Origin of the sequence: Seramator thermalis (assembly GCF_004138125.1) — a bacterium.
Taxonomy (GTDB): domain Bacteria; phylum Bacteroidota; class Bacteroidia; order Bacteroidales; family Dysgonomonadaceae; genus Seramator; species Seramator thermalis.
Genome location: NZ_RXHS01000005.1, coordinates 1 through 57,671 on the forward strand (window position 1 = coordinate 1; position 57,671 = coordinate 57,671).

Annotated in this window: 47 protein-coding genes and 1 tRNA gene (1 of these 48 running past the window's edge); 11 read left to right on the forward strand and 37 right to left on the reverse strand. The window is 41.2% G+C overall.

Translation table 11 applies throughout. The features are described from left to right. Window positions 1-138: 138 nt before the first annotated feature. From EJN84_RS05305 to lipA, 13 genes are all read right to left on the reverse strand, one after another. Window positions 139-1,299: a universal stress protein gene (locus tag EJN84_RS05305; protein ID WP_238943932.1), complete on the reverse strand. Its 1,161-nt coding sequence runs from the start codon at window positions 1,297-1,299 to the stop codon at window positions 139-141. Between the two features lie 85 nt (window positions 1,300-1,384). Further along, window positions 1,385-1,669 carry a DNA-binding protein gene (locus EJN84_RS05310; protein ID WP_101487235.1) on the reverse strand — a complete coding sequence of 95 codons (285 nt, stop codon included), beginning with the start codon at window positions 1,667-1,669 and terminating at the stop codon, window positions 1,385-1,387. Window positions 1,670-1,782: 113 nt separating this feature from the next. Next, complete coding sequence (locus EJN84_RS05315) at window positions 1,783-2,475, reverse strand: phosphatase PAP2 family protein (RefSeq protein ID WP_129594448.1); 693 nt, start codon at window positions 2,473-2,475, stop codon at window positions 1,783-1,785. Between the two features lie 6 nt (window positions 2,476-2,481). Continuing rightward, window positions 2,482-3,267 carry a tetratricopeptide repeat protein gene (locus EJN84_RS05320; protein ID WP_101487233.1) on the reverse strand — a complete coding sequence of 262 codons (786 nt, stop codon included), beginning with the start codon at window positions 3,265-3,267 and terminating at the stop codon, window positions 2,482-2,484. Window positions 3,268-3,271: 4 nt separating this feature from the next. Next, window positions 3,272-5,095: a BatD family protein gene (locus EJN84_RS05325; protein WP_129594613.1), complete on the reverse strand. Its 1,824-nt coding sequence runs from the start codon at window positions 5,093-5,095 to the stop codon at window positions 3,272-3,274. A gap of 24 nt (window positions 5,096-5,119) precedes the next feature. Beyond that, window positions 5,120-5,833, reverse strand: coding sequence for a tetratricopeptide repeat protein (locus EJN84_RS05330; protein WP_238943933.1), 714 nt, complete (start codon window positions 5,831-5,833; stop codon window positions 5,120-5,122). Continuing rightward, window positions 5,830-6,852 carry a vWA domain-containing protein gene (locus tag EJN84_RS05335; RefSeq protein WP_129594449.1) on the reverse strand — a complete coding sequence of 341 codons (1,023 nt, stop codon included), beginning with the start codon at window positions 6,850-6,852 and terminating at the stop codon, window positions 5,830-5,832. Before EJN84_RS05335 ends, EJN84_RS05330 begins: the two co-directional genes overlap by 4 nt. A gap of 66 nt (window positions 6,853-6,918) precedes the next feature. Next, complete coding sequence (locus EJN84_RS05340) at window positions 6,919-7,902, reverse strand: vWA domain-containing protein (protein WP_129594450.1); 984 nt, start codon at window positions 7,900-7,902, stop codon at window positions 6,919-6,921. A 40-nt stretch (window positions 7,903-7,942) separates the two neighbouring features. After that, window positions 7,943-8,992 (reverse strand): hypothetical protein, encoded by a 1,050-nt coding sequence (locus EJN84_RS05345; RefSeq protein ID WP_238943934.1) that lies wholly within the window; start codon window positions 8,990-8,992, stop codon window positions 7,943-7,945. 12 nt (window positions 8,993-9,004) lie between these two features. After that, window positions 9,005-9,874 (reverse strand): DUF58 domain-containing protein, encoded by an 870-nt coding sequence (locus tag EJN84_RS05350; RefSeq protein WP_101487230.1) that lies wholly within the window; start codon window positions 9,872-9,874, stop codon window positions 9,005-9,007. 48 nt (window positions 9,875-9,922) lie between these two features. Then, a complete protein-coding gene (locus EJN84_RS05355; protein ID WP_129594451.1) occupies window positions 9,923-10,918 on the reverse strand; it encodes an AAA family ATPase in 996 nt (331 codons plus the stop codon). A 479-nt stretch (window positions 10,919-11,397) separates the two neighbouring features. Further along, a complete protein-coding gene (gene lipB / locus EJN84_RS05360) occupies window positions 11,398-12,081 on the reverse strand; it encodes a lipoyl(octanoyl) transferase LipB (protein WP_129594452.1) in 684 nt (227 codons plus the stop codon). Window positions 12,082-12,123: 42 nt separating this feature from the next. Then, window positions 12,124-12,966, reverse strand: coding sequence for a lipoyl synthase (gene lipA / locus EJN84_RS05365; RefSeq protein WP_262707347.1), 843 nt, complete (start codon window positions 12,964-12,966; stop codon window positions 12,124-12,126). A 185-nt stretch (window positions 12,967-13,151) separates the two neighbouring features. Here lipA and tgt point away from each other — a divergent pair, with 185 nt between their 5' ends. The 4 genes from tgt to EJN84_RS05385 all read left to right on the forward strand — a co-directional run bounded on the left by tgt (window position 13,152) and on the right by EJN84_RS05385 (window position 17,395). Beyond that, a complete protein-coding gene (gene tgt / locus EJN84_RS05370) occupies window positions 13,152-14,282 on the forward strand; it encodes a tRNA guanosine(34) transglycosylase Tgt (protein WP_129594454.1) in 1,131 nt (376 codons plus the stop codon). Beyond that, entirely contained in the window at window positions 14,279-15,388 is a 1,110-nt protein-coding gene (locus EJN84_RS05375) for an LptF/LptG family permease (protein ID WP_129594455.1), read from the forward strand. Before tgt ends, EJN84_RS05375 begins: the two co-directional genes overlap by 4 nt. Before the next feature lie 39 nt (window positions 15,389-15,427). After that, window positions 15,428-16,243, forward strand: coding sequence for a peptidylprolyl isomerase (locus tag EJN84_RS05380; RefSeq protein ID WP_129594456.1), 816 nt, complete (start codon window positions 15,428-15,430; stop codon window positions 16,241-16,243). A 78-nt stretch (window positions 16,244-16,321) separates the two neighbouring features. Beyond that, entirely contained in the window at window positions 16,322-17,395 is a 1,074-nt protein-coding gene (locus tag EJN84_RS05385; RefSeq protein WP_129594457.1) for a substrate-binding domain-containing protein, read from the forward strand. A gap of 71 nt (window positions 17,396-17,466) precedes the next feature. On the opposite strand, the gene EJN84_RS05390 is transcribed toward EJN84_RS05385, so the two are convergent. From EJN84_RS05390 to nadA, 18 genes are all read right to left on the reverse strand, one after another. Further along, the gene (locus tag EJN84_RS05390; protein WP_129594458.1) at window positions 17,467-19,110 is read right to left on the reverse strand and encodes a ribulokinase; all 1,644 of its coding nucleotides are present in this window, start codon (window positions 19,108-19,110) and stop codon (window positions 17,467-17,469) included. 26 nt (window positions 19,111-19,136) lie between these two features. After that, complete coding sequence (fucP, locus tag EJN84_RS05395; protein WP_129594459.1) at window positions 19,137-20,609, reverse strand: L-fucose:H+ symporter permease; 1,473 nt, start codon at window positions 20,607-20,609, stop codon at window positions 19,137-19,139. A gap of 15 nt (window positions 20,610-20,624) precedes the next feature. Continuing rightward, entirely contained in the window at window positions 20,625-21,779 is a 1,155-nt protein-coding gene (locus tag EJN84_RS05400) for a DUF6786 family protein (RefSeq protein WP_238943935.1), read from the reverse strand. 103 nt (window positions 21,780-21,882) lie between these two features. Continuing rightward, window positions 21,883-23,988, reverse strand: a complete 2,106-nt coding sequence (locus tag EJN84_RS05405) for a glycoside hydrolase family protein (protein ID WP_129594461.1) — start codon at window positions 23,986-23,988, stop codon at window positions 21,883-21,885. A gap of 25 nt (window positions 23,989-24,013) precedes the next feature. After that, window positions 24,014-25,951, reverse strand: a complete 1,938-nt coding sequence (locus EJN84_RS05410; RefSeq protein ID WP_129594462.1) for a glycoside hydrolase family 172 protein — start codon at window positions 25,949-25,951, stop codon at window positions 24,014-24,016. Between the two features lie 14 nt (window positions 25,952-25,965). Then, window positions 25,966-27,138 carry a glycoside hydrolase family 172 protein gene (locus EJN84_RS05415; RefSeq protein ID WP_129594463.1) on the reverse strand — a complete coding sequence of 391 codons (1,173 nt, stop codon included), beginning with the start codon at window positions 27,136-27,138 and terminating at the stop codon, window positions 25,966-25,968. Window positions 27,139-27,183: 45 nt separating this feature from the next. Further along, window positions 27,184-30,228, reverse strand: a complete 3,045-nt coding sequence (locus tag EJN84_RS05420) for a GH116 family glycosyl hydrolase (RefSeq protein WP_129594464.1) — start codon at window positions 30,226-30,228, stop codon at window positions 27,184-27,186. Then, window positions 30,221-31,333 (reverse strand): hypothetical protein, encoded by a 1,113-nt coding sequence (locus EJN84_RS05425; RefSeq protein WP_129594465.1) that lies wholly within the window; start codon window positions 31,331-31,333, stop codon window positions 30,221-30,223. Before EJN84_RS05425 ends, EJN84_RS05420 begins: the two co-directional genes overlap by 8 nt. Before the next feature lie 35 nt (window positions 31,334-31,368). Then, on the reverse strand, window positions 31,369-32,802 hold the full coding sequence (locus EJN84_RS05430; protein WP_129594466.1) for a DUF4185 domain-containing protein: 1,434 nt from the start codon (window positions 32,800-32,802) through the stop codon (window positions 31,369-31,371). Between the two features lie 100 nt (window positions 32,803-32,902). Continuing rightward, window positions 32,903-34,147: an IS4 family transposase gene (locus tag EJN84_RS05435; RefSeq protein WP_129594467.1), complete on the reverse strand. Its 1,245-nt coding sequence runs from the start codon at window positions 34,145-34,147 to the stop codon at window positions 32,903-32,905. 230 nt (window positions 34,148-34,377) lie between these two features. Further along, on the reverse strand, window positions 34,378-34,788 hold the full coding sequence (locus EJN84_RS05440) for a DUF4945 domain-containing protein (protein ID WP_317125854.1): 411 nt from the start codon (window positions 34,786-34,788) through the stop codon (window positions 34,378-34,380). Between the two features lie 23 nt (window positions 34,789-34,811). Next, window positions 34,812-36,620: a RagB/SusD family nutrient uptake outer membrane protein gene (locus EJN84_RS05445; protein ID WP_165004095.1), complete on the reverse strand. Its 1,809-nt coding sequence runs from the start codon at window positions 36,618-36,620 to the stop codon at window positions 34,812-34,814. Between the two features lie 114 nt (window positions 36,621-36,734). Next, window positions 36,735-39,866 carry a SusC/RagA family TonB-linked outer membrane protein gene (locus tag EJN84_RS05450; protein ID WP_129594468.1) on the reverse strand — a complete coding sequence of 1,044 codons (3,132 nt, stop codon included), beginning with the start codon at window positions 39,864-39,866 and terminating at the stop codon, window positions 36,735-36,737. A gap of 27 nt (window positions 39,867-39,893) precedes the next feature. Further along, on the reverse strand, window positions 39,894-41,090 hold the full coding sequence (locus EJN84_RS05455; protein ID WP_129594469.1) for a glycoside hydrolase family 172 protein: 1,197 nt from the start codon (window positions 41,088-41,090) through the stop codon (window positions 39,894-39,896). 24 nt (window positions 41,091-41,114) lie between these two features. Then, the gene (locus tag EJN84_RS05460) at window positions 41,115-42,890 is read right to left on the reverse strand and encodes an L-fucose isomerase (protein WP_129594470.1); all 1,776 of its coding nucleotides are present in this window, start codon (window positions 42,888-42,890) and stop codon (window positions 41,115-41,117) included. 47 nt (window positions 42,891-42,937) lie between these two features. Then, window positions 42,938-43,915, reverse strand: coding sequence for a LacI family DNA-binding transcriptional regulator (locus tag EJN84_RS05465; protein WP_238943936.1), 978 nt, complete (start codon window positions 43,913-43,915; stop codon window positions 42,938-42,940). Between the two features lie 338 nt (window positions 43,916-44,253). Next, on the reverse strand, window positions 44,254-45,357 hold the full coding sequence (ychF, locus tag EJN84_RS05470; RefSeq protein WP_129594472.1) for a redox-regulated ATPase YchF: 1,104 nt from the start codon (window positions 45,355-45,357) through the stop codon (window positions 44,254-44,256). A gap of 123 nt (window positions 45,358-45,480) precedes the next feature. Continuing rightward, entirely contained in the window at window positions 45,481-46,425 is a 945-nt protein-coding gene (nadA, locus tag EJN84_RS05475; protein WP_129594473.1) for a quinolinate synthase NadA, read from the reverse strand. Between the two features lie 516 nt (window positions 46,426-46,941). Here nadA and EJN84_RS05480 point away from each other — a divergent pair. Together EJN84_RS05480 and dusB are read left to right on the forward strand one after the other, a co-directional pair. Further along, complete coding sequence (locus EJN84_RS05480; protein ID WP_129594474.1) at window positions 46,942-47,325, forward strand: arsenate reductase family protein; 384 nt, start codon at window positions 46,942-46,944, stop codon at window positions 47,323-47,325. Next, window positions 47,322-48,329 carry a tRNA dihydrouridine synthase DusB gene (dusB, locus tag EJN84_RS05485; RefSeq protein ID WP_129594475.1) on the forward strand — a complete coding sequence of 336 codons (1,008 nt, stop codon included), beginning with the start codon at window positions 47,322-47,324 and terminating at the stop codon, window positions 48,327-48,329. The genes EJN84_RS05480 and dusB overlap by 4 nt, the downstream gene beginning before the upstream one ends. Before the next feature lie 14 nt (window positions 48,330-48,343). Here dusB and EJN84_RS05490 read toward each other — a convergent pair whose 3' ends face one another. From EJN84_RS05490 to EJN84_RS05505, 4 genes are all read right to left on the reverse strand, one after another. Then, the gene (locus tag EJN84_RS05490; RefSeq protein WP_129594476.1) at window positions 48,344-49,885 is read right to left on the reverse strand and encodes a S41 family peptidase; all 1,542 of its coding nucleotides are present in this window, start codon (window positions 49,883-49,885) and stop codon (window positions 48,344-48,346) included. A gap of 32 nt (window positions 49,886-49,917) precedes the next feature. Next, entirely contained in the window at window positions 49,918-50,526 is a 609-nt protein-coding gene (locus EJN84_RS05495; protein WP_101487219.1) for an L-threonylcarbamoyladenylate synthase, read from the reverse strand. Window positions 50,527-50,629: 103 nt separating this feature from the next. Next, window positions 50,630-51,487, reverse strand: coding sequence for an enoyl-ACP reductase FabI (locus EJN84_RS05500; RefSeq protein WP_101487218.1), 858 nt, complete (start codon window positions 51,485-51,487; stop codon window positions 50,630-50,632). Window positions 51,488-51,657: 170 nt separating this feature from the next. After that, complete coding sequence (locus tag EJN84_RS05505; RefSeq protein ID WP_129594477.1) at window positions 51,658-53,055, reverse strand: Gfo/Idh/MocA family oxidoreductase; 1,398 nt, start codon at window positions 53,053-53,055, stop codon at window positions 51,658-51,660. Between the two features lie 257 nt (window positions 53,056-53,312). On the opposite strand from EJN84_RS05505, the gene EJN84_RS05510 reads away from it, so the two are divergent. Genes EJN84_RS05510 through EJN84_RS05520 form a run of 3 tightly spaced genes read left to right on the forward strand, consistent with a single transcriptional unit; the run spans window position 53,313 to window position 56,295 of the window. Then, window positions 53,313-54,035 carry an MBL fold metallo-hydrolase gene (locus EJN84_RS05510; protein WP_129594478.1) on the forward strand — a complete coding sequence of 241 codons (723 nt, stop codon included), beginning with the start codon at window positions 53,313-53,315 and terminating at the stop codon, window positions 54,033-54,035. 13 nt (window positions 54,036-54,048) lie between these two features. Continuing rightward, on the forward strand, window positions 54,049-54,429 hold the full coding sequence (locus tag EJN84_RS05515) for a VOC family protein (RefSeq protein ID WP_129594479.1): 381 nt from the start codon (window positions 54,049-54,051) through the stop codon (window positions 54,427-54,429). Between the two features lie 12 nt (window positions 54,430-54,441). Continuing rightward, entirely contained in the window at window positions 54,442-56,295 is a 1,854-nt protein-coding gene (locus EJN84_RS05520; RefSeq protein WP_129594480.1) for a 4-hydroxy-3-methylbut-2-en-1-yl diphosphate synthase, read from the forward strand. A gap of 36 nt (window positions 56,296-56,331) precedes the next feature. Here the strand turns inward: EJN84_RS05520 and EJN84_RS05525 are convergent, their stop codons facing one another. After that, entirely contained in the window at window positions 56,332-56,766 is a 435-nt protein-coding gene (locus EJN84_RS05525; RefSeq protein WP_129594481.1) for an OsmC family protein, read from the reverse strand. 181 nt (window positions 56,767-56,947) lie between these two features. On the opposite strand from EJN84_RS05525, the gene EJN84_RS05530 reads away from it, so the two are divergent. Further along, window positions 56,948-57,021 (forward strand) — tRNA-Ile (locus tag EJN84_RS05530). Between the two features lie 136 nt (window positions 57,022-57,157). Further along, window positions 57,158-57,394: a hypothetical protein gene (locus tag EJN84_RS05535; protein ID WP_129594482.1), complete on the forward strand. Its 237-nt coding sequence runs from the start codon at window positions 57,158-57,160 to the stop codon at window positions 57,392-57,394. Window positions 57,395-57,532: 138 nt separating this feature from the next. Here the strand turns inward: EJN84_RS05535 and EJN84_RS05540 are convergent, their stop codons facing one another. Then, window positions 57,533-57,671, reverse strand: the 3' portion of a protein-coding gene (locus EJN84_RS05540) for a radical SAM protein (protein ID WP_129594483.1). The gene runs 641 nt beyond the window's last position; the window shows 139 of its 780 coding nt (coding positions 642-780); the start codon falls outside the window, past its right edge — the gene reads right to left on this strand; its stop codon occupies window positions 57,533-57,535.

A 57,671-nucleotide genomic window follows, 5' to 3' on the forward strand; every position in this document is an offset into this window, starting at 1 on the left:
ACCTTTATATTTATCGTTATGTTTCGATCATTTCAAAAAATTAAAAACAGAATAACCTCAAATCAAAATTTAGCCTTTGATTTAGCTGCTTAATCTAAAAAAGAAAGTGCCCTTTTGAGACACCCTCTTTTTTCGTCGTCAATTCTTGAGCACAAGCAAAGGCGTTTTCGAATGGAAAATAACCCTTCGAGCCAATCCGGGATTAAACATTCTGGCAAAAATATTTCTCCTCGAACTTGACATAGATATCATATCGATTTGATTTTCTTTCACAAAATTATCTATTGCAACCTCTAATCTATCATTGGCACTATCGAGTAGCTTATAATGAATCTCGAGAAGAGGATATTTTTCTTTAAGATAATTCTTCATCCCGGATAACTTTATTTCGTTCCACAGATCATCTTTCTTACTGATATGTAGAATATAAACTTCGATTTGTCGGTCTCCTATCAGTTTCATCAGTCGCTCGAATGCCACAAATTCGCGTTCTCTGAAATTGGTAAGAAATGCAATTTTGTTCATCTCACTCAGATGCTTATCCGGCGCATCATCCGGAATGGCAAAAATAGGAGTTCTGCAGCCTTCTATCACTTCTGCAGTAACGCTTCCGATCAAATCCAAATCCCTTTCGCCACTGCCTCTTGTTCCCATCACAATAGCTGTGGGTTTGGCCTTGCGAGAATAATTGATAATTTCCTCTTCGGGAAGACCTTCGACAAGAAGAGTTGAATAATGGATATCCGGCAACAATCCTGCTTGAATTTTATTTTGCAATGTTTTTGTCCATTCTTGCATTTGGGCCTCCACTTTCTTATGGATGTTTTTGTACAATTCTTCGTCAGGAGCCTGAATAGCGAAAGTATCGCCAAAGGGAATAGCCATAGGATAGTAAGGTGAAAAATATGCGTGCATCAATTTGATATGGCAGTGGAGATCGTTTGCCAGCCTAAATGCAAACTCACATGCTTTCATTGAGGGCGCAGAAAAATCAACCGGCACAAGAATCTCTTTTGAAGTTTTATGATTATCTTCTTCGACTTTCTCTCCAGAAAATGTCTCATAATAAGATAAATCCACATCCTCAATGATGGCTAATGCTTTGGGTAGATCACTCGAATTGATTCTCACACGCACTTGCCCTGCCGGATTTGGCTGAATAATACTCACACTGTTCAGAACTGCAGGAATGCCCTCCGATTCGAGTATCGATTTCAGAATCTGGGCCTTTCCGTAGGTGTGAATGGCTACCGTTACAAGTTCATCACCCGTTTTCTTGTTGTTTTCATTGTTTTTCATAATGGGGTTATATTTAGAAATGACAAATCCAATATTCTTCTGATAATAGAACAATATTGGATTCGGAAAAGTTTAGTTGTATTTTCTACACACGATCTTTCTCTACAGGCGTTTCTGGATAATCCGAAAGGCCTAAAATTTCCAATGCCTTGTCAAAGATAGTTGTATCGTCCAATACTACTATTCCTCCATCGGGACCCGGTTCGATGTGAATACCCACACTTGAGCCGTATTTATAATTATGACCACCGAAATAATTACGCACTGTTTCGATATCAAGCTCTAACTCGTCTGCAATTTTGTGCATACTTCCGTCAGGCAATTTGTCCTTAAAAGATCGTAATTCATTAAATGTGAGAGTTTTCGCCATGGCTCTTTAATTTTTTATGATTAATAATAATTATTTTTTATCACGCTTTAAACTTACGGAAAAGTTTAGATATAAGCAATTATTTAATGAAAAAAATTCAAAAGAATAATTTGTTATCGGTATAAAAACGGACTAAGAGCAACAATCAATAAAATATAGCACGGAATGCAAATAGAAATTATTTTTGCACTTTGTTCATTATAAACGGATTGTAATGGCTTGGATAACTCAACATGAAAACATTTGAGACGAACCCATTTATATAATTCGAAAAACAAAAATGCGATCAAAACTCCCACAAGTGCACCAAAAAAGATATCCGAAATGAAATGCACGCCCAAATAAATACGAGAATAGCTGTTGATGGAAGCCCAGAGGATGGAGGTAATCGTAACCCATTTATTGCGAAATAGCAACGAAATAAAGGTAGCAATTCCAAAACTTGTACAAGCATGTCCCGAAACAAACCCATACATTCCCCCGCGATAATTGCGAACTATATCGATATATTGTTCAAAACCGGGATAATGTGTAGGCCTGAAGCGATGAAAAAGCGGCTTGAATATAGAGGAAGAAACAAAATCAGATATGCCAAAAACCAATAGAAAAAGAACGAGCGTTAGAATCGCTTCCTTATAGGGTGTTTTGTAGAACATCATGAATATCAGAAACAAAAAAAGAGGCAACCATACAATAGGTCTAGTATATGTCCACATGAGGTTATCCAAGAAGGGAGAATCGCTTCCGTTGAGCGCAAAAAAAAGATCTCGCTCGAGAGGTAGAAATCGATCTATAAGTTCATTCATATTATTTCATATTATTTCTACAAGTTCCTTTGGAATCCAGCCGACACTCCCATTTGCAATTTGAATTTCATACCAGTTGGCGTCTGTTCCTTTTATCTTAACTTTGGTTCCTGCATGGAGTTGAAAGATTTCCTTACTATTGATATCGGGCGATGTCTTGATAGAAGCGGCTGCCGACATCACAATGCCTGTTTCGCGATGAAGACGTAAATTTTTTTGATTGAAAGCAAAAATATTGGCAACGATAGTAAGAAGCAGAGCAAATAAACCGACATAAAAAGAAGTTTTTTTGAGCCATAACATTCTCGAGAACAGATACCCGGCTAAACAAAGCAGAAAAACGAAAAAGGATACGATAGCAAATTTGCTCCACTGATTTGAATTGAAAATATTTTGAACAGAACGAACCCAATTCGAAAGAAAAAACGTTCCGGAGGCATCTATTTTGTCCTCAATGCGCATACGGGCAAATTGTAAATTATGACGAATATCTCCATCTCCCGGATCCAGTAGAAGTGCTCGTTCGTAATTGAGTATAGCTTGCGCTATCTGCCCATCACGAAAATAAGCATTACCCAGATTATAATAAATTTCGGGCGATTCCTTTCCTTCGGAAAGATGTTGCGCAACTACTCCTTCGTACAATTCTATGCTTTTTTTGAAATTACCGGCACGATAGGCTTCTTCCGCAGCTTCAGCACCCGTTTTACTTTGAGCCGAAACCGAAACGAAGAAAAAAAGAAAAGAAGACAAAAGAATGGTAAAAGCCGTATGTATAGACTTCGTTTTCATAAACTTATTTTTTACCGTTTGTTTTTAATTGATTTTCCATTTTTCCAATTGCCTCAATCGTCTTGTCATACAACTGATCCATTGCGTGATCGGCTTCTGCAGGAGCGTAACGTGCAAACTCGCAGGCATCGAGTATCTGCATGAAGGTAGTAATAAGCGATTCTTCAACTCCCTGTTTGGACAATTCTGCCCCAACATTTTCTCTCGACAGTTGAGCCAGAGGAATAGACAATTTGTCGCTAAAATATCCCCATAAGGCTCTTAAAACTTCATCGTAAAACTCTTCTTTACGGTGCTCTTTCAAAAACTTATCGGCCATTTTCAGTCTCTTTGCGGCTACTTTGTTGGCCTGCCGGTTGCGCATCAAGGCAACGTTGGCATTTTGCTCGGCCTGCTTTCGATAAACTACATAAAGGCTGATAAACAATGCGAGCGGGATTATATACCAAAGCCAATAAACGAAAGAGCCGACAAAAAACTCGTTTTTGGAATAAAATGTTGGCTGACCAATTTTAAGAAATCGAATATCGTCTTCAACTTTCACATTTTGCTGATTAATGTAACTGCTGGCATTGGCCTTGGATGGATCACCTTTGGCAACTTCGATGGAATATTCGGGCGATTTCAGAATTTTATAGGCTCGAGTTGACAAGTCAAAATAAGAAAATTCAATCGCAGGAATTGTATATTTGCCTTCATAACGAGGTATAACGAGATATTGTATTTTTTTCGTTCCCGAAAGACCATTAGAAGTTATTTGTACTTTATTGTCAACTGTTGGATCGTAAACTTCGAAATTGGAAGGAAATTCGATTTTCGGATTCTGAATCAGTTTTAAATTTCCGGTTCCTCTTATTTCCAACGTGAGCGTAATCGGTTCATTGGCCCTGGTTTGTTGGGTACTGATGGTCGGGTGGAAAGTGAATTGACCTACTGCACCCGTGAAGCTTTCGGGTTTATCGGCGGGAAGCGGTTTGACATCGATCGTAACCGGATTGGTAACGAGAGCTTTTTTTACATCAACCATTACTTCCTGTGAGCCGAAAAAACTTTCGATCCTTCGACCTGAAGGAACTGAAAAAACCATCTCGATGCGTCCGCTCGGAATCGTAATTTTGCCGGATCTTTGAGGGAAGAGAAGCGTTTTACGCAGATCGGCCGTATAGTAATTGCGTCCGTTGAAATTTTCGATCTGCATTTGCTGATTTGCCGGTAAATCTACTTCTTCAACCATAAATCCATCGAATTCCGGAAACTGAATTTTTCCCAAATCCGTAACGTTGTACGTGGTATAAAGTCTGAAAGTAACGGTGAATCCTTCCTGTTCGTAAATGTTATTTTTCGAAACAATGGCTCGAATAAAAGCATCGTTGGAACTCAACGTTGCCGAACCTCCTCGAGTGGATGGATTTCCGCCTCCCGACTGTCCTTTAGGAATGTTTTCTTCACTAATTACCTTAATTTGTACTGGATTAGAAGTGTAGGTAGCTCCATCTACCTTGACGGAAGCAGGACCAATGGTATAAGTGCCTTCCTTGTCCGCCACCAGAATATAGGTATAGGATACAGAGCTTTCGGAAGTTGTTTTTCCGTTTATGGTTTGCTGACTGTAACTGGTAGAAACGGATGGTCCGAAAAGAATTTCGAACCCATTCATGTTCGATGGCAATCTCAAGTCTTTGCCCTCTTTGTTGAGCGTATAAGTTAATCTGAATTGCTGACCTTTGACCACCGTAGCTGGTGCTGAGGCCCGAAACGTAACCTGAGCGTGCGCCGTAAAAGCAAAAACAACCAACGAAACGATGAGTATGTTTTTGAATTGTAACATATTTCTGATTTCTTTCATAAAGCTCTACCAATCTTTGTTTTGTCTTCTATTTTCTTCGGCTTTCTGTTGACGCTCCTGAGCTTTTATTTGCTGCACTTTTTGTTGAGTTTCTTTTTCGTCCTGTTCTATAGCTTGCAAAATTTGCCGCGCATTACTTTGCGACATTTGCTCGGGCTCGTTGGGTTGCTCGGGTTTCTGATTTTTGTTTTGTTGATCCTGCGGCTGTTGTTGCTGTTCGTTTTGCTGTTGCTGCTGATTTTTATCTTGATTATTTTGATTTTCTGATTGTTGCTGATCTTGCATAATTTTTTGGGCAACCGCCAAATTGTATCGCGTCTCCTCATCATCAGGATTCAATCGTAGAGCATTTTTGTATGCTTCAATAGATTTTTCGATTTCTTTTTTTTGCAACAATGCGTTACCGATATTATGCCATGCAGCCGACATCTTGGCAGGATCATCCTTTTCTATAGACAGATAATGATTCATCTGCTCGATAGATTTGTTCCACTGTTTTTGTCGATAAAAAGCATTCCCCAAATTGAAATTAGCTTCCATCGATTTTGGATTTTCTTCGATTGCATCCTGATAGAATTTGGACGCTTCGGTGTATTTTTGCTCCTGGAAAGCTTTGTTGCCTTGTCGGATATTTTTGCGCACATTTTTCTGTGCGGATAACGAAAAGGTAATCATCAACATCGATACCACCAGCACATATTTTGAAATAACGGTTTTCATTTGAAAAGTTGAATGTTTTTGAATAACGGATTTTTTTTGTCGTATATCAAAATCTCGAAGATCAAGAGAATCAAAATCATCCAGGCAAAAATCGGAAATTTTTCGTCGTACTCCGAGTACGATAGCGTTTGCGAATCTTTGGTTTGAAGTTTATCCAGTTCCGATTGCAATATACGCAGCGCCGTATTGGAATTGTCCACTTGCACATACAAACCCTTGCCTGCGGCTGCGATATCTTTACATATCTGCTCGTTAAGTTTCGATAAAACGATATTTCCCTGCATATCGGTTTTAAAATCGCTACTATTTTCATCAAGTGGAACGGGTGAACCCTGTGGCGAACCTATTCCAAGAATATTTATCATGATTCCCTTATCTGCAGCTTGTTTGGCTGCTTCTATCGCGTTACCTTCATGATCTTCACCGTCGGTGATGAGGATCATTGCTTTGTCAACATCTTTTTCACTCGAAAAAGAATTCACCCCCAAATTGATAGCGTCCGCAATCGCCGTTCCCTGTACAGGAACAAGGCTCGGATCAATGGTACTCAGAAACAATTTGGCCGATTGCGTATCGGAAGTCATGGGCATTTGCACAAAAGCCTCTCCCGCAAAAACTATGAGTGCCACCTGATCATCCTTGCGTTCATCGATAATGCGGCTCAAAAGTTGTTTGGCTCGCGACAAACGATCAGGTGATACATCGCGAGCAAGCATCGAGTTCGAAACATCTATGGCGATGACCAATTCAATGCCTTTCTTATTTACTGTTTCTACTTTCGTACCAAACTGTGGTCGCGCAAGCATAAAAATGCCCAGAGTAAATACCAAAAAAATAATCCAAAATTTCAGATACGACCGTTTTAGGGAAAGTTCCGGCATCATTTGTTTCAGCAACGACAATGTTCCCAGCTTCTTCACATCGTTGCGTTTACGAATGTTCATCCATACATAAAATGCAACCAAAATGGGAAGCGCTATCAACAAATAAAGAAATTCAGGACTACCAAATCGAAACATATTTTATTTGATGGCTATGCCGCTAATTTATTGTGAAATTAATTTTATTCTCTCAAAATTCAATACTCAAGGAATGGTTCGAAGCCACGTTCTACGCAAAATCAATTCTATCAAAATAAGTGCTAATGCCGCCAGAGCAAAAGGAAGAAACAATTCTTGCTTTCGTGTAACATTCTGAACACTAATCAGGTATTTTTCCATCTGATCTATTTCGCGATAAACTTCACGAAGTCCTTCCGTATCCACAGCACGGAAATATTGACCACCGGTAAGCGATGCAATTTCGGTCAAGGTTTTTTCGTCGATATCTACCGGCATATTCTGGATACGCATTCCAAAAGGCGTCTGCACGGGCGTAGGTGCCATTCCTTTGGTTCCAACTCCGATTGTATAAACACGAATGCCGTACGATTTGGCCAAATCGGCAGCGGTAAGCGGTGCAATCTGACCCCGATTGTTGGTTCCATCCGTGAGGAGAATCACAACTTTCGATTTCGAAGGACTGTCTTTGAGGCGATTAACACTATTCGCCAATCCAAGCCCGATGGCCGTACCGTCCTCGATCATACCGAAATTCACATCTTTCAATAAATTAAGCAATACTTTATGATCGGTGGTGAGGGGACATTGGGTGAAGCTTTCTCCGGCGAAAATCACCAGCCCTATCTTATCATTTTTGCGATCTGTGACAAATTCCGAAGCTACTTTTTTTGCGGCTTCTATCCGATTGGGTTGCAAATCCTGTGCAAGCATCGATCCCGAAACGTCTAAAGCCAAAACAATATCAATACCTTGCGATTCGGTTTCTTCCCAACTATTAACCGCCTGAGGCCTTGCTATCACGATGATGATAAGTGCTATGGAGATCACGCGCAAAACGAAAGGGAAATGGCGCATATAAACCCTCATATTTGGCTTAACTTTTTTGAAAGCTTGAGTCGAAGCCAACTTGAAAGAAGCCTGCATCTTCGACAGTTTGACAACATACCAGGCGATAAGCGGGATCAGCAACAACAGTAAATACAAATATTCAGGGTTTGCAAATTGCATATATTTCTTCGAATAAAAACTTCAACATCAATTTAATTATCTATCCATTATCAGAATCACCCTCTCCCCTATCCTTTTTCGATTCCGATTTATCGGGCAGCGGATCAGGTTCACGTGTTTGATTCACAAAAAGGTAAGCGTTCATTATGCTCAAATCGTTCTCATCTGGATATGGTTTGTATTTGGCAAATTTCACCAAGTCGGCAACCGAGAGTATTTGCTTCAAATTCTCATAAACCGAATCGGCATCACTTAACTTTCGAATTTCGTTTAAAATTTCGCCTGAAGTCATTTCCAGCGCATTTATTCCGTACCTTTCTGCGAGATATATTCGCAAAATGTCCGCAATTTTTGTGTAAAATTCCTTTTCGCGCCCTTCTTGCCGTCCAAGTTTATCGGCCTTAAGCTTATCAAGAGCCTGTATGGCACGTACGTGGGCAGGAAGCACTTGGGGCGGAGTAAAGAAATATCCTTTGCGTTTCTTCTTTAATACGAAATATATCAAGGCAAGCACAATTGCAGCCAACAGACCAACGCCCAAAATCATCCAAAGAATCCACAGATAATCTGTCCAAACAAAAGGTGGTTTCTGTATTGGCTTGATATCGTTCAATTGCAATTGATTAAAGTCGATCGAATCGGTTTCTTTGTTTTTGAGTTTTTCCAAATATGTTCTTGTGGAGTCTTTAAGCACAGGTGAAGTTACTTTCAACCCGAATGAGTTGGAAAAAATGGTATCGGTGCCATCGAAAACAGGCATCCGAGGAATATTATAAAGAGTCGAATCGAAGGAAGTAACGACATATTTGAAATTAAGTGTCATTACATTGTTTTCGATTGTGGTATCGGGTTTGAGCATCGCGAGCACTTCAACACCCGGAACGATTTCTTTTTCGTAAACAGGAATTTGGATGTTTTTGCCTTTCGGAGTAATAACCTGCAGGTTGATGAGCGCCTGCTGACCGATCATGATTTCGGAAGGCTGAATCGTGGCCCGCACCGAAGCCCTTTGCGCCGAAAGAATCGTAGGTGCAATAAATAACGCGACAGATCCTATCCAAAAAAATATTTTATGCAGTGACTTATTCACGTGTAAACTTCATTATTTTCGTTGTTGAAAAAGCTGTAGTAACGACTTCACATAATCGTCATCGGTGGAAACCGACACATTATCTACTTTACTCTGACGAAAAGCGTTATACATTTCTGTTTGGCGATCGTTCCACCATTTGCTATAGCAATCACGTACATTCTTCGAGGAGGTATCCATCCATACATCTTCTCCCGTTTCGGGATCGTGCAATTTCATCAGTCCGACCGGAAGAAGTCGTGTACTCATTTTGTCATACACCTGAATGGCAACAATATCATGTTTACGGTTGGCTATACGCAATGCCTGTTTATAATCGCTTTGATCGACGAAATCTGAAAGAAGAAAAGCAGTACAACGTTTTTTGATGGCATTTGTCATATATCGCAAAGCCATGTCGATATCGGTACCCTTGCTTTTGGGCTCGAAACTCAAAATCTCGCGAATGATGAAAAGAATATGCTTTCTACCTTTTTTAGGAGGAATAAATTTTTCGATTTCGTCGGAAAAGAAAATTACACCGATTTTATCGTTGTTCTGAATTGCCGAAAAAGCAAGCGTTGCAGCAATTTCTGCCACCATGTCGCGCTTAGTCATCGTAGAAGTACCAAATGTCAAACTGTTTGACACATCAATCAGCAGCATTACGGTTAACTCTCGTTCTTCTTCGAAAATCTTTACGTAAGGTCGGTTGTAGCGAGCAGTAACATTCCAGTCAATGTCGCGAAGGTCGTCGCCATATTGATATTCGCGTACTTCGGAAAACGCCATACCTCGTCCCTTGAAAGCCGAATGATATTGTCCGGCGAAAATATTTTGCGACAATCCGCGTGCTCGAATTTCTATATGTCGAACTTTCTTTAATAACTCCGTTGTTTCCATTATTCTGCTTCGATTGACTTTACAAAAAAATCATTCATTGTCTCCTTATTAAGGTACTTCCACCTTATTGAGAATTTCACTGATGATTTCTTCGGATGTCATATTATTGGCTTCAGCTTCGTACGTAAGACCAATGCGGTGACGAAGCACATCGTGACAAACTGCGCGAATGTCTTCGGGTATTACATAGCCGCGACGCTTGATAAAAGCAAAACTTCGAGCGGCGAGCGCCAAATTGATGGATGCTCGGGGAGATCCGCCAAAACCAATCATATCTTTGAGATTGGGCAAACCAAACTGTTCGGGGAAACGAGTTGCAAAAACAATATCGACAATATACCGTTCTATTTTTTCGTCAATATACACTTCGCGAACCACTTTGCGGGCATCAAGAATTTCATCGGTTGTTACTACCGGTTTGTCAATTCCCACAGGTTCGAAAATATTTTGGCGGATAATGCGCTTTTCTTCTTCTTTTGAAGGGTATCCAATGACAACTTTCAACATAAAACGGTCCACCTGTGCTTCAGGCAACGGATAGGTTCCCTCCTGCTCTATCGGATTTTGTGTAGCCATTACTAAAAAAGGATTCGGCAACCGATAAGTAGATTCTCCGATGGTAACCTGACGTTCCTGCATGGCTTCGAGTAATGCACTCTGAACTTTTGCCGGCGCACGATTGATTTCATCTGCCAATACAAAGTTGGCAAAAACGGGCCCGTGTTTCACCTGAAACTCTTCGTTGCGCTGGCTGTAAATCATTGTACCGACAACATCAGCCGGCAATAAGTCGGGAGTGAACTGAATACGGTTGTATTTGGCATCGATCAGTTGAGCCAGAGTTTTGATTGCAAGCGTTTTGGCCAATCCCGGAACTCCTTCCAGTAAAATATGTCCATCGGACAAAAGCCCGATTAAAAGCGACTCTACCAAATGTTTCTGTCCTACAATTACATGATCCATTCCCGTGGTTATGGTCTGAACGAAAACGCTTTTCTGTTCAATTCTCTCATTTAATTCTTTGATATCAACTACTTGACTCATATTTATTTGATTGTTAAATTTCCGGATAAAATTACGAACTACAAAAATAGATATGTTAAATCGGTTTCGGGCAGATTTGGGGTTAAAAATCTTTAAGGTTTTCAGATTGTTAGGTCAACCAAAAATGCAATTCCGAAATCAACGGGATCACGATACATATCGGTATCGATTACTTACTTTTATTTGCATGGATTATGAAATATATTTGCAGTTATCATATTGTTACCATGGAATTATATGGGAGGAACCTGGGAGTTGCCTCGGAGCTATGTCGGAGCTATAACAAAAGAAAGATATAGATGGATGAAAGAAAACAGGGAGTATAAATAAGGTTTTGAACTGGTTTGAAACAATAATCACACGTGTTTTGATGAAATGTTTTGAAAAAAATTTCAGGATTGAGCTTATCCATTTTCGGGGAGAGAGAAAAGCATCTAAACAAATATTTCGGAAATCAGGCAACTTGGAAAGTCATCCATTTATCGAAAATCCATTCCAAATATTTTCGTGAACGAATGTTTCATCCTATCCTTAACTTGTTGATAATCTATTTCTTCTCCCAGCTCTTTTTGTATAGAAGTAACGCCCCGATCGACGAACCCACACGGATTGATATAAGAAAAATACGTCAAATCGGTATTCACATTCAGAGCCAAACCATGCATGGTTACAAACCGACTTGATCGAACACCGATGGCACATATTTTCCGCGCTTTTGCGGGATGCGAAGCGTCAATCCAAACACCCATCGCTTTTTCATCTTTTTCTCCCAAAATTCCATAACTGTCAAGCACATCAATCACCACATCTTCGAGCAAATCAATATATTTTTTAATTCCGATTCCGAATGATTCCAAATCGATGATAGGATAAGCAACCAATTGTCCGGGTCCGTGAAAAGTAATGTCCCCTCCCCTATCGATAGAATAAAAATCGATATTTTTGCTTTTGCAAATTTGTTCCGTGATGAGCAAATTGTGTTTATCGCCATGTTTGCCAAGTGTGTAAACCGGTTCGTGTTCGCAAAACAAGAGATATTGATCTCCGCAACCGCTTTTATTCACTTTCGATCGAATAAGCGAATCAAACAGTGTTTCCTGATAGTCCCAAGCCTGTTTGTATCGAATTCGCCCTAAATCCTGAAAAGTTACTTTTTGGTTCATATGCAAGAAATTCAAAGTAAACTTGCGTTTTTAGTTTTGTTCTTACACATGTTTTTCGGCGTGATAAGACGAACGCACGAGTGGCCCGCTTTCGACAAATCTGAAACCTTTTTTTAAACCTATTTCGCGATATTTGGCAAATTGTGCAGGGGTTACATATTCGGCAACAGGATAGTGTTTTCGGGTAGGTTGCAAATATTGACCTATCGTCATTATTTTGCAGCCGACTGCCAATAAATCATCCATAGTTTGTAAAACCTCTTCTTCCGTTTCACCTAGTCCAACCATTATTCCGGATTTGGACCTGACGGTTCCGCTTTTCGAAATGATTTCTATAGTTTTGAGACTGATATCATATTTGGCGCGACTGCGCACAAGTGGTGTAAGCCTACGGACTGTTTCGAGGTTGTGTGAAATTATATTGGGACGTGCATCGATGACCTTTTGAATCAATTCGGGTTTAGCATCGAAATCGGGAATAAGCGTTTCGATAGTGATATGAGGATTCTTTTCTTTTATACACTCAATAGTCTTTGCCCAAAAATCGGCACCGCCGTCAGGTAAGTCATCTCTATCGACACTCGTGATGACACAATGTTTCAACTTCATATTTGAGATAGTATCGGCTAACCTTTGGGGTTCGTTCCAATCTACCGGATGTGGCCTGCCGGTTATTGTTGCACAAAATTTACACGATCTCGTGCAGATTTCTCCCAAAATCATAAAGGTAGCTGTTCCGTTTCCCCAGCATTCAGCTTTATTGGGACATTTTCCACTCACACAGATTGTATGCAGATGTCGTGTTTCGACCAATTCTTCAGTTTTAAAATATTGCTCACCCTTTGGAAGAGCAATCTTCAGCCATTCGGGTTTTCTTTCCATTATTTTGACTTTTTCAATGATTAAACATTCTTGATTCCGCAAATTTAGTATATTTTCCGGCCAACCTGCCTATTTTATCAATTATTATCGTAGTTAACTTGTCTAACTATTTTTAAACGAATACAATTCAAATTGTAGAAACAAAACCCGTATCTTTGCCTCCACAAAATTCAAAGCAAAAATTCAGTTTGGACTTCCAACTTATACACACCGATGCGAAATCGAGTGCCAGAGCAGGAATTATAACAACCGATCATGGCCTAATCGAAACGCCGATATTCATGCCCGTTGGGACTGTTGGCAGCGTAAAAGCTGTTCATATTAGCGAGTTGAAAAACGATATAGGGGCCCAAATCATTCTGGGAAATACGTATCATTTGTATTTGCGACCCGGATTGGAAATTCTGCGACAGGGAGGAGGATTGCACAAATTCAACAGTTGGGACAGGCCAATACTTACAGACAGCGGTGGTTATCAGGTGTTTTCGCTTTCCGACAATAGAAAATTAAATCCCGAAGGAGCCGAATTTCGATCGCACATCGATGGTTCAAAGCATTTTTTCACACCCGAAAAAGTGGTAGATATCCAGCGCATTATCGGCGCCGACATCATGATGGCTTTTGACGAGTGCACCCCCGGGAATGCCGATTACAACTATGCAAAATCGTCTCTCGAACTTACCGAACAATGGCTCGATCGCTGTCTGAAACGTTTTGCCGAAACCGAATGTCCCTATGGGCATCGGCAAACTCTATTTCCCATCGTTCAAGGTTGCATTTATCCCGATCTGCGCAAACGCGCAGCCGAAAATGTTGCTTCAAAAGAAGCCGACGGAAATGCGATTGGCGGACTTGCAGTAGGTGAGCCTACCGAAAAAATGTATGAAATGGTGGAATTGGTAAATGAAATTTTACCCAAAGACAAACCTCGATACCTGATGGGAGTTGGCACTCCGGCAAATATTTTGGAAGCCATCGAACGTGGAGTGGATATGTTCGACTGCATCATGCCTACTCGTAACGGTCGTAATGGACAAATTTTCACTAAAAATGGTATTATGAATATGCGCAACGAAAAGTGGAAAGACGATTTTTCTCCGATCGAAAAAGATGGGGCTTCTTTCGTCGATTCGCTTTACAGCAAAGCTTACCTGCGACATCTGATCAATGTGAACGAAATACTCGGACTGCAAATTGCATCCATTCACAATCTTGCATTCTATATATGGCTTGTAAAAGAAGCAAGAAAACATATTATTGCAGACGATTTTTCGTTGTGGAAATCGAAAATGATTGAAAACGTAACCCGTAGATTATGAAAGTAGCGTTGGACAAAAAATCTTTGAAATTGCTTAAACTCGATAGATATATCATCAAAAAGTTTTTGGGAACCTTCGTGTTCATGATCCTGCTCATCATATCTATAGCAGTGGTATTCGATATCAACGAAAAGATAGATAAATTCATGACAAACAGTGCGCCACTCAATGAGATCATTTTCAATTATTACCTTAATTTCATTCCTTATTACGCCAATCTGTTCAGTCCGCTGTTTGTTTTTTTGGCTGTCATTTTCTTTACTTCCAAAATGGCGAACGACTCCGAAATTATTGCAATCCTTTCGAATGGGATCAGTTTCAAACGGCTCATGAAACCTTATATGATTTCGGCTTTGATTATAGCCGTTACCTCTTTTGTTTTCGGGGCCTATATCATACCGCCGGCCAACAAATCGCGTATCGAGTTCGAACAAAAATATGTCAATCCCAACAAACGTAAAATAGGAGATCATGATATTCAGTTTAAAGTAGCTCCCGGCACAATTGCCTATTTCGGCAATTTCGACCTGCAAACCAATACAGGATACAATTTTTCGCTCGACAAGTTCGATAGTCTCAACTTAGTTTCCCGTCTGACTGCTCAGTCCATTCGTTACGATTCGGCCTACCAATGGACTATAAGCAATTATCAAATCCGTCATTTTGATGGTCTCAAAGAAAGCATTACACGGGGAAACAGCATTGACACTACATTGCAAATAGTCCCCAACGATTTTATCATTGCTTCGAGCGATCAGCAAGTGATGACTTCACCGCAACTCCGAAACTACATTCAAAGTCAAAAAGAGCGTGGTATGGGCAATATTCAGCCTTTCCAGATCGAGTACCACAGCCGCATTGCTTCGGCTCTTTCGGCATTTATTTTGACCATCATTGGGGCATCGCTTTCGGCTCGAAAAGTAAAAGGAGGCATGGGCCTGAATATCGGTATCGGATTGGCGCTAAGTATGACCTATATCCTTTTTATGACCATCAGTTCGTCGTTTGCCGTTTCGGGAGTTATGACCCCAATGTTGGCAGCATGGATTCCCAATTTTATTTTTGCAGGAATAGCTGTATATTTGTATCGTAGAGCACCTAATTAACAGAAAAGTTGTAATTTCACAAATTAAACGAGACTCATCATGACAAAAAAATTGATATGGATTTTCGTTTTGCTTTGTTCATCACTTCAGTTCACCAAAGCTCAAACCAAATATCCCTATATAGTGATTTCTACAAACTTTGGCGATATGAAAGTAATGCTGTACGACGATACCCCAAATCATAGCGAACACTTTCTGAAACTTGTGAAACAAGGATATTTTGACGGAAGTCTTTTTCATCGCATCATCAAAGACTTCATGATTCAGGGTGGGGCACAAGATTCGAAAAATGCTCCTGCCGGCGCTTCCATCGGGGCCGGACGAATGGATATGGAAATTTTACCGGAATTTCGTCCGGGTCACTTTCACAAAAAAGGAGCTCTGGCAGCTCCACGTAGAGGAAATGAAGAGAATCCCCAAAAAAAATCGGATGCCTCGCAATTTTATATTGTCGATGGCAAAACCTACACACAAGGACGTCTCGACACACTGGAAATGGCGGTAAATGTTCCTATCAAAAACACTATTATCAAACAACATTATAATCCGCACAAAGACGAATTGGCAAGACTTAAAACTACCGATCCTTCAGCCTTCAACGCTTTGCTCGATTCGGTTTTGCAGGTTGTGGATTCTGTTTATGCCCAAGCTCCGGGCAAATTAAAAATTGCAGAAGAAAAACGCGAAGCATATTCGTCGTTAGGTGGTGTACACACGCTCGATGGAGAATATACTGTTTTTGGTGAAGTTATTGAAGGATTGGATGTCATCGATAAAATTGCCGACCTTGAAACCGACGAAAGAGATCGTCCCAAAAAAGACGCAAAAATTATACGTGCCTACGTCGTAGAATAATTTATTCTTACGTTTTCCGATAAAGACTTATCTCGATAATTATAGATGGTATTAAACCTATTTCAAAAAACAGTTATCATGCAAAATAAAATCCGCATCAAAGACATTGCCGAAAGAGCCGGTGTTTCAACAGGAACTGTAGATCGCATTCTTCATAATCGGGGAAAAGTTTCGAAAAAAGCACGAGAAGCCGTAGAAAAGGTACTGAGTGAAGTGGACTACAAGCCCAATATTCACATCAGTGGTATGTCTTTAAAACGAAAATACCGCATCATTATTACCATGCCTCATATTTTTCCGGGCGAATACTGGGAAAGTATCCGGAACGGTATTTTACGCGCTTTGGAAGAATATCAGAATATTCGCGTCGATTATCAAATTATTACCTATAACCAATACGATATTTTTTCTTGTCGTAGTATTTTTGATCAAATTATAAAAATGGAAGCCGATGCCATGATCATCGGACCTACATTTGCTGCCGAAACCGTAAAATTGACAAACGAACTTGATAAAAGGTCTATACCCTATATTTTTGTCGATTCGGCCATAAAGCAATCGTTTCCACTGGCTTTTTTTTCATCAGATCACTACACATGTGGATATTTAATGAGCAAACTTATTACTTCCATCATACCGAAATCGAGTGATATTGGAATATTGCAAGCCGTGAGAATCGGTAACGAAAGCGCAAATACGACTGTATTGCGAAAAAAAGGATTTATGGATTACCTTTCTGAAAAAAAATTGGATAACAAAGTACTTTCTATTCCTTTTTCGCTTCTCGAACCGGAAAAAAACAACTTCTTTCTATCGCAATTTTTCAAGGAAAACAAAAATGTGGGTGGAATTGTAGTTTTAAATTCTCGAGGAAATATCATTGCCAATTATATGTACGAGAATCATATCGATAATATCAAACTCGTTTGCGTGGACTTGACTCAACCCAATATCGAAGCTTTGAAAAAGGATAAAATTTATTTTCTGATCGGACAGGAACCGGAACAACAGGGTTTCATGGCAATGAAAACCCTGATCGAATATTTGGTTTTCAGGAATCCCGTACAAGTTGAAAATTACGTTCCGCTGGATATCCTTACCAAAGAAACCATCAATTATTATAGGGAATTTAATGAAGCAATTTTCGGGTGAGACGGCTTCAATAAAATGATCCCGAGAAAAATCGACACCCAATCCTTTTATCACAGATTATTTCAACAGAACTAAATTTCTTTATCGAGAAATAAGCCGAATTCATTATACCGTTGATAAAGTTTCCGATATACCTCCCGATTTTCGGGTCGAGGATGGTATTCCGACAGATATCCCTTCCCCATTATATTTTGAGCCGATATGATATCCTCAAAAATGCCGGCAGCAACAGCCGCACATATCGCAACACCCATCGCTCCCGCTTGTTGTGCGGCAGCTACCTTTATGGGAATCTCCATGATATCCGAAAGCGTTTGCATAACATAAGGCGATTTGAGAGAAATGCCGCCAACGCCAATAACCTCCGTGATTTTAACCCCTTCCTTTTCAAGATGCTCCATAATGGCACGCGAACCAAAAGCTGTAGCCTCAACCAGACTCTTATACAATTGTGCAGGTGTTGTCCCCAAAGTTAATCCCGTTATGCCGCCTTTTAATTTTTGATCGGCATAAGGCGTACGACGCCCATTTAACCAATCGTTAGCAACAAGATCCAAGGCATTAACCGGCAATTTTTCCGCCGCTTCGGTCAATTTCGGGAGTATTCGTCCGATAACATTTTCTTTATCATCCTTTTTTACATTATCGGGCAGTAAATCGAGCGTCCAAGATAAAACATCTCTAAACCATGCATATACATCACCAAAAGCAGACTGTCCGGCTTCGAACCCAATAAATCCGGGAATAACTGAACCGTCAATCTGCCCACTAATACCCGGTATAAGTTTATCCTTAACATCCTCTTTAGGTATTACCACAATATCGCAGGTAGAAGTGCCGATAATCTTCACCATCGCATAGGGTTTGATCTCAGCGCCGATTGCCCCTGCATGAGCATCAAGAATCCCAACCGATATTTCTACAGATTGCGGCAATCCCAAGCGGTCCGACCACTCTTTTGTGAGTTTGCCGGCACTCATATCACTGGTGCATGTTTTTTTGCTTAAATGCCTTGCAAAATCGCCAAGCAACGGATCAAGCACCAAAAGAAAATCCGGTGAAGGATAACCACCCCATTCTTCCGCCCACATACATTTATGCCCTGCAGCACAACGACTGCGTTTCACCTTTTCGGGCTTCAAGTTTCCCGTCAGCAAGGCAGGCATCCAGTCACAATGCTCAATAACCGAATAGGCATCTTTTCGAATATCTTTATTCGTGCGTATAACATGCAATGCCTTTGCCCAAAACCATTCGGAGGAATAAATGCCACCCGAACGCGAAGTAAAATCCGTTTGCCAGCGATGGGACAACTCATTGATTTCGTTCGCCTCCTGAATAGAAGTATGATCTTTCCACAAAATAAACATCGCATCGGGATCATCGGCATACTGAGGCAATAATGCCAACGGCATGCCATTCTCATCCGTCAAACAAGGTGTACTGCCGGTAGTGTCAATGCCCATCGCTACAATTTGCTGTTGCTCGTCGGAAGTAAGCTTCGACAATACCCCATGAACGACTTCTTCCAACGAATCGATATAATCCTGCGGATGCTGACGATACTGATTTTTTGAAGCATCGCAATACAATCCTTTCTTCCATCGAGGATAAAAGGCTGTATGGTCAGCAATTTCTTTACCTGACGTTGTATCGACTACTATCGCACGACAGGAATCCGTGCCGTAATCTATGCCTATTACCAATTTGTCCATGAATCTTCTCTTTTTAATATTGAAATCTATGCCTGTTTATTTTTTTCATCGGAAACAAACCGTACCTCTTTTTCGCGGGCAATGGTGAAACTATAAACAGTGATAATAATGAAAGCGATAGCCGGAACCCAGTAGGCAAATTTTATGTTTCCCGATTGATCGGAAAGAATACCCTGGATTTGCGTCAAAAGAGCAGCTCCTGCAATAGCCATCACCATGCCTGATCCGGCAATCTTGGTATCTTCGCCCAAGCCTCTCATGCCAATACCGTAAATGGTGGGAAACATAAGCGACATGCATCCCGATATTCCCATTAGGGCATAGACTCCGACAAAACCCGAAGCATAAATGGCCGTAATCGAACAAATAACCGCCAGTACAGCCAAAGCAGAAAGGAGGTTAACCGGTTTGGTGTATTTCATCAACCACGTGCATATGAAACGGCCTGCCACGAAAAGAATGAGCGATAGAATATAATATGTTGCACCCGCTTGTTCCGCTGTCCTTGGTAATAGAGCATCCAATCCGATCCAGTCACAAAAACCATAAAAAGTGCCGGCAACAGGTTCAATACCACGTAAAGCGCCGATAATTGCCTCGGAAGAAGGATTATTCCCTAATCCTGCAATGATCGCATCGAAATTCAATTGCTGCATCACATAACGAATAATAAACGACCATACCGCAATTTGCGCGCCTACATAAAAAAATTGCGCTATTACTCCGCCAACATAGTTCTTATTCCTTTTTAACCGATTAAAAGTAGCTTTCAGATTCAACGTTTTATCCTCGTCTTGAGCTCTCGGCATTTTTGTAAAAAATATAGACAGAAAGAGAATCAGCATTACCAGTCCCAATGCCAAATATGCCATGGTAACCGCATGAAGTTCCGTTCGCTGTATAGTTAACAGTTCTGTTTGGTTCAAAATTGCCCTATCTGAAGCACTCATTGTATTGAGCTGCGATAATACGAATATTTGACTAGTAATTACTCCAGTTAACGCACCAAAAGGATTAAACGATTGAGAAAAATTCAATCTTCTTGTAGCCGTAAAAGGATCTCCCAACGCATAAACGTATGAGTTGGCAGAGGTTTCCAGAATAGAAAGCCCGGCAAATAATACAAAAATGGCAAAAAGATACATGGCAAAACAGAAAAATTTATTGATGCCGATCGTCAACATTGCGGGATAAAACAACAGCGAACCCGTTATACAAAATCCCAAGCCCAATAGAACTCCCGATTTAAAGGTGTGCTTCTTGATAAACATTGCTGCAGGAAGAGCAAAACATCCATATCCCAACAAATAACAAACCACCTGAATCCATGCTGTCTGTGTATCGGTAAGACTCATGATACGCTTGAAAGCCGCAAGCATGGTATCCGTCATATTATTGGGTACCGCCCAGATAAAAAACAAGGAGGTAAGTAGAATGAACGGGAAAACGATCCCTTCGGGAACCAACCGATGCTTTTCTAAATGATTATTCGAATTCATATCCTTTATGTCCTATCAAAATATGTGTTTTACTTTATCGATGCCTACTCCCAATAATTTTTCACAGATAGGTGACAAAACCGGTTCATCGCCAACAAAATGAAAAACATGATGCTGATGTGAGAGCGATCCGCCAGGTTTTAAAAATGCGGCAGGCGAACAACTTTCCAGTTCGAGGAAAGGCCCCATAATGCTGCCATCTTCCAGGGGACCATCATTATAAGCATTCAAGGCATCCCCAAATAGTGGATCTTTTTTTGGATTCCACTCCTGGTTGAGGTAAATTTTCGAAGGATCAACGTCAAAAGTTACGATTGTCAGTCGCTTCGAAATAGGATCGTAATTACCGGCTATCCCTTTTGTCCGTTTTGCATTCATTCCTATTTTACTGCGGTATTTCCCATCCGTTTTCAAATAAAGAATTCCGCCTTCATCTCTCAAGCGATCGGGAGGAATTTCGCCAAAATAATCGGTAGTGGCTACTTTCCCTAGTTCTTTTTCGTCGCCTTCTCGATAAGGCACAATGGTGATGGCTGAATCTGATGGATGAAACATATCGAGCATCCAGATACAAACGGTGCCGGTTTTGGGTGTCCATTCAAAATCGTTTTTATTGGTAATTTTGTTATCGGTCGTGTAAGCAACGACACTTACTTCTCCCGGTAAGGATAGGGAAAGTAGCTGAGAGATAACCGATTCGGGAAGCAACGATATTTTTCTTTCTACATTTACTTTCAGTAGGTTACCTTGATAATTTTTCAGTTCCATGTCTTTGGTAAACATAGCCTCCTTTTGCGAAACATGCTCAACCTGCCAAGTTTCGATATCAAATCCTTTCGGTGTATGCCAATTATCGTAAATTTGTTCAACGCCAGGTTCGAAAAAAATAGAATATTTACCCCCTTCAGGGCCTAACCAAAGTCGGTTCTCGCCACCATAGCCATTCATATGTTCGTCGATTACGCCGGAATCGAATACCTTGTAGTTGACGAAACCGAGACTTCTTCCATCCAATCCGTTTGCCGTAGAAGTAAATACTTTAGCCTGATATTTTGCCGAAACAATCACCTGTGCTTTTTCATCATCCGATTTGAGCATAATCAAGCTGTCTTTTTCCGAGAGATAATTCAAATCATACCCGAAAGTTCCTTTTTCATACGTTTTCTTCATATTTTCTGACGTTTTTTTATTGCCTATGCAGGAGAAAAACATTATTCCCCCCATAGCTACCGGTAAAATAAAATTTACATAATTCATTTTCATTGTGTTAATATCATTTTATAAATCTTTCAATCTCTCCAAATTTATCCCAAATACGATTATAAGCTTCAGCGGCGGCTCCATTTCCCCAATCGTAAATAGTAAATTCTCCCATCCCAAGACCTTCAGGACTTGTTCTTCCATTGTGACCGTAATTTTCCATGGTAAACCCATAATCTTCGGGACCAAAAAAAGGCCATGTCTTTTCCCATTGCACTTTTGTTCTGGGATTTTCCGGACAATACATCATTACAAACGATGACTTTAAAGCAGAAATGCCACGTTCATAATATTCCGACATACCTAATAACTCCCCATAACGCAAAATAATTTCAGCAAAAAGGCTTCCCCGAGCATCGTTCCATTCGGCGTCGGAATTCATTACTCCAAAACCACCCAAAACATTTACATACATATATGACGGTTGCCACGATGCCTGTGTCATCAGCATTTCATCAAGTGTTCGCTGACCATATCGTAAATATATCTTGTCCTTAGTAATCCTATAACATTCATATAAAGCTTCTGCTGTCCAAAACATGGAAAAATTATTCTGCTTGTAGATATTGTTTCTACCTACTTTTTTGCCTACCAAATGATCCGATCCGTAACGTGAGCAAGACCAGTAGGTCTCAAAATCCTCCCAACGCCCTACAGGGATGATATTATGGATTACCGCATCCATAGCTTTCAGCGCCGCCTTTTTGTATTCCTGTTTACTGGTCAATTCATATAGCTTCAGGAGAAAAGTGACTGACATAGCAGTCTCAGGCGATTCGTTCAAATGATCCATTGGCTTTTGAGTGTGCAAATCAAGCCATACAGGGAAAAAACCGTTCTCCGACTGAATATTGAGCAACGAGCGGGCATATTGTTCCGCATAGCGAAGCAACCGTTCATCCTTTTCCAGTTCATCATACCAACGGAGCATCAATAGTGCTGTCCAGCTCATATCAAGGATATGGAAAGGCGATTCTCTCGGATTCCAGGTATAAGGGTTCCGGTTTGAGTTTCCCCAATAATGGGTATCCCATCCTTTACTACGGTGATATTTCCTTCCCTCTATTTCCACCTCTTCCATTTCAGTGCCAATAAGTCCGTAGAAAAATCCATTCTTCTGAGGAAAGGAGAGTGCCAGCTCCTTAGTAAGCTGTGCTTTCTCCATCAACGCGCTATTTCCTGTTCGTCTTGCATAACGGAATAGACCTCCTGCAGAACGCAGGGAGCTAAACCATGCCTGGTTCCATACGGAACGGAACTCTCGTTCATTCACCTCTCCCGGATAGTTGGGGCTCTGTGTTACGTTGACAATAAAAACAGGTGCACCCACCTTGTTTCCATTCAGTTCAAACTCCTGCCATACAGCATCAGCCCAGCTGTTGAACGCCCAGTTGTAGGTATGCTCCACATATCGTTCCAAATCGGCATCTACCGGATTCCCGGCCTGATAAAGATCATGTCCCCAACGATCCCAGAAGAAATCGAGCGGCTTTCTGAAAGGGTTTTTAAGTGACACTTCGTCAGTATGCACCATCAGGAAAAATCCGATCTCCACTTCTCCTGCCTGATACTCAGCGCCCAATTCACGGACAAACAGGACATGATCGTCGACCCTGCTGTTACTCATCCCCAATACCAAGCGATTATTTTCAGCATCGAGATCGAGATACCACCTTACCGGAGTTCCCTTTTTCATGATGTCCAGATCGGGAATTAGGGTAATCACTTGTCGGTCGTCTGCAGCAATCAGCGCCGGAGAACGGAACACATGCTGATCAATGATATGCCGGGGAGTAGGCGTGAGATGGGGTGCCCAATGGAATGAAGGGGAAAAGTCGGGAGTAACAACCACTTGCCAATCATCCTGCCGTATGGTTTGATTGAGGAAGAAACAGAATTGTATGTGCAGGCAATTCTCGTCCACTACCTCAATTTGGCTGATTCCCTTTTCATTTCCCAACAAGTCGTATTGAACCTTACTAATGGTTTTTTGCCACATACTGGGTAACTTCACTTCCATTGGCAACGGCAGATTTTGCATCTCCGCATTCTGTGCCTGCAATAGGGACGAGAAAACCAAGACTGTAGTCAATACGCTATAAATAAGTCTCTTCATCATTTTCTGGTCTATTTTCACAAGTGTTCTAATCTATTCTTTCGAGTGTAATCAAATTCAGCTCGAACTGATCGGATTTTCCATTGCTCCTCACATGAAAAGTGATGGAATTTGTCTGGGATGTAAGTTGAATATCTCCCACATGGATATTCTCCCTGAAAGTCTCTTGGGCTGCTTTAGTCGGTATCCAATCCGAGAGCCTATTCTGCCGTTGCCATACCTGAAAATCGGCACCACCGGGTTTTTCGTGATAATTGACCAATACCTTGTATTTTCCTTCCGGCACATCCGTGAGCATTACTCTTACCGCACCCTGCCCGAAGGAAGTAAACATCAACCCTCTATCTAAAATAGCCTGCATCCCTCTGTCGAGAGTGATTTCCATCAACTGCGGAAAATAGACATGGGTAGAAGGCAGATAAACCTCGCGTAATTCAATAGTAGGTTCCATTTTTTCCTTAAGAGGTTGTGCCGCATAAAAAAATGCTACCGATATGTAATCCACGGGAAAATTATTGCCTGATTCGCCGTGCTCTATTCCGTGATAAATCTCTTTCTCGAAAGACAATTTGTCGGAAAGGAAAAAGCGATAACCACCAGTGCGCCCCATAGGCAATGAATAATCGAGCGAACCGTGTATGGGCATGCTGATTCCCCTGTCCCAACGATCGAGCAAGGCGTACCATCCTCCGTTATAATAATCTTCCGAACCGGTGCCATGCAAACGCATTTTTCCATCCACATACGTGGTATCATCACCCTCAAAAAAGAGGGTCATGCCTGGGCGCAGTCCCTGTGCCTGATGAATAGTTCCCACGTAATGCCCTTTCCCTTCGATCTCCATAAAGGTATGAAACTGCCCTATTTCGGGCTTTTCTCTTCTCCAAACGGTATAAAATTTTCCCTCATCCTTCACATTCCGTCCATTATCGTTATAATACACTTTCACGTTGACCGGTACAGGATTCTGACATACTCCCTCCCTTTCCTTATAGACAAGTTTCATAGAGGCAGAACGATCGAAAGGCATAGGCAGGTAACAATAGTTGGAAGTCTCCTGCCGACCCATCAGGATACTGCGCATGGCCGGCTTGCCGTAAGCATATCCGAAGAAATCGGCCACAGGGGCATAGATCGCTTCTACCTTTTCATCGTCCCATTTCGCCGAAAGGATAATATCTTTATAAATACCCTCGAACGATGTTCCTCCATCAATTTCAAAGCCTACAATACGTCCGGCCGTTTTTTTGTCGAAAAATGTGAACTCCTCACCCGGTTGCAGCGTAAAACTTTTTTGTTCCGTTTCAATTCCGTCCGACAAACCCGATGTATAATTTTGTACCGTTGGAAAAATGCCGGACCACAACATGCTTATTTCCGACAAAAGCTCTCGGTCGGATTCCGAGAAGTTCCCTGTCCAACTTTCCACATCCATGCCCGGCAGTTTTCGAGCTTGTATCTGATGGAACATTATCTTTTCTCCTTCAAACACAACCTTCAGTGATTTTTTGAAGGGGATGGGAATGTAGCAATAATATCCGCCTATTTCGTTTCCGCAAACAGGTTTTACGAACGGATACACCTCTCCCGAGAAGAGATCCATAAACCGAATTTTCAACCGCGGTATTTTTTCTCCATCGAAATAAAACGACAGTATATCGCTGGTCGGGGTAGGGGTCCAAATCCTGTTTACCACACCGGGCCCTTCAAATTCTGCAAGGACAAGGTGTGCGTTCTCTTTCCGGACATATGAATATTTTCCCGAAAAACCGTCGTCGTTGCCCCACGTGCGATCGTAGCTCGATTCTTGCTCTATAAGTTGATTGTGACGATATGCGGGAAGCAAATCCACTCGTTTTAGTAACGCCAGTTCTTTTCGGAATGTGTGTGTTTGCGAATATGTGTTTAAGCCGCAAATAAATAGCAATACGACACCCGGAAAAATTTTCAGCGATATCTTTCTCATTATTCCTCGGTTTTTTAATTCACTTCTAATTGCTGCCAATCGGGTAATTGTGGAAATTTGGTATGAGGCTCTTTTTGATACCAAAAACAAGTCGAAGATATATCCGATTTCTGGGGCAAATACCGTCCTCCATGGCGCCAGCCCAAGTCCTGAATCGTGATGCGCAAATCCTTTTTAAAACGAACAGGATCCATGATGTGCCAGCGATAAAGCCCAAAACGCTGTCCTGCTTTATACGTCAGATCAGGGGATATTACCTGCACAAGTCCGCTGTAAGGGGTGGTAAAGGTGACATATTTTCCATTCCGGTCGAAATTGTACGAGCCACAAAAATAATCTTCCGTTCCCGTACCGCAAATCGTAGGAAATTTTGTGTCGCCATCGAGAAAGAATTTGATCTCTCCTTCTCCCCACCAACCATTATTATTCACTTGCCATGCCAGATAAACACCAACAAAATGCCCCGCGCCTTTAACATTATCGATAATCGTATAATCCGACGTTTCGTTCACTTTTGTCCTGCGAAACTGCGCATGAAAATAGGCCGCATCATCCGGAACATCGGTAAGTGTGTAGTCTATTTGGTAATAAAGCCGCATTTCGTCCTGATCATTGATATTTTCCATCGTAATCCGGCATTTCTTCCGAAAAGGCATCGGCCAGTAACAATTAAATGCACTTCCCGGATTGACACAAACGGCAAGCGAATTAAGATGAGCATATTCACCCCATCCCATCCCAAAAAAATCGCCTACCGGTACTTCAACCGAAGGAGTTTCTTCATCGTCCCAGTAAATACGGACAATGGAAAATCGCCAATTACCGGTAGGTGTCATCCAGATATGCTGAATGGCTCCCGGACCGTCAATTTCGGCCAAGGTAATTGTCTCGCCGGGTTTAATAATGATAAAAGGATTAACCTTCCATCCTTGTCCAAGATCTCGTGCTGCCAAAGAAGCATTGGCCGTATTTCTCGTTGCTTCCGGATCAGGTATGGCCATCCCTCCCTTTCCTTTTTCTCCCGTAAAGTTTTCGGGACTGATCGATCTTGTTTCGGCATCGGAAAGCCGATGCAGATTTCCCATATTCATATTCAATCCGTTGAACCTTTCATTTTGTCCCAAAAGATTCGTAGATGAAAAAATCAAAATAAATAAAAGACTGTAAACAATTGATTTAGATTGCATAATAAAAAAAATTTATAGTGAATTAATACTCAAACTTCTATTTTACTATTTTACTATTTTGCCTGAAACGATAAATTTATTCACGTCAATATGCCCGTAAACCACGTTTAATGAAGGCTTTCCTCCCTTATATGTAATTGTTCCAAATCCCGTAGCAGTACTGATAAAACTCGTAAAATCACCGATTTTTGAATCGATATACATCGTTTTGTCCACCGCATCGTATCGAACACCTGTCAAACCTTGCAACATTCCATAACTTGACATGGCTCGTGCGTACCAATGCCCGCATTCATATTCATCGAAAGGATTTCTCACCGTTCCATCATATCTTTTTCGGCACTCTCGAACAATTTCCAATCCTTTTTCTACTTCTCCTTTAAACATGAGATGACTCGCAACCTGATACTCTATTCCTGTCCAAACTTCATTGCTGTAAACAAAAGGTAAGGAAAGTTCACCACCTTTCGGCCAGGTACATAACAAAAGTCCACCCTCGTTTCCGCAAGCATACGTAGGTCGCTGTGGATTGGCATGATCCATTAAATCCGTTTTTAAATTGTATTGATGAACAGCAAGCAGATGACTTTTAACTTTCTGGTGATCAACAATTTCGTTAAGGCCACATACCGACGCTAACCACATTCCCAGAATACCGTCCGAAAGACATCCCTTTCCATACTGATATTTGGGCCCTTCTTTTTTCAATAAAGCAAGTGCTTCCTCCGAATATGCCCCGCCAAAAGATTGCACTTCAAGTGGATTGGGAGCTAGTAACCCTTCCCATTGAATTTTTTGAATGAAATACTCTCCATCATAAAGATCATTTTCAATATATTTTTTCCCTCTTGACAAGAGCGTTTCGTATTCATTATAGGGCTTTTTTAACTCCTCGCTCATTTCAATGAAAGCAGTTAAAGCACCCAAATAAAAACTGGTACACATTCCATCAGGTCCCCAAAACTCGATATCGTACGTATTATGATGAGGCTCTTCAAGATAACCTTTCCGCTTTGGATCCCACGTACGAATGCAATAATCGAGACTCAATTTAACGTAAGGGTAAAGACTTTTCATCCACTCCGTGTCACCATTGATATGCCAATCGCGATACACTTTCATGATACCGCCCAATTGCCCATCCGCAGCTGCATGAAAATTATGCGGCGGAGGAGTAAGTGGAAGATTAGCTCTGAAATTCTGGTGTCCTTCTTCATTCTGATTAATCTTATATTCCGTTTCACGCAATGTCCTTTCTAAGGCAGGGAATAAATGAGGAATTGCTTGAGCATAATTCCACACATGCGTACAACTTCCATGACAACAACCGGAATTATCATTACAACCCTCCCACGCCCAAAGCCTTCCATCAGCCATTCTCAAAACGGTAGGGGATTTCAAAATGGTAAGATTGGCAGCAATAGCTTCCATTACTTCCGGCGGAAGAGTAGATGCATAAAAAGCACCTCTGAACAATTCACTTTTCTTTTTAAGGTCATCAGCATGAAGATCCCAATATTGAATGAGTTCATTCAGATTTTGAAAACGGGAAGCATACCAGGGTTTATAAAATCTCTCTGACGAAGAAAATGTTTTTTGCTGTTCTTCGGCTTCAATGATTTCCCACTCTCCATAATCTTCACCTTCAAAATTCGCCAAAAGAGTAGCCGAAGAAGAAGAAGGAACGAAAAGATCTTCTGCCCGATCATCTGTCAAGACAAATTGATCGGCAAGAATATGCCCCCACACTGCAGTCTCCAAATCGACGATTTTTATCCGAGCAGTTTTGCCAACATATTCCTTTAAATCCCAAACTTGTTCATTTAAAACCTCGGACTGATTACCGGTGGCTGTTTTTATAATTTCATCATCGACCACCAAATTTACGGAAGTTTTATCTTTTTGGGTTCCGCCACCTACCAAAAATTTCAGAAATCTTTTATTGATTTTGAACTCGGGTGACAATAAAATACCCATCTGTCCATCACCATTATGATCAAATGTATTGACCAACTGTTTACCGGCAAATCCCGAAACTTGCTGTTGGCCGGGAGCAGTGCCTTTAGATGGTTTGTCTCCGAAAGCATTACCGGTGAACATGGCTTGTCCAATGGATAAATCGGATTTTGGTAAATACCAGCAAAAATTGACCCTGACAACTTTTTCGTTTCCGGGAAGCAAGGAGAACGGTACATAAATAGACGCTCCCGGCGACACTCCTTCAATCGGAGGATGGCTTATCAGATTTCCTTCCCGAATATTTTTCCATAAAATAGTCTGGGAATCAAACCAACCGCCTCTAAACCAACAATGATCAACAACCGCCTTATCACCATTAACATAAATTCCAAAACCTCCAACAGCATTTCCACCTCCATTACCGGCTTTTGTCAATCTGAAACCATTTCTTAACGCAGAAATATTACCTTTCTCGTCAATAAAGTTCTTTGCATTGTATGAAAAAACAGCATCAATTTTTTTCCCCGAAGTATTTTTAAAATGATATTCCAATACCCCCACCGGTAAACTCGAATTATCTTCATCAGTAGGAATAAAAGGACTCCAACCAGTAATTTCAATTTCGAGCGGAATATCTTTATCTTGCAATTCAATTGTGGCAAAAGGGAAACGAGCCAAAAAAGAACCGTTTTCGAAGCGTGGTAAACCGTAATTCCGATTACCACCACCATTCCCTGTTCCGGGCGGACCAAACAATTTCCATTTCGGTACCACTGCTTCCAGGACTTTAGCACCTCTTTCAATACCTTTTATACTTATAGCAGCAAAAGCATAGGGTTCATTATATATGTCAGGCCGATTGTTCACCGAAAGATGCGAAATGGCTCCCGTTCCCGCAAGACAGAACATTCCGGCGCCAATACCTCCTATCGGGAAAGCAATTCTATTTAAATATTCATTCTCGTATTTTCCGTTGAAAACTCTTTTCGTCCTTTCCAATTGAATTTTAACCGGATCAATGGTCGGATGCTGCTTCAATAAGCTTTCAGCTGATGCAAAGCCGGGGATATTTGACGCGGCGATCGTGCCTAACCCAATTTTCTTTAGGAATGCCCTGCGATTGTTATTCATTTCCACTATTGTTGTTTAAATTGAATTCATTAACTACGGCGTCATAAGGGTGTCGATTCTTTATCTGCCAGATAAACTGTTGCGGTGAGAGCGGGGTAATCCCAAAAACAAACTGTTCTCCATTTTTAAACGGTGATTTCAATTCAAAGTTTTCAATTGAAATACCTCTCGGAATGGGGGTTTCACTTGCCCAATAGGTAAAACGCCCGTTGACCAATCCGGTCAGTTTCTCCTGAGGGTTCTTCTGTGCCCAATATTGCGTTGCCTGTTTCCCGGTAAATTTCCAATGTACATTTGTCTCGGCTGCGTACACCGCTTTACTGTAGTCTTTTTCATTGGGTGCAGCAATAAAATAAGCGTCCCCCTTCCAACTCCGTATCATCTCTTGTTGAGAAAAGTACGCATGTGACGTAAAATGGATATCCTTGTAACCAGACCACAAATCGAGTGAGGATTTTTCTCCGTCTTTTAAGAAAAGCGTTCTCAAACGGGCTTTGTTTCCCATGGTAGCGGTCGTTATGAAATAATCCAGATCAACGGAGCCGCTATATGTATTCGTCGTTATCTCAAATTCGTAAGGGCGGGATTCGAAGAAACGAAGGCGAACATACACTTTGGCTCCGTTATCAAAAGGTTCGGAAAAAACATACAAGGTAAGCGTCTCCTCCCCGTCTATCTTTTCCACTACCCCTCTTGCCGGGTATTGCTCATTTAAAGATAAAACAGCCGTAGCATCGTCAGAGCTCCAAAAACGTTTTCCCCATTCATCCTTATCCAGACTACTCTTTTCAAGTTCCGAATACCCACGTTCTTCAGCTCCTCTCGGAATTGGCTCAAAAGCAATAAAATTCATCACCTCAGGAAATTCATAATCCAGATAGGGAGTGTAAATTCTGATCAATCCTCTGGGGCCCGGTAACGGAGCCAATCCCACAATTATACCATTGGCATGGCCCCATTCCGGCATCGCCGGTTTTCCCTGTACCGGTTGTATCCAGGTGCCAACCGTATCGGGTGGCGCCAATTGCTTCCAATCCGAAAAACTCTGCTGAGTACCCGAACGGAGGAGTATCAGTAAAAATAAAGAAAGTAGTAACTGTCGCATATCTCTGTTTTCTAAATAACCGTTTGTACTTTTCTTTAATCCTGAAAGCTACCCATATCTGCTATTTCGGCTTTCATCAAAAAAACATTGTAGGGCATCCACATCGACATAAGGAAATAGAGATTTTCTCCTGTTTCCGATAGGGGATGGAAATAGGACCCGTACAATTGTGGATAATCCTTTCCTGCTGCCAATTCATATGGCTCACTCCAAGGACCAGTAAGCTGTTTCGCAGTACGCATTGTGATATTATACCGGTCACCATTGAAATAGGCAATAAACCACTTGTTGAATGTCTCATTATAAATGAATGATAACTCTCCCACTTTATCGTTAATAATAATAGTTGCCAGATTTTCATCTCCTTTTTTCCACTCACCGGAAGAGCCGTTCCAGTATTCATACTGATCCCTGTTTTCAATATCCGATTCAAGAAAACGGGCAAGAGCGGCTTTGCTGTCTCTACCGGTTTGCGTACCGATCATATAAACATACCCATCTTTCTTAAAATATCCTCCTTGCCCAAAAGGACTATCGGAGGAGAATGTAATGCCATCACATTTTTCCCATGTTTGCCCGTTATCCATCGATTTGTACATCCCGGAATAATTAGTGATCCATCCAGTCCAGTTCCTGATATTGAAATAATGGACATAATCAATCCCGTTAGCACGGATAGCAGCAGAAGGAATAGACGTCCAGTCTCCATTTCCAGATGTGTCTTTTCCTCCATGTATGATTTCTCGAGCATCACCCCTCGCATCAGTCACCATGCTTCTGAAAGTCAATCCGTCATCCAAATTTTTATCTTCAGAAAAAGCGAGTACATTACTTCTCCAACAACATCCATTAGGCCCAGGATTGGTGGGATTTGGCTTGAAATCACGGCCGAAAGTATCGCCAAAGAATATCCCATATTTATCGGGGCCCATCTCCCAGATAATACCCAGATCCGTTCCACCAACATTCCATTTCAATGGAGTATTATTGGGACTGGGGAATGTTTCTCCGGACATCTGAGCTCCCGTAACACGTGCTATTCGCATCACATTGCGGATAAAAAAACCCCACCTATTATCTATACTGAGTGAAATTTCTTTAGAAACATTTCCATCCCGATAAACGGCTTTCAGTAAAAGTTTGAAAAAATGTGGGTCGGAAGCCCTTACCGTATATTTGAAAAGATACGGTGATGAAAGCACACTCCGACTGATCTTTTCCGAATAACTTTCTCCTCCACTCTTATTCACGATCAGATAATCAATATTGTCAAGATTTTTAAACTCGAGAAGTGTAGAAACAGTCTTTGTCTTCTTGTCGGGTATAAGATCTGTTTCAGCCACCGAGATCTCATCAATCGGAATATAAGGCTTATTCCTACCTTCTTCTTTACCGCAAAAGGATACACTCAATGCAATGATTGAAAAGGCTATAAATATACGATAGTTTTTATTTTTCTCTACATTCATAAACTTTTATCCTATAAAAATTCATTGTTGTCCGGTAAAACCGGTAATTTGATTTTTGATCACGATTTAAAGGGCTTTCTGCCCAGTTTTCCGTGTATTTCTAAAAGCAAGCCCCTTCCCATTGAGCAAAGAGTGAATATTGATCTGTCATGCCTTTTTGACGAGATTTTTGCTCTTCAATAAGTTCCTGCCAGGCTTTTTCAGGATTCTCAAAGAATCTTCTGACATCGATGTAACTCATCAAGTGCTGCCTGATTACGGAAACCATGTTTGAAAATGCCCATTTCCGCTTAATTTGGCTTTTGAGTATCATCAGCAGCAAGTTGGCCAGCATAACCGACCAAATTTGTATGATAATGGCGTTCTCGTTGTCTCCCAGAAAATATTTCAAGGGAAAGTTCTGCTTCAGCTGCTTGAAAAGCAGCTCAATCTGCCATCTTTTTTTATAAATCCGGGCGATCACTTCTGCCGGAAGTTCCATATTATTGGTAATGAACTCAAACAGGCGTCCATTGGTGGAATCCCAGTAAGCTATGCGTCTTGAGAGATGCTTTTCAGTTTTGTTCTTACCGTAGGAAAGCTCAATCTGTTCATCTTTCAGGACACCTGAATCGGCATCATCCGGAATATCAAACTCTTCGCGTGCCTGATAAAGAGCATTATCCTTTAAGCGGGTTACATACCAGATTCTTTTACGGGTGAAAACCTCATACTGTGCGTAATCCACATATCCTTTGTCAAAGCAAAGAATAGAATCTTCAGGAAGATTTACCTCCTTTAGCAAAAGATGGTCGTGTTTTGCGGCTTCTGTATAACGGATGAAACAGGGCTGGTTATCTTCCGAACGGATGATGGTATGGGCTTTGATACCACCCTTCTTCTTTCCATTTTCAGGATTTCGTCCTACGCCCTTCAAGATATTCTTGAACAGCGTTATCGTGGTCGAATCCATGATATAAAGACGCTTCATATCCTGTTTACTCAAGCTGCTGTCCGTTAAACTACCGGAGTAACGTCGATAGGTATCGTAATATACCCGGGCAAAGATATCGGGTGTGCGACGGGCATTGGCCTCTGAAAGAGTGCTGCGCCGGACAACATAATCAAGGCCGAGGTGCCCGAGACGATGAGCATTAGATAGCAGGCCCAATACGGTCTCACGAATGGAGTTGTAGCCCTCGAAAGCAACAAACAACATCACAACAATATGTTTATGGCCGGTGAATCGCTTCACATACTTATCAGCTCCCAACGCTTTGGATGCCTTTGATATTTTTGACTTGTCCAATAAATTTAACAGCTGTGTAAAGATCGGCTGTCCGCTAAAATTTGTACCTTTGCCCATGTCGGTTATCTTTTTTTGTTTTGCAACTATAAAGGTAAACCTTCTGGGGGAATTACCGAAAGGGGGTCCCCTTCATTTTAGCGTATATGTTTTACCGGACACCAATGATAAAAATTCAAATTCGAGACTCTCAAGAAAAATAGATAGATAATAGGTGTACCGCCAAGCTTTATTACTAAAATAAGTAACTGCTTTCGGTACACCTTCCTTTACTCACATAGCAACAGTTGTTATTCAATTTCAATAATCACACCTTCGGAATAAACCCTGTCCGTAAACCCTTCTTCTTTTGCTTCAGGAGTCAGAAAACCCAGTAATTTGACAATAAACCGGTACTTTTTATTCGGATCTACTGTAACCTCTGCTGTATTGATTTCATTAAATATGGAGAACTTTTGCCGGTAAATATCATCCTCCACCACTTGAATACTTACTTCCAGTGGTCGCTTGAAATCTTGCGGGATATTGTCGGGTATTTGCCATGACAATTTAACCACATTCCCTTCCAGCGTATAAGATAAATTCTCTACTTTAGGTAAAAAATGATTAAAATCTTTCCTATCAAGAATATCTCTATCGTAACATCCAGTAAATAGAACTAAGATGAGAGATGCAACAATCAGTTTTTCTATTTTTCTCATAATCATAAATTTAATTTCCAATATTAATATCCCGGATTTTGTGTATAGTTACCTTTAGCCCATTTCATTTGATTTTGGGGGATGGGGAAAAATTCATCCCTTCCGGCAGTAAAGCGGGCAACAGACAACCATGAGAATCTGGTTTTCTCTACAGCAAAATAGTTATTCATAACATCCTCTAGAATACCCCAACGCTGCAGGTCGAAGAAACGGCGTCCTTCACCAGCCATTTCCAATCGGTTTTCCCACAGCATTGCTTTCCATGCAAATTCTTTACTCCAAGTACAATTGTCTCCCGGTTTATAGATCTCTACATGATAATTCATAACAGGTGTACCGTCTGCATTGATTAACCAACCAGCGCTATGAGCAGCTCGCTGACGGACTTTATTGATAGGAATTAAAGCTTCATTCCATCTGTCCAACTGAATCAATACTTCCGCTTTCCATAATAACACCTCATCGTAGCGTATCATCCGCTTATTCATCGAATTGAACTGCCATCCATCATAGAGAAGACAACCGCAACCCGGGTGGGGTAATTCTTTTACCGATTTTAACCAACCATATTCAGCTCCGTTCCTTATTCCCCTACTTTCAAAAATCAGGTTCGGATCGTATTTCCACGGATGTCCAGGAACACCTGCTGTATGACTGAAACGAGGATCCCAAGTGTATTTATTAAAATACGCCGGATTTCCTGCATCAACAAGGGCAATATTATCACTTCCATCCACATTCTTGATGTAATCTCCATAGCAATCTTTATTGTAATCATCAAATAGGGGCAATCCGTCAGGTCCCGTTTTAAAAGCATTCCCCATATTATAACTGATATGATGGAACCCACAACATTGAAATCCAGCCCACTTCCATGGATGATTCAATCCTTCTCCTCGATTGATTTTTCCTCCGGTGAAACTGCCATCATTAATAGAATATTGAATTTCCCAGATTGACTCCTTTGTGTTGTTGTCGGATGTATGAATAAAGTTTTCTCCGAAATCTGCACAAAGATCTACCTTCCCTCCTTCCTGTTCGGTAAGCTTATTCAAGTAAACCAATGCTTCCGAGAGCCGGTCTTTATTGATATTGATTACCTGATGCCTATCGTCCTGCTCGTATGCCATGAACATTAGCGTTCTGGCTACCATCGCTGTGGCAGCATTTTTATCAACTCTTCCTTTCTCTGGTTGTACATCGGGTAGAGACACTTCAGCATCTTTAAAATCGTTCAGAATTCGCTCCCAAAGATACAAATCATTGGGATAATTGGGGTCCCTGTTAGGAATCGCTTCAAATGCAGCAGTTCCTCCCACCACATTTTCGTCTATATAAGGTATATATTTGAAAAACTGTTTGAGCCTGAAATGAACAAAAGCCCTGATAAACTTCATCTCCCCTATTCTTACATTCTTCAAAGGAAAATCCTTTTCGGAGATGTTATTCAGCTTCTGTATCGCTGTATTGCAACGCTGAATGATTTGATAAGAAACATACCATGGATAATCAAGTGGCCAACCGTTTGGAGTCAGATTCACAAAGGTTTCCATAAAACCCCATCCGTCACCTCCATCCCATACACCCCCTCCTCCTTTATATGAGTCGTCGGACCGCATAGATCCAGACCACCAGGGTGAAAAGGGAGAGTCCCAGGATGGTATGTCAGTAATTCTTGCATATGCCGCTGTCACAAAACCTTCCATATCTTCTGGAGAAGTCAGCAAACTCTCATCCAATACCTGTTTTGGAGGAACATCCAAAAAATCGGAGCAGCTATTTGCCGTAACGATGAAGGCAACAACTAAAAAAATGTATTTTAACTTTTTCATATGATAATCTTTAAAATATTTTACTTTTTTACTAAAGTACTAATAAACCTATACTCATTATTTTTCTTGTTTTGATAATGATAGTGATTTGTATACATCTTCCGAAACTATAAGTTAGAATGTTACATTAATTCCAAAAGTCATTGTAAATGGCGTCAAATAACCATACCCAGGCATTTCGGGATCGAAGCTGGTATATCCTTTTTTCTTAAGCGTAAAAACGTTATGTGCCGAAGCATAAATCCTAAGGTTCTGCATCATTATTGTGTATGCAATCTTTTTCGGAAAGGTATATCCCAACTCTATGTTTCTCAACTTCAGATAGGATCCATCTTCTACAAAATAGGAAGAAAACCGTTGCTCACTATTTGGATTTGAATTAGACATAGCAGGAATATCCGAATAGACATTATCGAAATACCATGCCCCTAATATTCTTTTTTCGTGATTCTTTCCTGCAGGCACCGAAATACTCCATAGATCGCTTTCCTGTTTCCAGGCATTATTTACCATATTTCCATATACACCTTGGAAAAAGATATTCATATCAAAATTTTTGTAACCGAGGTCAAAGGTAATACCTCCAAAAAAATCTGGATCAGAAATTCCTATATAAGTTCGGTCATACAACTCATCAATGACTCCGTTACCATCCAGGTCTTTATAACGAATTCTTCCGACCGCTTTCCCTGTCTGTTCAGCATGATTATCCACTTCTTCCTGCGTCTTGAAGATTCCGTCTGCCACCATCCCATAAAAGATATTAGGCGTTCTGCCTATCACAAAATCGCGCATGCCATCACCAGGGTATCTATTAATCACATTTTCAGGAAGTTCTATTAGTTTTGTCTTATAAGAGCCAATATTGGCAGTGATGGCATATTGAAAATCAGCCATAGGGTTATTTCTGTAAGTAATTTCAAACTCAATACCCTGATTATTCATATAGGCACCATTAATCCACGGCTCTCCTCCTTCACCCATTACGGCAATATAGGGAACTTGTACCAACACGTCTTTCGTTTTTTTAAAATAATAGTCTAACGCACCGAATAAGCGTTGATCCATAAAACCAAAATCTATACCCAAGTTAGTCTGAGTTGTCGTCTCCCACTTAAGATCGGGGTTCCCGATCCAAACTCTCCTATAACCAGACCAGAGAGTACCTGTTTCATTACCCTCTATCGGATAAGACGTACTAAAATAATCGGTCGTGAAAGGTGTAGAAGTATATCCACGCGGCAATCCTTGTACGCTCCCGTTCGTACCCCAGCTTACCCGGAATTTTAAGTCTGATACCGCTTCAATATCAGCCATAAAAGATTCGTCATTAATCCTCCATCCGGCCGAGACAGCAGGAAAAGTACCATATCGGTTATTTGGGCCAAAGAGGGAAGATCCGTCACGTCGTAACGTGAACGAGAGAAGATACTTTGAATCAAAGGCATAATTTACTTTACCAAAAAGTGAAAAATAGGTGTATTCATCTGCCGAGCTACCCAGTGAATATTTCGAACCGGTAGTTACACCAATATGAGCAAAATCTCGGTCTTCCAAGTATATACCTTCTCTTCTTGCCGAAAATCCTTCTTGTACGAATCGCGTAAATTCGATACCTGACACTGCATCAATTGAATGTCTTTTTGTATTCAGCGTATAAGAGAGTGTATTTGTCCACACGTAGCTGAGCGGGTGAGATTGATAACTTCCAACGTAATTCTCATCATTACTATTCCGTCCCCCTGTCTCAGACCATTTCCCGTCGATAATTCTGCTGTATGCATTTCCATAATCTACCCCGAACTGCGTACGGGCCGATATCCCTTTCCAGATATCAAGGTCAAGGAAAATATTACCGATTATCTTGACATAATTATTGATATTATCCTTATTCATTGTCAGAACACGTACCGGATTAGTAAAGTCGTCAAAACCCGGAGTTCCTGCCCAGTTTCCATTTATATCGTAAACAGGACAGGCAGGAGGATTGATCATTGCCCAACGTGTTTCATTCCTATCATTATATTGCAAATACGACAACGCAATATTTTCACCAATTTTCAACCTGTTATTCAATAAATTGTATTCTGTATTGGCACGGACTGAATATTGTCTGAAGAAAGTATGAATCTGTGTACCTTCATTATTGAAATATCCCAATGAGAACAGACTTTTTGAGCGATCCATTCCATGGGAAACAGTCACCTGATGATTTGTCATCAATGCGGTACGAAAAATTTCGTCCATCCAATCCGTATTCGAGCCCTGTACCGTTTTCTCCGGATTTAACCACTCTGCCGGCTTCACCTCATCGAGCACTGCTATTCCGTTTTCGTTTCTGTGCCAGGTAAAATCATAAGGAGTGGGCAATGACATAGGAACACCGTATACCTTTTCGTCATATGCATGAGCTCTGAAAGCGGCTATTCCATATTCTTCTGCATTCATCAATCTGGGTACGTTCAAAACAGAACTAAATGAGACACTTCCATTATACTCTATGGATAGGGCTCCTTCTTTCCCTTTTTTTGTCTGAATTAAAATAACCCCTCCAGATGCACGTGCACCATATATACTGGCTGAAGCAGCATCTTTCAATACCTGGATTGATTCTATATCGTCGGCATTAATATCTCTGAGATTGAGATTTTCCGTAGGCATTCCATCCAACACGATCAACGGCTTTACACCGCCCGAAAGAGAAGAGAGCCCCCTTATCTGAATATTAACGTGTTCGGCAGGATTTCCCCCATTTGTTGTGATGTACACACCGGGAAGTTTTCCCTGTAATGCTTTCATTGCGTTGGCTGAAGGATTTCTTATAATATCAGTGCTTGCTGCTATGGAAACAGATCCGGTAAGATCAGCTTTTTTTTGTGTCATATAACCCGTAAAAACCACCTCATCAAGCATGGTTGCTTCATCTTCCATAACCACATTAATTACCGTCACTCCTCTCACAGATCGTTCCACTGTTTTTTTACCGATAAAAGAAAAAACTAGTACAGCATCTTCTGAAGACACTTCCAACTGGTATCTTCCATCTATATCGGTAGTGGTACCGACAGTAGTACCTTTTACATATACACTTGCTCCAGGCAATGGCTCATTTGTGTTCTGTTCTATAACAACTCCCCTGACGGTTTTATCCTGTTGTGTCTCGTCAGGTAACTGTGTAGCAAAAACATAAACAGTAAATTCCAGAAACAAACAAACCAAAACAAGTTTGCTTATAAAATTTTTCATACGTAAATCTATTATTTAATTTATAAATTATTCATTTCCCCACAGAGTAGGACTATTGCCCTTTGCTTTTCTCCACGCATCGCGCCATTTATGGATTTCCGAAGGACCGATAAACGGCATCAGTTTGCGTTGTTCTTTTGTGGGAGCCGGGGGCAACATCATGGCTTTGTCCTGATACCAGTAGGCAACCGATCCCAGATCGAGTGTCAGATTGTTGTTGTGTCCATGTTCGATGGTTCCTTTAATTCCGTTTTCGAAGAAAATCGGATCGTTGATAAAGAAACGATACAAATGAGTTCTTCCAAGCCAACCGATGTCATTATTTATTCGTGGATAGCCGAAAAACAGGCTGGTATAAGGTTCCTTTGGGCACCAGGAGGTATTAAAGAAATCTTCGGTTCCGGTTCCGGTCATCGATGGGATTTGTTCACCATTAATAAACCACATGTCATCCCCTTCGCCGTACCACATTGGGGTAGGAGAATGCACATAGTAATTGATGCCCACAAAATGCCCTTTACCTTTTGTGTCGATAAATACGTAATTATTTTCTCCCGTAGTATTATTCCCTTGAGGGCCAAGAGTTCCCCATTCATTTTCCCCATCAGGCAATGCATTGGTCAGTTTGTGATTGTACCAGGCATGAAAACGGCCCATGCCATTAGGTAATTTATCCATTTCGAGATAATCGACATAATAATAGAAAGCATCGATGTTTCGGTTGGTTTGATTCTCTATTTCGATGCGTGCGCCTTTTTCGAATGGCATGGCAAAATAGCATGACAATCCGGTACCATTCACAGGCCCTGCATTCAGCGGAAAGGAAGAATAATTGTATTGTTCATTCCAACCCTGGCCAAAGAAGGGCCCAATAGGAGATTCAACAGAAGGATAATCGTTGCCATCCCAATACATGCGGATAATGATGTCATTTCTGTTCAATTCGGCAGGGGGCGGAGCAATGGTAATCCAGATGTGGTTGATGACTCCCTTTCCCGATATTTCGGCAATGGTTCGCTTTTCGCCGGGTTTGATTCCGGACATATTATCGGCGTTGCCGCCTGTCCTATCATAACTGCTGATCCGCTTGTTCGTAACTCCGCTTTTTATCTTTGCCAGATCGAACATTTCTCCCGACATTTCATTTTGGGAAAATAACGAAATAGCGAGGATTGAAAAAAGAAAGATAAAAACATGCCGTTTTCCTAAAATTAACTTTTTCATGAATACATTTTTTTGGAATGATTTTTATTTATACAAAGCTCCATAAGTTGAGCAAGCTCGATAATCTGCTCCTTCATTATCTGAACCGAAAGCTGACCATGCAGCAGGTCGAAATATTTTCGATTCATCGACATTATGCATGCATACCGGTATACGCAATGCTGAAGCTAACGTAATCAAATCGGCACCTATGTGTCCGTAACTGATAGCTGCGTGATTGGCTCCCCAATAGTTCATCACGGAATAAACATCCGTAAAACGACCTTTCCCCGTTATTCTTGGTACAAAAAATGTCGAAGGCCAGGTTTTGTCGGTACGTTTGTCAATAATTTCGAATACATTTTCCGGAAAAGTAGCGGTCCATCCTTCGGCTATTTGCATGACCGGGCCTAAACCCTTGATCAAATTGATACGACACATGGTTACCGGCATCCCTCCCTTGGTAAGAAATTTGGAAGAATAACCTCCTCCTCGCATATATTCCAACGAAGCGGGGTGCCAGGTCGTTGCATTCAGCATTTTATTTACCTCTTCTTCGGTAATCTTCCAGAATGGCTTCATTACCGGATTCCCGTCCTCATCGGTTTGTTCACCAGTCCCATCCAACGTACAGGAACCTGAATTGATAAGATGAATAGCCCCATCTTTTAATATCCCATCCGGTTTCCATCCACTTACTCTTTCAATTGATTCAGGACTCCAATACGAACGTACATCCGCAAAAATTTGAGCTCGATTTGTCAATAAATGATTAAATAGCATGCTAATAGCATTCAAATGATCATTTTCCGTTGCAAAAACATAGGGTTCACGAATCCCGTTCCAATCGAAGGAGGAATTCAACATCGCTTCCGAAAAATCGCCATCGGGCAGATAATCCGTCCACTGACGTTGTCCTTGAAAACCTCCGGCGATGGCATTATGTCCTAAGGCTTCTTCACCAAACCCCATTTTATCGAGTACAGGATTACCAATCATGAGATCACGCATGATCATTGTCATCTTTACCACAAATTCCCAATCCTTGTCTTTCTGTTCACGCGTTTTTTTCAAATGTTCAGGATTATAATCTTCTCCTTCACGCGACATACAATTTTCTCTTGTCCATTTCATCGCTTTTTGAAATTCATCGTTGTCATAAATTCCAAGTTCTATGCAACGCAATATCTCAACGGCATCAACAAATTCTGCTCTCATTCCAAGATAATCCTGCAAAAAATCGGGATTTGGCATTGAACCGCCAATACCCATCGCTACCGAACCAATGGTCAGATAAGATTTCCCACGCATTAGTGCCACAGCAAGTCCCGCACGACCAAAACGCAATAATTTCTCCTTGACATCGTCTGGAATTGTAGTATCTCCGGCGTCCTGCACATCTTTGCCATAAATACCGAATGTCGGCAATCCTTTTTGATTATGAACTGCCAATGCCGCTGCCAAATATACGGCACCGGGACGCTCACTTCCGTTAAATCCCCAAATAGCTTTTGGAATCATCGGATTCATATCTATGGTTTCCGAACCATAACACCAGCATGGCGTTACCGACAACGACAAACCTACTCCTTCACGTTCGAATTTCTCGGCACACATAGCCGCTTCCTTCACTCCACCTATGCACGTATCAGCTATCACACACACCACAGGAGAACCATCCGGATAACGCAACACTTCGCTATATAATGTTGCGACACTCTTTGCCAGATTCATTGTCGTTTCTTCCAATGATTCCCTAATCCCTTTTCTACGTCCGTCAATTATGGGACGGATACCGATTTTTGGATAATTTGTTTGCATACTACTTATTGTTGTTAAACGTTTAACCTACTAAAGAAAAAAATTTATTATCTTAATATCAATTCTGCATCCAGAAAACATTTCTCTACTTTCAAATTCCTCCCTTCTATCTGATCAAGCAATATCTGTATGGCATGTTGAGCCATTTCTTCGATGGGCTGTTTGACGAAAGGAATAGAAAAAGGAACCAAATAAAAAGCATCGCTCTCATCAAAACACATAATCTGGATATCCCTTTGTAAAACTAGATGATGTTTACACAGCGATTTTACACCTGCAATGGAAATCGAATTCGTAGCAAAAAAAATCCCGTCTATCTTTTCTTCCTTCTTTACCAAATAAGAAATAGCTCGGTCGATATCGCTCTTCAAAAATTCATACCGTACTTCTTGAATATTGTCCTCTTTATAAAGTCCAACTTCTTTCACGGCTTCGCAATACCCTCTCTTTCGTTCATTGATGTGAAAATGATTCTGCTTGTACATTACAAAAGCAATATTTTTACACCCTTGTTGGATCAATTGTTTCGTCGATTTATACGAGATTTCATAATTATTGATCAACACCGAGTTTACAGGCAAATCCGGATAGCTTCTATCAACCAGTACCAACGGCATTTTATCCTTCATTAAATCTTCGATCAGAAATTCGCTTCCTTCCGTTGGAGTGATGATTAAACCGTCTACCTGCCTTGATTTTAATAGTTTAATCATCCTTTCCATATTTTTGACCTGTTCATTTGTGTTGGCTACAATTACGGTATAGCCTTCCTTTTCGGCATATTCTTGAACATATAAGGCTAACGTTCCAAAGAACACATTTGAAATATCCGCCACAATTAAACCGATCGTTTTGGATCGTCCCATCTTTAATCCCATGGCGAATGTATTAGGCACATAATTTAATTCGGCCGCTTTATCCAATATCTTCTTCGCCGTATCTCTACCGACCCTCCCATTTTTATCCTTCCCATTCAAAACAAGAGAAACCGTCGCAATAGAAACTCCCAATTCCTCAGCTATCATTTTTAGAGAAACTCTTTCCACACGCCTTGCTATTAAAATAACGAAACTTTATGCAAAAGTAAAAAGTCAAACGATTAATGAAAATAAAATTAATATGTTTTACAACATATTTCACTAATTTAGAAATAATACAAATAATTTTTTGTTCCTTTTCATAGTAAAAACGCCCAAAAAACAAAAAGAGCTTAGATTTATAGCTTTACTCATGTCATATAAATAAAAATAACCTATTGTTTTTATTTTGCATACTATTGTTATTGAGATAATTATTATCGAGAGGGCTCAGCAATATAAAGTTACACAACACACCCTTGGGTTAAAAATGCAAAAAGCAAATTTCATACATTAAACCGGAAGTGCATGATATCGCCGTCCTGCACCACGTAATCTTTTCCCTCGACATACATTTTGCCTGCTTCTTTTACCGCTGCTTCAGAACCGTAAGTTATATAATCTTCATATTTGATGACTTCCGCACGAATAAATCCTTTCTCGAAGTCGCTATGAATAACTCCGGCACATTGTGGAGCTTTCCATCCCTTATGAAATGTCCATGCGCGAACTTCCTGAGGTCCTGCAGTGAGAAAAGTCTGCAGATTCAATAATTTATAGGCCGATTTTATCAAACGATTCATACCTGATTCTTCCAGTCCTATTTCGTTCAAAAACATTTGTCGCTCTTCATAAGAATCAAATTCGGCAATTTCCGATTCTATTTTTGCGGCAACTACGAGAATTTCGGTATTTTCGTTTTTAACTGCCTCACGAACAGCATCGACATATTTATTTCCCGTGACAACACTTTTTTCGTCCACGTTGCAAACATACAAAACCGGCTTATCGGTCAGCAAAAAAAGATCGAGAGCAATTTTTTGTTCATCTTTGGTATCGAAAGTTACGGTGCGTGCCGATTGGCCGCGCAACAAAGCTTCACGTATTTTGGAATATACTTCGAATGCTATTTTTGCATCTTTGTCTCCTCCGGTTTTGGCCTGCTTTTCCACTTTATTGATGCGCGCATCGATTGTTTCCAAATCTTTTAGCTGCAATTCCGCATCAACAATCTCTTTGTCGCGAACCGGATCAACTCGTCCATCAACGTGCGTAACATTATCGTCGTCGAAACAACGAAGAACATGCAAAATAGCATCTGTTTCGCGAATATTGGCCAAAAATTTGTTACCCAATCCTTCACCTTTGCTTGCACCTTTCACTAAACCTGCGATATCCACTATTTCGACAGTTGTTGGAACAATGCGTTGTGGATGAACCAATTCAGCCAATTTATTCAATCGTTCGTCGGGAACAGTAATTACGCCTACATTAGGTTCGATAGTGCAAAACGGAAAATTGGCCGCTTGAGCTTTTGCATTCGATAAACAATTGAAAAGGGTGGATTTACCTACGTTTGGAAGTCCTACTATACCGCATTGAAGAGCCATCTATCCGGAAATTTTTGAATATAAAACATTAACAGCAAAATAATTGATTTTTACTGAATTCGGGTTGCAAAGATAGCAAAAAACAATGATTTAAGCAATTAGTTTTGACGACACCCAATGGATTTACAAACCATATTTTTCGGATATTTCGAGCATTCTCTCAATGGGTTTCACCGCTTTCAGGCGAATTTCCTCATCGATGAATATTTCAGGAGTTTCATTTTTCAAACAAGCATACAGTTTTTCCAATGTATTCATTTTCATGTAGAAACATTCGTTGCAAGCGCATGTTGAATCTTCGGGAGGTGCAGGAATAAACAATTTGTCTGGATTGTCTTTTTGCATCTGGTGCAAAATCCCGGCCTCGGTTGCTACTATAAATTGTTTTCTGTCGGACCGGGTTGCAAATTTCAATAAAGAAGAAGTAGAGCCAATGTGATCGGCTATTTGAAGCAGATAATTTGGACATTCGGGATGAGCGAGTAACAAAGCTTCGGGATATCGTTTTTTCAATTCCAAAATTTTATCCATCGAAAACTGTTGATGCACGTGGCAGTAACCATTCCATAAAAGCATATTTCTTCCCGTGAGTTTATTGATATAATCACCCAGATTCCTATCGGGACCAAAAATGATTTTCTCTTCTACGGGCAATGATTCCACGATTTGTCGCGCATTTGTCGAAGTTACGACAATATCTGTAAGAGCTTTTACCGCGGCAGTGGTATTTACATACGAAATTACCGTGTGATCGGGATGCTCTTCTATAAATTTTTTAAATTCATCAGCAGGACAGCTATCGGCCAATGAACAACCTGCGGCAGTATCAGGAATAAAAACTCGCTTTTGGGGAGATAATATTTTAGCCGTTTCGCCCATAAAATGCACACCGCATAAAACAATGATATCTGCCGATGTTTTTGCCGCCCATTGAGCCAATGCCAAACTATCGCCAACAAAATCGGCAATATCCTGTATTTCGGGTTCTTGGTAATAATGACTCAATATAATGGCATTTTTTTCTTTTCTGAGTTTATTTATTTCGTCGACGAGAAATTCTTTTTTCATTTTCAACTTCTATATTTATTTCTTTCTAAAATTTAAAAGAAGGTATGATGAATATGATAATCTGTTGAAATTGTTGATTACTTTTTTTACCTTTCCACGAAAATAAGTTATGAAAAGAAAAAGCAATCTTTTCATAACTTATAAACAGTACAAATTTAATTTAATACTTAAATTTCAATCGATTACAAATTTTATCAACATTTGTTTATATCTTGCAAAGTTAATAATTAATTTCTTTTTTGTTACGGGTGGCAGTTGATAACTCATGAATGAAAACGTGATAAATTTTTTCAGTTTTTGTTCTTAAAATCAACTTTTGGTCTGCTTAAAATTTTTTTGAATTTTGCAAATCGAAATATGATTTTTTCGTGAACATACGTTTGACAAGTTATCAACATTTTTTTGCCGATGATTTTGCGGATGAACAAAAATTATATATCTGTGTTTTTTGTGTATTAAAACGGAAACCATTTATGGATTCCGGCTATATTTTTAAACAACTAATCTCCGAAAAGTATGAATCTTCTCTTTTTGCAATATCCATCGTGCGGAACATGTCGTAAAGCTGCCAAATGGCTACGTGAAAATAATATAGAAGTTGTTTCTCGTCACATTGTGGACGAAAATCCTTCGGAAAAAGAGCTTTCGGAATGGATTGAAAAAAGCGGCTTGCCGATTCTGAAATTTTTCAATACTTCAGGTCAGGTTTACAAGGAGAATAATCTGAAAAATATCGTCAAAACGGCTTCGAACGAAGAACTCATCCGCTTGTTGGCTCAGAGCGGAAAGTTGATCAAACGACCCATTCTTGTAGCAGATGATTTTGTTTTGGTCGGATTCGATGAAATGGAGTGGGGAAATAAATTAAAAAATTACGTACAGACAAAACCTTCGAAATGAAAATTGGAGAAATAGAGTTTTCTCGCTTTCCGGTTTTTTTGGCTCCGATGGAGGATGTAACCGATATAGGCTTTCGGCTTTTGTGCAAAAGATTTGGAGCCGACATGGTTTATACCGAATTTGTTTCGAGCGACGCTTTGGTTCGAGAAGTAAAAAAAACCAGGGAAAAACTGGTGATTAGCGATGACGAACGTCCCGTTGCTATTCAAATCTACGGTCGCGATCCCGACGCGATGGCAGAGGCTGCCAAAATTTGTGAGGAAGCCAATCCCGATGTAATCGATATAAATTTTGGTTGTCCGGTGAAAAAAGTTGCCGGCAAAGGTGCCGGATCCGGGATGCTTAAAACGCCGGAACTAATGCTCGAAATTACGGAAAAGGTGGTGAAAGCGGTCAAAAAACCGGTTACGGTGAAAACACGGTTGGGTTGGGATGAACATTCGAAAATCATCGTTTCGCTGGCCGAGCAATTGCAAGATTGTGGTATTGCAGCACTTACCATTCACGGTCGAACGCGCGCACAGATGTACACCGGCGAAGCCGACTGGACACTGATCGGCGAAGTGAAGAACAACCCGCGAATGCATATTCCCATTATTGGAAATGGCGACATCGACTCAGCGGAGGTTGCCAAAAAACGATTCGAGGAAACGGGTGTGGATGCCGTGATGATTGGAAGAGCAAGCATTGGCCGACCATGGATTTTTAGCGAAGTAAAACATTTTCTCACCACAGGCGAGCGGCTTCCACCGGAATCATTCAAATGGTATTTGGATGTCCTCAAACAACAAGTTTTGCAGAGTGTGGAACGGTTGGATGAACGTCGTGGCATTTTGCATATTCGACGTCATTTAGCAGCTACACCCTTGTTTAAGGGCATTCCCGATTTCAAACCGACACGCATTGCGATGTTGCGAGCCAGTACAATCGATGAGTTGTTTGCCATTATGGACGAAATTCCCGAAAAATTTGATCGAATAAGTTTTATTAGTAAGCACAATTAAATACTCGTTTCGTATTATTTCCGGAGTTCATCGGTGATTGATCTTAATTCGCCGGAGGACATTTTAATATTATCCAGGATTACCGACTGCATCTTAAAATCTTTCGGATTATGTAATTTTTGATTCGAAATTATTGGCAAATTAGTTGCTCGTGCTGCTTTCGGTTGTACCGGTTGGTATGAATTGTCGCCGGTAATCAAATATAAGGCTTGACCCAGAAACACGTCTTTCGTATCACCCAATGGCGTCCAATAATCGATATATCCAAAACCTTCGTTAAAAATGTTGCTTGAATCGGGAAGCAATCCATCGGTAGCCGAAAAATCGAGTCCGCCCTTATCGGTATATTTTGCTACGATTGGTTGCATAGCCCAGTTCGTTAAAGATTGTTGTTCGTCACTTGTTAATTCATTTTTGTCGTAGATAGGAACAGCTCTGACATTTCCATTTTCATCAGGCAAAGTGTCGTAGGCATGTAGCGTCCATGATGCTGTGTATTTACCGCCGGTTTTGTTGCCAATATGAATCACTTCCATGTAAGGTTTCAGACAAAAAATGGTTAATTCGGCTGCCGAATACGAATCGCGTGTAGCAATAATATAGATGCGGGGCAAATCAAGATTATTTGTAAGCGGATTTTGTTCGGATGTATTGTCGTACTCACCCAATAAGTAACTTCTACTATATTTATGGGCATCAAAATAATTGTTTAAATCGGTGTTGTAAGAAAGTTTAACCAATGTCGATTTCGATTGTACATAATTTTTAGGGGCAACGAGCGAACTTAGGTAGGTGGCTGCCGTAATTGCACCACCGTGATTGTACCGTAAATCCAGAACCAAATCAGTTATACCTGCCGTTTTTAATTTTGAAAATTCTTGGAATAGGGAATTATTGAATTCGGATATAAAATCCGTGTAAAACAGATAACCGATTTTTTTGTCGCCTATTTCATAAATACTGTCCAGAAGCACAGGATTGGTGCTGATAACAGTGGGAGTGATTGAAATGTCTCTGTCTTTTACGATGTCGTTTGCAGTAAGTTTATAAATTGAAAAGGTTACCGGATCACTTCCGTAAAGTTTTCCGAAATTACTATCGGTAATCGGTTTGCCGTCGATTTGACCGATGATATCCAGTCGTTTCAATCCGGCATTTGATGCAGGAGTATCGGGAAATACATAATTGACAATTGCGTAATTTTGCGAATTTGCATTCATAAATGTAAACGAAGGGGCACCCGATGCTTTTGGAGTACCCGAGAAATCGTTGAGCAATGATTGAACATCATCCGTTATCCACGACCAACCGTGTTGGCGGTCTGTGCTATTCAGGATTCTGTAGAAATAAGCTTCGGGATCGGTATCGGCAACCGTAGGTTTTTTGTTTACAACTTCATTTGCCCACAGATAATAAGTGGACATTCCGTCGTAAACAAATTGCGAAACGGGGTTTATTGTATCATTGGATGTGTCAACGGGAGAATCTTTTTCGCAGGAAGTCAGTATGAACGAAAACAACACTGCAATGAGGCCGAGAAATAAAATTTTTTTCATAGGAAATATATGAAGTATGTAATTGAATTTATTTACAATATCAGAATGCCCTTTCCCTGACGGATAATTACGGGTTCATCGCCGGTACAATCAACTACGGTCGAAGGTTCTATGCCGCCGGGTCCGCCATCTATCACAATATCTGCTATCGATGACCATTTTTCGTGGATCAGTTCGGGGTCAGTCAGATATTCTATCTCATCATTGCCTTGCGACACCGATGTACTCAAGATAGGGTTTCCCAATCGTTCGGCTAGTTGGCGAACGATATTGCTATCGGGCACGCGGATGCCGACGGTTTTTTTGTTTTTGTAAATTTTCGGTAGGGATGATGTTGTCGGCAAAATAAACGTAAACGGCCCGGGAAGATTGCGCTTCATCAGCTTGAAAGTAGGTGTATCCACTTTGGCATATTCGCTGATTGAGCTTAAATCGCTGCAAATAATCGAAAGGTTGCTTTTTTGGGGATTGATGCCTTTGAGAGCACATATTTTTTCCACGGCACGAACGTTGAGTGCATCACAACCGATGGCATAAAGCGTGTCGGTGGGATAAATGATGGTTCCACCGTCACTGAGCACCGAAACTACTTTGTCGATTTCGCGGGAATTGGGATTGTCGGGATATATTTTTATCAACATAACGGATGCAAATGTATAAAAAAATAACTCTGAATAGACTTTCAGAGTTATTTTTTGCCAAAGGATCGGCGGGTACGAATGAGATATCTCCCTGAAAGGAGAACTATCCGTAAACGATTTGTCCGTTTTGGTCACGGGCTTCATCGAGTCCGTTACTATACTGCTTCATGGCTCGAAGGCTCATACCCATACTCGAAAATCCGCCGTCGTTGTAGAGGTTTTGCATGGTAACTTTTCGGGTAAGATCCGAAAACATTACGATGCAGTAGTCGGCACAGTCGTCCGCATCCGCGTTTCCGAGAGGTGCCATTCGGTTGGCAAAGTCCATCAAATCTTCCATTCCTTTCACGCCGCTGCCGGCGGTTGTCATCGTAGGCGATTGTGAAATGGTGTTGATGCGAACTCCTTTTTCGCGGCCGTAAATGTATCCGAAGCTACGTGCGATAGATTCGAGCAGTGCTTTGGCATCGGCCATGTCGTTATAGCCGTAAAATGTGCGTTGAGCAGCTACATACGAAAGTGCAAGCACGGATCCTCCCTCTGCTATAGCGTCCAATTTGCGTGCAACTTGAAGCATTTTGTGAAATGAGATGGCCGAAATATCGAGCGTCTTCATGAACATGTCGTAATCCAGATCGTCGTATGTCCGTTTTTTGCGTACGTTGGGAGACATGCCGATAGAATGAAGTACGAAATCGATCTTGCCTCCCAAAATCTCTACCGATTTTGAAAATACCATTTCGAGATCATCCACATTGGTCGCATCTGCAGGCAGGATCTCGGCATTGAGTTTCTCACCTAATTTGGCTGTATCGCCCATACGAACTGCCACGGGCGTGTTGGACAGGGTGATGGTTGCTCCTTCTTCAACGGCTCTTTCGGCAACTTTCCAAGCGATGGACATGTCGTTCAATGCGCCGAAAATGATGCCTCGTTTGCCTTTCAATAAGTTGTGATTCATCTTTTAGTTTTCTTTTTGTAATCTGCAAAACAGAAGTGTTTAAATATAAAATCTGCACAAAAGTACAAAAAATGTGCAATATATAAACATTTTTGTGCATAATTGGTTCGTATTTCAACCTATTTCGGAGTCGAAATGGTGCGAAAACTTTGCCGAATATTTATTTTCCGTTAAATTTCCATCGCGAAACTGGGTTTACGGTTGATCCATTTGCCGCGAGTGAAATCGGGAAATTCCAATAATTGACCGCCGTTGGCGATGGATTGTTCCGATAGAGCCGAGATGGCGCTCCAGGCTGCTGCATCGTAGCAGTCCAGCGGAACGGGTTTGTTTTCGCGCACGGCGTTAAACAGGTCCATCATCATCACGTAGTCCATTCCGCCGTGACCGGCATTTTGCGCCGCATCGCCGTATCTTTTCCACAGCGAGTGATCATATTTGGCAAACCAGTCGCTCGATTTGTCCCACTGATGGGGCTTCGATTTTCCTTCGATGTAAATTGTATCGCCGTCATTGTACCATAAACCTTCGGTTCCCTGCAGGCGAAAGCCGAGTGAATAGGGTCGGGGGGAGTTGGTATCGTGTGTTACGATGATGGTTTCGCCTTTCACCGTGTTGATCATGGTAGTAACGATATCGCCCAGTTTAAAATCGATGTCGGCATACGGATGATTCGGGCCTCCGTTATCGACGATGAATTTGTGCAAGCCCCGACTCTTGGTTGCCATCGACGAAAGCGAAACGAAGAGATTTCCTCGGTTAATGTCGAGCCACGTGCCTACGGGTCCGATACCGTGGGTAGGGTATAGATCGCCGTTTCGCTTCACGGAATGGAAAGTTCGCCATACGGCTTCGCCGATAGCTCCCGGTCCCATTTTCAGTTCGGTGCCGGGAACGTACGAATAGGATTTACCGTCGTTGAATTTCACGGCGCGCAAATCGTGCTCATAGCCGCAACGGCAGTGTATCAATTCGCCAAAAAGGCCTTCGCGAACCATTTTAAGTGCGGCCATCACGTCGCGCCGGTAGCATACGTTTTCGAGAATCATGAGTTGCGAACCGGTTTCTTCGGAAGTGTTCACCAAATCCCAGCATTCGTCCATCGTGTTGGCGGCCGAAACTTCCACACCAACGTACGGCACTCCGGCTTTCATGGCGGCAACCGACATGGGCACATGCCATTCCCACGGACTGGCAATCAGTACTACATCGAATTCTTCGTTGGCGAGCATTTTTTCGTATTCATGTTCACCTCCTTTGTAAATTTTAGGAAGTTCTTTCCCTTTTCGTTTAAAGGTTTCTTTGGTCATGTTGAGCGAAAAGTCGGAAACATCACAAATCGCCACGATTTTGGCATCGTCGAATGACAATACGTTATTGAAGTGTTCTTGCGAACGAAATCCCGTCCCAATGAATCCGACCCTGATTTTTCCGTCTTTTGATGGAATTCTTTGTTTTTGTGGGGCAACGATAGGCACTTTTTGCGCTGCACTTGCCAATGGAGCTGTTGCCAATCCGGCGCCGGCTATGGCGGCCGTTTTCAAGAAATTGCGTCTGGTACTCATGATAATTGTTGGTTGTGTGGTTTAAAATATTGTTGATCAATTGCTTTCAATACAATCCTTTTTCTTCTAAAGGGCATGATGTGTGCAAGATCATCTCCTTATTATTTGTTCGTGAAAAAGTAAATTATAGTGTTTGCATCTTTTTTTGCCGCTTTCACAAAAGTAAGTGTTTCCCTCTTTTTATCAAATTTTATGTCGAACGAAATGAACATTTTGCCACAAAATTGTTATTATTCCATAGAGACTTTCCGGAATATGTTATGATTGTAACTTATATTTTTCATAGTGGCTACGTGATCGAAACCGAACGATTTTCGATTGTTTTCGATTTTTATAAAGATGCAAAGAAATCTGATGGAACTTATTTTGTGCGGGATTATCTGCTGAAAAAACCTGAGGATTTATACGTATTTTGTTCACATTCTCATCCCGATCATTTCAATCCGGAAATTCTATCGTGGAAAGAAAAGAAAAATAATATTACCTATATTTTTGCTAATGAGCTGCTCGAAAACAAGCAAACCATTGGAACAGGCGTGCATTATCTCGCCAAATATGCAAAGTTCGAGGATTATAACCTTTGGGCACAACTGTTTGGATCGACCGATTTGGGTGGTTCGTTTTTAGTGAATGTGAACGATAAGTTGATCTTTCACGCGGGAGATCTCAATAACTGGCATTGGAAAGAAGAAGTTTCCAAAGAAGAGGCTCTTGTTTTCGAAAACAATTACCTTTGCGAATTGGAATTGCTTGCCGAAAACGTGAATCATCTTTATCTTGCCATGTTTCCAATAGATCCGAGGCTTGGTAAAGAATACATGCGGGGAGCAGAACAGTTTGTCAGTAGAATTCCTACGGAGTATCTCCTCCCCATGCATTTTGGCGAACAATACGCTAAAGTCAACGCTTTCGAAAACATTGCCCGGCAAAACAACTGCAATTATCTTAAAGTAACTCATACCGGTCAGTCATTCGAACTATAAATTTGAAAACGAAATGAATATTACAAGCAGATTTGATCACTACAACATCAACGTATTCGACCTCGATCGCAGTTTGGCTTTTTACCGCGATGCGCTGGGGCTTACTGAAGTCCGCCGAAAAGTTGCCGAAGACGGGTCATTTATTCTCGTTTATCTGGGCGATGGTGTTACCGGATTTTCGCTCGAACTCACTTGGCTTCGCGATTGGGATAGGCCTTACAATATGGGAGATAATGAGCAACACCTTTGCGTGCGCGTGCAGGGCAATTACGATTCCATTCGGGCTTATCACAAGGAAATGGGTTGTGTTTGTTACGAAAATCACGACATGGGTCTCTACTTCATTAACGATCCCGACGGATACTGGATCGAAATATTGCCTCTTCAAAATTAATATCAATTCAGAATGGATTTTTTTAATTATCATCGCCGTCCAACCATCGATGTGCATATCGGAAATATCACGATGGGAGGCAGTCATCCCATTGTGTTGCAAACGATGACCAATACCAACACGCTCGACACCGATGCGAGTGTGGCACAATGCGAGCGAATTATTGCTGCCGGAGCCCAACTCATCCGACTCACGGCACAGGGTGTGCGCGAAGCCGAAAATCTTCGCAACATCAAACAGCAGCTTCGCGACAAAGGTTATTCTACACCTCTTTCAGCCGATATTCACTTCAATCCTCGTGCCGCCGAAGCTGCAGCCAAAATTGTGGAAAAGGTTCGCATCAATCCGGGCAACTTTGTGGACAAACAAAAAACATTTGCCCAACTTGAATATACCGACGAAGAATATCTTCAGGAATTGCAGAAAATTCGTGTAAAAGTGGTCGATTTTCTCAACGTGTGCAAGGAGTATGGCACGGCGGTACGCATCGGTGTTAATCACGGATCGCTTTCCGATCGCATCATGAGTCGTTATGGTGATACCCCTCAAGGAATGGTGGAATCGTGTATGGAATATCTGCGTATTGCTTTGGACGAAGGTTTCACCGATATTGTGATTTCGATGAAAGCCTCCAATACATTGTTGATGACCAAGGCCGTCCGTTTGCTCGTTGACAGGATGGATAAGGAAAACATACACTTTCCTCTCCACTTGGGCGTTACGGAAGCCGGTAATGGTGAGGATGGGCGCATCAAATCGGCAGTAGGAATCGGTGCATTGCTTTCTGACGGATTGGGAGACACAGTTCGTGTTTCCTTGAGCGAGGATCCTGAAGCCGAAATTCCGGTAGCACGAAAATTGGTTGATTATGTTCTGCAAAGGCAAGGGCATCCGAAAATTGAAGGAAAAATCTTTGAAGGATTCGACCCTTTTTCCACCGATCGGCGCAATACATCTGCAGTTCGCAATATCGGCGGAGATTTTGTGCCTGTTGTTATTTCGGATCGCAGCCAAACCGAAGATATGACGATACATCCACATTTCATTCCCGATTTTATGTATGTCGGAGCCAGTATTCCCGCGAATTTTCCGAAAGGAATGAAAGCGATTGTCGATTATAAGGGATGGCACAACGAGATCGATCGTTTCCCTCTTTTTACGGTTCAAAACATGAACGAAATTCCCAACTCGGAGGCTAATGTCAATTTTCTGCGAATATCTTATCCCCAATTATCGGATGAGGTGATGAATATGTTGAAAACCTATCCCAATGTGGTGGCGATATTAACCACAAACCATGTAAATGGGGTAGGGGAGCAGCGCGCTTTTTTTCATGCATTGCTCAATGCCGATTGTCGTGTACCGGTCATCTTGCAACGCCATTATGCCGAGAATGATCCTGAAGATATTCAGGTGAAGGCCGGTGCGGATTTCGGAACCGTTCTGCTTGACGGTTTTGGAAACGGTGTGATGTTGAGTAATGTGGGAACTATTTCGCCTGTGGATATCGATTCTTACGCTTTCGGCATATTGCAGGCTGCACGTGTTCGCACAAGCAAAACCGAATTTATTTCGTGCCCGAGTTGTGGCCGCACATTGTTCGATTTACAAACAACGGTTGCGTTGATAAAGCAGCATTTTTCGCACCTCAAGCATCTTAAAATCGGCGTGATGGGTTGTATCGTTAATGGGCCCGGAGAAATGGCCGATGCCGATTACGGTTATGTCGGGGCTGAACATGGCAAGATTTCACTCTACAAAAAGAAACAGCTCGTCGAAAAAAACATTCCGCAAGAGCATGCTGTGGAGCGACTCATCCGGTTAATCAAAGACAATGGCGATTGGGTGGATCCGGATGATAATTAAATGAAAAAAGGTGGCGGAAAGCCACCTTTTCACTTCTCATTTCAAAGAAATGTGAAGTGGGGTCGGATTAGCTATATTATCACTGACCGGACAACGCGACTCGATGGTTTTTATCCATCTTGCAAGCGTTTCTTTATCGGCATCGGCATCGGGAGTAATTTCAACGTTGATTTCTTTGTATCCTGCCCTTTCGGTTGTTTCTTTTCCAAAGAGCTTATCGGTGTTTAACGTACCGGATAATTTAATTTCTACGCTGCGTAGCGTGAAGTTCATTTCTCTTGCTACAACATGACACATCACGTTTAAGCAGCCCGAAAGGGCTGCAAGCAGGTATTCAACAGGGTTTGCGCCCTCGTTGGTACCTCCCAGTTCAGTCGGTTCATCTATAATCATCTGAAAGCTTCTTGCTTTTACGATGGTTTTTGTTGGATTTGCGCTATGCGCATTTACACGAAATGTTGAGTCTGCCATAATTTTAAAATTTGGGAAAAACGTTATAGTTAATTGTGGCTGAATTCCACTTTTTCAAAAGTAATAATTAACTTGATATAAAAACTTTAATTATCCTTAAATGTATATTTGTGTCAATTGTTTCGTAATTCCCAAAAAAGTAGTAATATTGCACCCGCTTTCAATGAATAATTGAAACAAAGGTCCCATAGCTCAGTTGGTCAGAGCACCTGACTCATAATCAGGGAGTCCTTGGTTCAAGCCCAAGTGGGACCACTCGTACAAAAACAAAACCGCTGAATTTCGGCGGTTTTTTATTTTTCAGTCCGGATTCCGGTTGCAATTGTGTAACTATTATTCGGATCAATTTCGTAGAATAATGGAGGAACGGTTTATATCAATCCTATTTTTAATGTATTACAGATTTTCTTTCTTTTCCTTACTTCGACAAACATTTGGGAGAGCACAGGATATTCTTGAGTTATATGACAAGGAAGTCGAAGAGAAACAGGTTACGGAATATCCACTCACTAACATCGAAAACATTCTGCTCAACAGTACCCGCCTGATATTGGATCAGTCAATTGAACGAGTTAGGAACAACTTAACTATCGCCAATCCTATCATCAATAAATCAACCAATCGATAAATCGTCAAGTCGGTTACTATTTCTCCATTCTCCATTGTCGAATCATACTATCGCCGTATTTGCGCCGTACTTGGCTCTTGTTGACCTTGCACAAACTCCAAAAGATGGTAGCTGTTTTTGTCGGTGATTCGTTATGTCTTATCCTGCTACATTTGTTGCGATGCCCAATTGCTGAACTTTTCGGGCAATTGCATTGAGTGTGTCCATAGAGGCCTTTTTAAGACCGCCGGCGGGCGTTTCGCGATCGATAGTGTAGATCATCACTTCGCGAGGGCGA

What these genes read in the sequence shown, in the direction of transcription:
- EJN84_RS05305 (WP_238943932.1), bottom strand. Translation starts at nt 1,299, where the DNA reads ATGAAAAACAATGAAAACAACAAGAAAACGGGTGATGAACTTGTAACG.
- EJN84_RS05310 (WP_101487235.1), bottom strand. Translation starts at nt 1,669, where the DNA reads ATGGCGAAAACTCTCACATTTAATGAATTACGATCTTTTAAGGACAAA.
- EJN84_RS05315 (WP_129594448.1), bottom strand. Translation starts at nt 2,475, where the DNA reads ATGAATGAACTTATAGATCGATTTCTACCTCTCGAGCGAGATCTTTTT.
- EJN84_RS05320 (WP_101487233.1), bottom strand. Translation starts at nt 3,267, where the DNA reads ATGAAAACGAAGTCTATACATACGGCTTTTACCATTCTTTTGTCTTCT.
- EJN84_RS05325 (WP_129594613.1), bottom strand. Translation starts at nt 5,095, where the DNA reads ATGTTACAATTCAAAAACATACTCATCGTTTCGTTGGTTGTTTTTGCT.
- EJN84_RS05330 (WP_238943933.1), bottom strand. Translation starts at nt 5,833, where the DNA reads ATGAAAACCGTTATTTCAAAATATGTGCTGGTGGTATCGATGTTGATG.
- EJN84_RS05335 (WP_129594449.1), bottom strand. Translation starts at nt 6,852, where the DNA reads ATGTTTCGATTTGGTAGTCCTGAATTTCTTTATTTGTTGATAGCGCTT.
- EJN84_RS05340 (WP_129594450.1), bottom strand. Translation starts at nt 7,902, where the DNA reads ATGCAATTTGCAAACCCTGAATATTTGTATTTACTGTTGTTGCTGATC.
- EJN84_RS05350 (WP_101487230.1), bottom strand. Translation starts at nt 9,874, where the DNA reads ATGGAAACAACGGAGTTATTAAAGAAAGTTCGACATATAGAAATTCGA.
- EJN84_RS05355 (WP_129594451.1), bottom strand. Translation starts at nt 10,918, where the DNA reads ATGAGTCAAGTAGTTGATATCAAAGAATTAAATGAGAGAATTGAACAG.
- lipB (WP_129594452.1), bottom strand. Translation starts at nt 12,081, where the DNA reads ATGAACCAAAAAGTAACTTTTCAGGATTTAGGGCGAATTCGATACAAA.
- EJN84_RS05375 (WP_129594455.1), top strand. Translation starts at nt 14,279, where the DNA reads ATGAAAGTAGCGTTGGACAAAAAATCTTTGAAATTGCTTAAACTCGAT.
- EJN84_RS05380 (WP_129594456.1), top strand. Translation starts at nt 15,428, where the DNA reads ATGACAAAAAAATTGATATGGATTTTCGTTTTGCTTTGTTCATCACTT.
- EJN84_RS05385 (WP_129594457.1), top strand. Translation starts at nt 16,322, where the DNA reads ATGCAAAATAAAATCCGCATCAAAGACATTGCCGAAAGAGCCGGTGTT.
- EJN84_RS05390 (WP_129594458.1), bottom strand. Translation starts at nt 19,110, where the DNA reads ATGGACAAATTGGTAATAGGCATAGATTACGGCACGGATTCCTGTCGT.
- fucP (WP_129594459.1), bottom strand. Translation starts at nt 20,609, where the DNA reads ATGAATTCGAATAATCATTTAGAAAAGCATCGGTTGGTTCCCGAAGGG.
- EJN84_RS05400 (WP_238943935.1), bottom strand. Translation starts at nt 21,779, where the DNA reads ATGAAGAAAACGTATGAAAAAGGAACTTTCGGGTATGATTTGAATTAT.
- EJN84_RS05405 (WP_129594461.1), bottom strand. Translation starts at nt 23,988, where the DNA reads ATGATGAAGAGACTTATTTATAGCGTATTGACTACAGTCTTGGTTTTC.
- EJN84_RS05410 (WP_129594462.1), bottom strand. Translation starts at nt 25,951, where the DNA reads ATGAGAAAGATATCGCTGAAAATTTTTCCGGGTGTCGTATTGCTATTT.
- EJN84_RS05415 (WP_129594463.1), bottom strand. Translation starts at nt 27,138, where the DNA reads ATGCAATCTAAATCAATTGTTTACAGTCTTTTATTTATTTTGATTTTT.
- EJN84_RS05420 (WP_129594464.1), bottom strand. Translation starts at nt 30,228, where the DNA reads ATGAATAACAATCGCAGGGCATTCCTAAAGAAAATTGGGTTAGGCACG.
- EJN84_RS05425 (WP_129594465.1), bottom strand. Translation starts at nt 31,333, where the DNA reads ATGCGACAGTTACTACTTTCTTTATTTTTACTGATACTCCTCCGTTCG.
- EJN84_RS05430 (WP_129594466.1), bottom strand. Translation starts at nt 32,802, where the DNA reads ATGAATGTAGAGAAAAATAAAAACTATCGTATATTTATAGCCTTTTCA.
- EJN84_RS05435 (WP_129594467.1), bottom strand. Translation starts at nt 34,147, where the DNA reads ATGGGCAAAGGTACAAATTTTAGCGGACAGCCGATCTTTACACAGCTG.
- EJN84_RS05440 (WP_317125854.1), bottom strand. Translation starts at nt 34,788, where the DNA reads ATGAGAAAAATAGAAAAACTGATTGTTGCATCTCTCATCTTAGTTCTA.
- EJN84_RS05445 (WP_165004095.1), bottom strand. Translation starts at nt 36,620, where the DNA reads ATGAAAAAGTTAAAATACATTTTTTTAGTTGTTGCCTTCATCGTTACG.
- EJN84_RS05450 (WP_129594468.1), bottom strand. Translation starts at nt 39,866, where the DNA reads ATGAAAAATTTTATAAGCAAACTTGTTTTGGTTTGTTTGTTTCTGGAA.
- EJN84_RS05455 (WP_129594469.1), bottom strand. Translation starts at nt 41,090, where the DNA reads ATGAAAAAGTTAATTTTAGGAAAACGGCATGTTTTTATCTTTCTTTTT.
- EJN84_RS05460 (WP_129594470.1), bottom strand. Translation starts at nt 42,890, where the DNA reads ATGCAAACAAATTATCCAAAAATCGGTATCCGTCCCATAATTGACGGA.
- EJN84_RS05465 (WP_238943936.1), bottom strand. Translation starts at nt 43,915, where the DNA reads ATGATAGCTGAGGAATTGGGAGTTTCTATTGCGACGGTTTCTCTTGTT.
- ychF (WP_129594472.1), bottom strand. Translation starts at nt 45,357, where the DNA reads ATGGCTCTTCAATGCGGTATAGTAGGACTTCCAAACGTAGGTAAATCC.
- nadA (WP_129594473.1), bottom strand. Translation starts at nt 46,425, where the DNA reads ATGAAAAAAGAATTTCTCGTCGACGAAATAAATAAACTCAGAAAAGAA.
- EJN84_RS05480 (WP_129594474.1), top strand. Translation starts at nt 46,942, where the DNA reads ATGAATCTTCTCTTTTTGCAATATCCATCGTGCGGAACATGTCGTAAA.
- dusB (WP_129594475.1), top strand. Translation starts at nt 47,322, where the DNA reads ATGAAAATTGGAGAAATAGAGTTTTCTCGCTTTCCGGTTTTTTTGGCT.
- EJN84_RS05490 (WP_129594476.1), bottom strand. Translation starts at nt 49,885, where the DNA reads ATGAAAAAAATTTTATTTCTCGGCCTCATTGCAGTGTTGTTTTCGTTC.
- EJN84_RS05495 (WP_101487219.1), bottom strand. Translation starts at nt 50,526, where the DNA reads ATGTTGATAAAAATATATCCCGACAATCCCAATTCCCGCGAAATCGAC.
- EJN84_RS05500 (WP_101487218.1), bottom strand. Translation starts at nt 51,487, where the DNA reads ATGAATCACAACTTATTGAAAGGCAAACGAGGCATCATTTTCGGCGCA.
- EJN84_RS05510 (WP_129594478.1), top strand. Translation starts at nt 53,313, where the DNA reads ATGATTGTAACTTATATTTTTCATAGTGGCTACGTGATCGAAACCGAA.
- EJN84_RS05515 (WP_129594479.1), top strand. Translation starts at nt 54,049, where the DNA reads ATGAATATTACAAGCAGATTTGATCACTACAACATCAACGTATTCGAC.
- EJN84_RS05520 (WP_129594480.1), top strand. Translation starts at nt 54,442, where the DNA reads ATGGATTTTTTTAATTATCATCGCCGTCCAACCATCGATGTGCATATC.
- EJN84_RS05525 (WP_129594481.1), bottom strand. Translation starts at nt 56,766, where the DNA reads ATGGCAGACTCAACATTTCGTGTAAATGCGCATAGCGCAAATCCAACA.
- EJN84_RS05535 (WP_129594482.1), top strand. Translation starts at nt 57,158, where the DNA reads ATGTATTACAGATTTTCTTTCTTTTCCTTACTTCGACAAACATTTGGG.